Raw genomic sequence first — 57671 nt, forward strand, 5'->3', positions numbered from 1 at the left:
GCTGTCTTGCGTTTCCGACTCTATCAGACCGTTTCCGGTTCCGATTTCCTCGGTGCTTTCCAGGTTTTCGCTTTCGCGTTTCCCTTTCCGGCGATTCCGACTTTATCAGAAGTTCTGAGTCGGAATTCCCGCCCCCTGCGAGGAGGCCCGGACACCAAGTTGTGTCGGGTTCCCGTTCAGGCGGAGCCGTAAACGTACTGGAGCGGAGCGCCCCGATGCAAATCGAGGTGCCCCGCTCCGGGTGTACGTGCTACGAGGTGGCTCAGACCTCGACGACGACCGGCAGGATCATCGGCCGGCGGCGGTAGGTGTCCGAGACCCACTTGCCCAGCGTGCGGCGGATGAGCTGCTGCATCTGGTGGGCTTCGACGACGCCGTCCTGGGCGGACCTCTCCAGGACCTCGACGACCTTCGGGAGGACGGCGCTGAAGGCGGAGTCCTCGATGCCCGAGCCGCGGGCCTGGATGTGCGGCCCTCCGGTGATCTTGCCCGTGCTGGTGTCCAGCACCACGAAGACCGAGATGATCCCCTCGTCACCGAGGATCTTGCGGTCCTTGAGCGTGGGCTCGCCGACATCGCCGACCGAGAGGCCGTCGACGTACACGTAACCCGCCTGGACCTTGCCGGAGATTCTGGCCTTGCCCTCGATGAGGTCGACGACCACGCCGTCCTCGGCGATCACGATCCGGTCGTGCGGGACGCCGGTGAGGGCGCCCAGCTCGGCGTTGGCGCGCAGGTGGCGCCATTCGCCGTGGACCGGCATGAGGTTGCGTGGCTTGCAGATGTTGTAGAAGTACAGGAGCTCGCCGGCCGAGGCGTGGCCGGAGACGTGCACCTTGGCGTTGCCCTTGTGGACAACGTTGGCGCCCCAGCGGGTCAGGCCGTTGATGACGCGGTAGACCGCGTTCTCGTTGCCGGGGATCAGCGACGACGCCAGGATCACGGTGTCGCCCTGGACGATCCGGATCTGGTGGTCCCTGTTGGCCATCCGCGACAGGGCCGCCATCGGCTCGCCCTGGGAGCCGGTGCAGACGAGGACGATCTCGTGTTCCGGGAGGTCGTCCAGTGTCTTGACGTCCACCACGAGGCCCGGCGGGACCTTCAGATAGCCGAGGTCGCGCGCGATGCCCATGTTGCGGACCATCGAGCGGCCGACGAAGGCGACGCGGCGGCCGTACTCGTGGGCGGCGTCGAGGATCTGCTGGATGCGGTGCACATGGCTGGCGAAGCTGGCCACGATGATGCGCTTGCTGGCACCCGCGAAGACCTGGCGCAGCACGTTCGAGATGTCGCGCTCGGGCGGGACGAAGCCCGGGACCTCGGCGTTCGTGGAGTCCGAGAGGAGGAGGTCGATGCCCTCCTCGCTCAGCCGCGCGAAGGCGTGCAGGTCCGTGAGGCGGCCGTCCAGCGGAAGCTGGTCCATCTTGAAGTCGCCGGTGTGGACGACCATGCCCGCGGGGGTGCGGATGGCGACCGCGAGGGCGTCCGGGATGGAGTGGTTGACCGCCACGAACTCGCACTCGAAGGGGCCGATGCGCTCCCGGTGGCCCTCCGCGACCTCAAGCGTGTACGGACGGATGCGGTGCTCCTGGAGCTTCGCCTCGATGAGAGCGAGGGTCAGCTTGGAGCCGATGAGCGGGATGTCCGGCTTCTCGCGGAGGAGGAAGGGGACACCGCCGATGTGGTCCTCGTGGCCGTGCGTGAGGACGATGCCCTCGATGTCGTCGAGGCGATCCCGGATCGAACTGAAGTCCGGAAGGATCAGGTCGATCCCGGGCTGCTCCTCCTCGGGGAAGAGCACGCCGCAGTCGACGATCAGAAGGCGGCCGTCGTACTCGAAGACCGTCATGTTTCGGCCGATTTCGCCGAGGCCACCGAGCGGGGTGACGCGGAGGCCCCCTTGGGGAAGCTTCGGCGGCAGACGGAGTTCCGGATGCGGATGACTCAAAAGACTCTCCTCACCACACGCGCCACGTACCTGGCAGGGCACGTGGCGCGCATGACGTTCGTGCAGTAGCAGTTGTCTGGTGGAGCAGGCGCTCGGCCTGCTTGGTCGTACGTATTCAGTTGTGAAGTCTGTGGTTAGAGCTGTACCCCGCCGGCGGCAAGATCGATCTTGAGTTGCGCGGTCTCCTCGGGCGACAGGCCGACCATGGGCAGGCGCAGCGGTCCGGCGGGCAGGCCCTGCAGGGCGAGCGCGGCCTTGCTGGTCATGACGCCCTGGGTCCGGAACATCCCGGTGAAGACGGGGAGCAGCTTCTGGTGGATCTCGGTCGCCTTCTGCACGTCGCCGCTCGTGTACGCGTCGATCATGGCCCGCAGTTCGGGCGTGACCAGGTGGCCGACCACGGAGACGAAGCCGACCGCGCCCACGGAGAGCAGCGGCAGGTTCAGCATGTCGTCGCCCGAGTACCAGGCGAGGTCGCAGCTGGCGATGGCCCAGCTGGCGCGGCCGAGGTCACCCTTGGCGTCCTTGTTGGCGACGATACGCGGGTGCTCGGCGAGGCGCACCAGGGTCTCGGTGTTGATCGGGACACCGCTGCGGCCGGGGATGTCGTAGAGCATGACCGGCAGGCCGGTGGCGTCGGCGATCGCGGTGAAGTTCTGGTAGAGGCCCTCTTGCGGGGGCTTGTTGTAGTACGGCGTCACGGTGAGCAGGCCGTGCGCGCCCGCCTTCTCGGCGTCGCGGGCCAGCTCGATGCTGTGGCGCGTGTCGTTCGTGCCGACGCCCGCGACGACGTGGGCGCGGTCGCCGACGGCCTCCAGGACGGCTCGTACGAGATCCGCTTTCTCCGCGTTGCTGGTGGTCGGGGACTCGCCCGTGGTGCCGTTGACGATCAGGCCGTCGTTGCCTGCGTCCACCAGGTGGGTGGCGAGCCGCTGCGCGCCGTCGAGATCGAGTGCGCCGTCCGCCGCGAAGGGCGTGACCATGGCAGTGAGGACCCGCCCGAAGGGGGTCTGCGGAGTGGAGGTCGGAGCCATGGGTAACACGCTACTCGCTGCTCACCGTGCGGTCTGCCCTCGGGGGAGGCGACAAGTCAGGACAAAAGTGGAACCCGGCACTGCCTGCTCGGGGGTTCAAGCAGTGCCGGGTCCGTTTGATCAGGCTAGATGAACTTCTCGAAATGCCGCAATACGGACACTTCACCTGGCCGACCCGTACAGATGTGCCCGATGGCGTGTCCGACGGGGCGATCGGGGTGCGTTACGGCGCCACGCGCCCGTTCGTGTTGAAGGCCGCGTACGTGAGGGGCATGAGCCGGGCCCACTCCGCCTCCATCTTCTCGCCGACCATCTCGATCTCCCGCTGCGGGAAGGACGGAACCCTGGCCAGCTCGTGCTGGGTGCGCAGGCCGAGGAAGTGCATCAGCGAGCGGGCGTTGCACGTCGCGTACATCGAGGAGAACAGGCCCACCGGGAGGACCGCACGGGCGACCTCGCGGGCCACACCGGCGGCGAGCATCTCCTGGTACGCCTCGTACGCCTGGCGGTAGGAGTCCTCCATGACGCGGCCCGTGAGCTCCTGCTGGGCCTCGGTGCCGTCCACGAAGACGTACTTGCCGGGGCGGCCCTCCTGGACCAGCTTGCGGGACTCCCCCGGGACGTAGAAGACCGGCTCCAGCTCCCTGTAGCGGCCCGATTCCTCGTTGTAGGACCAGCCGACGCGGTGCCGCATGAACTCGCGGAAGACGAAGATCGGGGCGCTGATGAGGAAGGTCATCGAGTTGTGCTCGAAGGGGCTGCCGTGCCGGTCCCGCATCAGGTAGTTGATCAGGCCCTTCGAGCGCTCCGGGTCCTTCTGCAGCTCGCCCAGGGACTGCTCCCCGAGGGTCGAGACGCGGGCGGCGAACAGCACGTCGGAGTCGGAAGCGGTGTGCTTGACCAGCTCGACGGTGACATCGCTGCGGAAGCTGGGCTTGAGGTCGTCGGCGGGGGTGTCGGTCACGGCGTGGAGGGTCCTTCCCAGTACTGGCTCGGGCGGCGCCCACTCTACGGCCAGGCACTGACAACGGGACGTTCGGTGCCGTGCCACGACATAGGTCGGCGAACTTCTGCGAATCCGGTGAAAGATGGCACCTTTTGGGGCACTCGTGCGTCTGTATTGATGACAATGATTCGTTCGAGTCCCCGGTGAACGAGCCCGGCGGATTCGTGTCTTCAGAGGAGAAGCGCACCCCATGTTCCGTCGGCGCGAGCCAGTACCGTTCGCCTTCATCGCCGAAGCCGACCAGTTCCGCAGCAATGTCGCTCCCCCACCACGTCAGCGCGCCTCCGCCTCGGAGCTGGTCGGCCGGTGGCTGATAGGCCTGACCGTGGTCGCGGGCCTCGCGGGCTCCCTGCTCGTCGGGCTGCCCGCCCTCTCGGCCGACGTCTCCCCCGGGAGCACGCAGCAGTCCGACGCGTCCTCGGGCCGCTGACCCTTCCCCACCCTTCCCCACGGGCCCCGTGGCCGGTCAGTACCCTCATGGACCCCCGCGGGTGGTGGGCGGAGATCGGGCTAGGTAGCCTCACCGGGCATAGTCCATGCGTGGATTGAGTGAGGATCAGTCGTGCCCCTGCCCTTTCTGACCGCCGATCGCGCTTTCGAAGAGGCCGGCGAGGATCTCGCGCTGCCGTTCGACGACCGCGACCAGTGGCGGCGTCCCTACCGGCCCGGCCCGTGGCGGGTCGGCGCGGCCGCGCTTCTGCTGCTGCTCGCCTCGTACGTGCTGTTCGCGGCGGTCATCATCTCCGTGGCCGGTAACGCGTCCGGGGGCACGGTGTGCCTGGCCCTCGCCGCGGTGGTCATCGCGGGTGCCCTGCGTCTGCTGCGGATGGGCGCGTGGGTGAGCGCCGGCGGACTGCGCCGGGTGCGTTTCCTGCACACGACCACGACACCGTGGGCGCATGTCATGGTCGTACGGACCGTGCAGCAGCCGGTGCGCTGGCTCGGGCTCCCGCGGACCGTACAGGGGCAGGCGCTCGTCCTCGTCCGTGGCGGCCACTCCGGCAACGAGACGACTCCCCTGCTGACCACGCACAACGCGGACTTCCTGGGGCGCCCCGAGGCCTTCGACCGGGCAGCGGACGGTGTCGAGGTCTGGGCGGACGAGTACCGGCAGCACGCATAGACGGTCTGACGACGAAGGGGCCGGTCCGCTGATGCGGGCCGGCCCCTTCGTCGTCACCTCGTTCAGGCCCGTACGGGCTTGCCGTCGTGGAGGGCGATCGCGTGCTGCATCGCCTTGCGGGCCCGTGGGGTGTCACGGGCGTCGTGGTAGGCGACCGCCAGCCGGAACCAGCTGCGCCAGTCGTCGGGGGCGTCCTCCGTCTCGGCCTTGCGCCGGGCGAAGACCTCGTCGGCGGAGTCGCGGTCGATACGGCCGGCCGGGGTACGCGCCAGCTCGTCGACGGGCAGCCCGCCCTCGGCGTCCAGCTCGGTGGCGAGCCGGTTGGCGCGCTGCACGAACTGGGTGTTCTTCCAGAGGAACCAGACGCCGATCACCGGCAGGATCAGGACGGCGACACCGAAAGTGACGGTGAGCAGTGTGCCGTGCTGGATGAGCATCACCCCGCGGCTGCCGACCAGGACGAAGTAGACGACCAGGACGGCGGCCGTGACGGCGTACGTGAGTTTCGCGGCCATGGCGGTTACTTCAGATCCAGGAAGTGTTCCAGGCCGAAGGTGAGGCCCGGGGTGTCCACGACACGGCGTACGCCGAGCAGGATGCCCGGCATGAAGCTGCTGTGGTGGAGGGAGTCGTGGCGGATCGTGAGGGTCTCGCCCTCGCCGCCGAGCAGTACCTCCTGGTGGGCCAGGAGGCCGCGCAGCCGGACCGAGTGCACCGGGACGCCGTCGACGTCCGCGCCGCGGGCGCCGTCCAGGCCCGTCGCCGTGGCGTCGGGCTGCGGGGCGCTGCCCGCCTTCTGCCGGGCGGCGGCGATGAGCTGGGCGGTGCGGGAGGCGGTGCCGCTGGGGGCGTCCACCTTCTTCGGGTGGTGCAGTTCGATGACCTCGACGGACTCGAAGTACGGCGCGGCCACCTCCGCGAACTTCATGGTGAGGACCGCGCCGATGGAGAAGTTCGGGGCGATGAGCACGCCCGTCCCCGGTGCGGCGGCCAGCGAGGTGGTCAGCTGTGCGAGGCGCTCGTCGGTCCAGCCCGTCGTACCGACCACGGCGTGGATGCCGTGGCGGACGCAGAAGCCGAGGTTGTCCATCACCGAGTCGGGGGTGGTGAGTTCGACGACGACCTGGGCGCCGGTGTCGGTCAGGGCCTCCAGGGAGTCCCCGCGCCCGAGGGCGGCCACCAGCTCCAGGTCCTCGGCGGCCTCGACGGCCCGGACCGCCTCTGATCCGATACGCCCCTTGGCGCCGAGGACCGCCACGCGCAGCTTGCTCATGTTCTCGATTCCTTTACGTGTGCCGCTCTACGCGACGGCGTCGTGCAGACGGGACGCCTGCTTGTCCTTCAGCGGGCCGATGACCGACAGCGAGGGCCGCTGTCCCAGGATCTCGGCGGCGACCTCCCGGACGTCGTCCGGGGTGACCGACGCGATCCGGGTCAGCATGTCGTCGACGGACATCTGCTCGCCCCAGCACAGCTCGCTCTTGCCGATACGGTTCATCAGCGCGCCCGTGTCCTCCAGGCCGAGGACCGTGGAGCCGCGGAGCTGGCCGATGGCCCGGCCGATCTCGTCGTCGGACAGGCCGTGCTCGGCGACCTGGTCGAGTTCGTCGCGGCAGATCTTCAGCACGTCGTGGACCTGGCTCGGACGGCAGCCCGCGTACACGCCGAAGAGGCCGCAGTCGGCGAAGCCCGAGGTGTACGAGTACACGCTGTACGCCAGGCCGCGCTTCTCCCGGACCTCCTGGAAGAGGCGGGAGGACATCCCGCCGCCCAGTGCGGTGTTCAGGACACCGAGCGCCCAGCGGCGCTCGTCGGTGCGGGCCAGGCCCGGCATGCCGAGGACGATGTGGGCCTGCTCGGTCTTGCGGCCGAGGAGCTCGACGCGTCCGGCGGTGCGGATGGTGCGGGAGCCGTCGCGCGGGGCGACCGGGGTGGCGGCCTGCTGCTTGAGCGCGCCCGCCTTCTCGAAGGCGGCACGGACCTGGCGTACGACCTTGTTGTGGTCGACGTTGCCGGCGGCCGCGACCACGAGGTGGGTCGGGTCGTAGTGCTTCTTGTAGAAGCGCCGGATGCGGTCCGCGGTGAGGGCGTTGACCGTGTCGACCGTGCCGAGGACCGGACGGCCGAGCGGGGTGTCGCCGAGCATGGTGTGCGCGAACAGGTCGTGCACGCAGTCGCCCGGGTCGTCCTCGGTCATCGCGATCTCTTCGAGGATCGCGCCGCGCTCGACGTTCACGTCGTCCTCGCGGATCAGCGAGCCGGTGAGCATGTCGCAGACCACGTCGATGGCGAGCGGCAGATCGGTGTCGAGCACGCGTGCGTAGTAGCACGTGTACTCCTTCGCCGTGAACGCGTTCATCTCGCCGCCGACCGCGTCGATCGCGGAGGAGATGTCGAGGGCGCTGCGCTTGTTCGTGCCCTTGAAGAGGAGGTGTTCGAGATAGTGCGTGGCGCCGTTCAGAGCCGGCGTCTCGTCGCGCGAGCCGACGTGCGCCCAGATGCCGAAGGTGGCGGAGCGCACGGAGGGCAGGGTCTCGGTGACGACGCGCAGGCCCCCGGGAAGGGTGGTCTTGCGGACCGTACCGATGCCGTTCTCGCCCTTGATCAGGGTTTGGGTACGGGCAACGGCCCGCGCCTCCGAGGAGGTGCGGGCCGTCGCCGTAGAGCTACTCGACGTCACTTGTCGGTGTCGTCCTTCTTCTCATCGTCGTCGCCTTCGCCCTCGATCACGGGGATGAGGGAGAGCTTGCCGCGGGAGTCGATCTCGGCGATCTCGACCTGGACCTTGGAGCCCACGCCGACGACGTCCTCGACGTTCTCCACGCGCTTGCCACCGGCGAGCTTGCGGATCTGCGAGATGTGCAGCAGTCCGTCCTTGCCCGGGAGCAGGGACACGAACGCACCGAAGGTCGTCGTCTTCACGACGGTGCCCAGGTAACGCTCGCCGACCTCCGGCATGGTCGGGTTGGCGATCGAGTTGATCGTGGCGCGCGCGGCCTCGGCCTGCGAGCCCTGCTGGGCACCGATGTAGATGGTGCCGTCGTCCTCGATCGTGATGTCGGCGCCGGTGTCCTCCTGGATCTGGTTGATCATCTTGCCCTTCGGGCCGATGACCTCACCGATCTTGTCCACGGGGATCTTGACCGTGATGATTCGCGGGGCGTTCGGGGACATCTCGTCCGGCGTGTCGATCGCTTCCATCATCACGTCGAGGATGTGGAGGCGGGCGTCACGGGCCTGCTTGAGGGCCGCGGCCAGGACGGAGGCCGGGATGCCGTCCAGCTTGGTGTCCAGCTGGAGGGCGGTCACGAACTCCTTGGTGCCGGCGACCTTGAAGTCCATGTCGCCGAAGGCGTCCTCCGCACCGAGGATGTCGGTGAGGGCGACGTAGTGCGTCTCGCCGTTGATCTCCTGGGAGATCAGACCCATGGCGATACCGGCGACGGGGGCCTTGAGGGGCACACCGGCGTTCAGCAGGGACATGGTGGAGGCGCAGACCGATCCCATGGACGTCGAGCCGTTGGAGCCGAGGGCCTCGGACACCTGACGGATCGCGTAGGGGAACTCCTCGCGCGTCGGCAGGACCGGCACGATGGCGCGCTCGGCGAGCGCTCCGTGGCCGATCTCGCGGCGCTTCGGGGAGCCGACGCGGCCGGTCTCGCCGACCGAGTACGGCGGGAAGTTGTAGTTGTGCATGTACCGCTTGCGGGTCACCGGGGAAAGGGTGTCCAGCTGCTGCTCCATCCGGAGCATGTTCAGGGTGGTGACGCCCAGGATCTGGGTCTCGCCACGCTCGAACAGGGCGGAACCGTGCACGCGCGGGATGGCCTCGACCTCGGCGGCGAGCGTACGGATGTCCGTGACGCCGCGGCCGTCGATGCGGACCTTGTCCTTGATGACGCGCTCACGCATCAGGGACTTGGTCAGCGAGCGGTACGCGCCGGAGATCTCCTTCTCGCGACCCTCGAACTGCGGGAGCAGCTTCTCGGCGGCGATCTCCTTGACGCGGTCCAGCTCGGCCTCGCGCTCCTGCTTGCCCGCGATGGTGAGCGCCTGGGACAGCTCGCTCTTGACCGCGGAGGTCAGGGCCTCCAGGACGTCGTCCTGGTAGTCCAGGAAGACCGGGAACTCGCCGGTCGGCTTGGCGGCCTTCGCGGCGAGGTCGGCCTGGGCCTTGCAGAGCACCTTGATGAAGGGCTTCGCGGCGTCCAGACCGGCGGCGACGACCTCCTCGGTGGGCGCCTCGGCGCCGCCCGCGACGAGCGTGATCGTCTTCTCGGTGGCCTCGGCCTCGACCATCATGATCGCGACGTCGCCGTCCTCCAGGACGCGACCGGCGACGACCATGTCGAAGACAGCGTCCTCGAGCTCGGTGTGCGTCGGGAACGCGACCCACTGGCCGTTGATCAGCGCGACGCGGACGCCGCCGATCGGGCCGGAGAAGGGCAGACCGGCCAGCTGCGTGGACGCGGAGGCGGCGTTGATCGCCACGACGTCGTACAGGTGGTCGGGGTTGAGCGCCATGATCGTGGCGACGACCTGGATCTCGTTGCGCAGGCCCTTCTTGAAGGACGGGCGCAGCGGGCGGTCGATGAGGCGGCAGGTGAGGATCGCGTCCTCGGAGGGCCGGCCCTCGCGGCGGAAGAAGCTGCCGGGGATCTTGCCGGCCGCGTACATCCGCTCCTCGACGTCCACCGTGAGGGGGAAGAAGTCGAGGTTGTCCTTGGGCTTCTTGGAAGCGGTGGTGGCCGACAGCACCATGGTGTCGTCGTCCAGGTACGCCACGGCGGAGCCGGCGGCCTGCTTGGCCAGGCGGCCCGTCTCGAAGCGGATGGTGCGGGTGCCGAAGGTTCCGTTGTCGATAACGGCCTCGGCGTAGTGGGTCTCGTTCTCCACTAGCGTTTTCTCCGATACTTTTCGTCTTTCGTCCCGGCCTGCCCGTGTGGCAGGGGGACGCTTCTGCGGAGAAGCGCGCCTTCTTGTGCGGGCCGGTCTTCGATCGAAGCTCCCGGGGTCGCATTCTCCCGGGGGCCACTACCGAGGACCGGCGGCGGCGAGGTGCGCTTTTCCTCGTGTCCTACGTGTGGTGCCTGTCGTACGTCCGGTGAGTCCCGTACGTGTCGTGCGGCGCGGCGGCCGTCCATCGCTGTGCGCTGTGACGGTGCCACGCTGTGTCCCGCGTATTGCGTTGTGCTACCACACTACAAAGGTGTGGTGACACTCCGCACGTACAGCAAAGGGAGCGGCCCCCTTCTTGCGTGGGAACCGCTCCCTTCACGATGTCTTACTTGGCGCCGCCGGCCGCACCGCGGCGGATGCCCAGGCGGTCGACCAGCGCACGGAAGCGCTGGATGTCCTTCTTCGCCAGGTACTGCAGCAGGCGACGGCGCTGACCGACGAGGATCAGCAGACCACGACGGGAGTGGTGGTCGTGCTTGTGGGTCTTGAGGTGCTCGGTCAGGTCCGAGATACGGCGCGAGAGCATCGCGACCTGGACCTCGGGAGAGCCGGTGTCGCCCTCCTTCTGACCGAACTCCGTGATGAGCTGCTTCTTCGTAGCGGCGTCGAGCGGCACGCGTACTCCTCGTAGTCTGTGTCGATGCCCACCGAGTGCCCCTGGTCCACTTCTCAGGGGAGCTTCCGTAACTCGGGAGGCGGGATCCGTTGAGCGCGTCCTCCGGAGCCCTGAAAAGGGCTGTCCGGGGGTGCGTACACATACGGCCGTAACACAGCGTACCAGGGGGTGGGAGCCGCTCCGACCGGGGTTCCCGGAGTCCGGGGAGGCCAGGGCGGGTCCCAGTAGGGTGACGCGACAGGTCGGGTTCGTTCGTCTGGAAGGGGTCGCTTCGCCATGGCCGAGGCAGAGGACAAGGACGTCAAGGCGCGCAAGGAGCGGGAGAAGGACGAGCTCTACGCCCTCGACATCTCGGGGGTCGAATGGCAGAGCGCACCCGGTACCGAGGAGCACGAGGAGCGGGTCGAGATCGCGTATCTCCCCGAGGGCGCGGTGGCCATGCGGTCGTCACTCGACCCGGACACGGTCCTGCGGTACACGGAGGCCGAGTGGCGGGCCTTCGTGCTCGGCGCCCGTGACGGTGAGTTCGACCTGGAGCCGGCGCCGCAGGACGGCTCGGCCGCGGCCGAGTAGTACGGCGGCCGGACCACGCGGTGGCGAACCGCACAGCGGCGGAGGCACGCATCGGCGGGGGCGCACAGCAGCGGAGAAGAAGGACCGGTGGCACGGATGCCGCCGGTCCTTCTCGCTTTAACGCTCTTTGTCCACTTTGCCTTCCGTGCAAGGCCGTTCGTACGCCACTTCTGGGCGGGCTGTGACGTAGTGGGCGGCACCGGAGGGGTGGACGGGCCTGCCGTGGGGGTGGTTGTGGTGATTACCCTGGGGTGGGCGCGGCAGTAGTACCCGAGGACGGGACCGCCGCTCCACAGGGGGATCCGGGGCGCGTCGAAAGGCCCCGGACGACGAGAACGGTCGCCGCAGCTCGGCATGAGGGTGCTCGACCACACCAGGAGGAATTGTGAACAGCGATCGGGACGGGATCCGCGGGGGCTGGGCCACACCCGGCGATGACCAGTCCGACGCGGAGTCCGCCGTCGAGACGACGGGCGAGTTCACCATCGACTACGCCCCTCCTGCCTGGTACACGCAGAACGCGTCAGGCAGTTCCGACGGAGCTTCTCCGGCCTCGCCGGAGGCGGACACGACGGACGAGCCGGACGCATCGGACGCCACGGATGCCGCGGATGCGTCGACCGAGCCGAGCGAGCCGGACCGGGCCGACGAGGAGCGGACGGCCGCGAAGGCGGAGTGGGACGCGGGCGGCCCGATCGACACGGCGCCGGCGGCCAGGCAGGCTCCGGTCGCGCCGTCGTTCGGTCCTCGGCTTCCGGGCGTGCCCGCGTTCGCCTCCGGGACTCCCTACAACAAGCCGGTCGCACCTCCCGTTGCTCCTGTCGCTCCGGCCCGGGGGCCCTCCGGCGTCCCGAACCTGCCGAACTTCCAGGCACCGGGACAAGGGACAGCGCAGGGGCAGGGGACAGCGCAGGGACAGGGCCAGGGGCAAAGTCAGGGGCAAGGTCAGGGCCAGGGCCGGCAGTCGTGGTCTCCGCCGACTGCGGCGGTTCCTCCGGTTGCCGCGGTTCCTCCGGTTGCCGCTCCTCAGGCCGCGCCGGCTCCCGGCAAGGCCCATGGCGACAACGCCGGCAGCGGTGACAGGGGCGACATCGAGAGCGGCGCCACGCTGCGGATCTCCCCCGGCGCCGTGAAGCGGGAGGCCGCGGAGCGGGCCGCGGCCGGTTCCCCGGCCGAGGGCGGGCGCGCACCCGACGTCGAGGCGACTCCCGCGCCCAAGGCCGAGGCCGAGCCCAAGGCCGCCGGTCCGGACGAGGTGGCCGACGTCCCGAAGAGCACCGACGGGGAGGTCGTCCAGGTCGCGTTCGGGAATGGGGCCGAGGACGACGACCAGGTGGACGACGGGGCCGAGGAGCCGCCTTCGGCGGACAAGGAGAGGGACGGGAACAGGGACGGGAACGAGGACGGCGGCAAGGATGAGGTGCGGGACGACGAGCCCTCAGCTCCGGCCCCGACTCCGGCCCCTGTCTCGGCTCCGGCTCCAGTCTCAGCCCCGGCCCCGGCCCCAACTCCGGCCGCACAGACGTCCACGGATGACGACGAGCCGCGACCGGTTGACGCCCTCGCACAGAACTCCGGCCCCGTCGATGACTCCGCGCCCGTGACGGGTGAGGCCGAGCGCCCTGGTGCCGAGCCCCAGGACGCCGTCGCGGAGCCGGCCCCGAACGCGGCCGACGTCGTGAGGGACGTGCCTCCCGCGTGGACCCCGCCGCCGCTGCCGCAGGGCGGACTGCCGCCGCTGCCGCCGTCGTACCAGCCGGCCGCGCCCGCCACCGCCGGGCAGTGGCCCATGGCGACGGAGGGTGAGGACGGGCAGCCGCAGGCGAGTGCTCCGGCTCAGCCGTCCGCGCCGCCGCAGGGACAGCCGTTCCAGCCGCAGGCGCCGCAGCCCTCCCCGCCGGCCTGGCCTGTCACACCCGCTGCGCCCGCCGCCCCTGGTGCGCCCGCTGCCGCCGGTACGCCTGCCCCCGGTGGTCCGGCGTCGCCGGATCAGCCCGGTGGCTACGGATTCCCGCAGTTCAGCGCTCCGGGTACGACTCCGGGGGCGCAGGACAGCGCTCCCGGTACGCCCCCGGCGGCCCAGGCACCCCCTGGCTTCCCGCAGCCGCAGCAGCAGCAGCAACAACCTCAGCAGCCCCAGCCCGGGGCCTCGACCGCGCCTCCGGTCCAGGCTCCTGTGCCGGGTTCCGCGCCGGTCGCGGGTCCGGGACCGCAGGGCGGTTACGGCTTCCCGCAGCCCGGACCCGTCGCCGCGCAGCCCCCCGTCGCCCCTGCCGCCCCCGCACCTCAGGACGGTTACGGTCTCCAGCAGCCGGCGCCGCCCGTGCCGCCCGCGGAGGACCTGCGCGGCGCTCTGGAGGAGGCTCGGCGTGCGCGCCGGGCGGCCGCTCAGGCCCAGCCGCCCGTCCAGCAGGGCCAGCCCGACCCGGCTGCCGCGAACCCGCCCGCGCAGGCCCCCGCGTACGGGTTCCCGCAGCCGGGCGCTCCGGTACAGCCCGGCGCTCCGGTACAGCCGGGCGCCCCCGCGGCGAACACGCCCAACACCCCCGGCCCCCAGCCCGGTTACGGCTTCCCGCAGCCGGGCGTCTCCGACTCGCCCGCCCAGCAAGGGGGTTACGGGTTCCCGCAGCCGCAGGCTCCGCAGGTCCCGCAGGCCCCGGCCCCCCAGCAGCCCGCCGCGCAGCCGTTCCCCCAGCAAGGCCAGCCCTATCAGCAGCCGCAGCCCCAGGCGCAGCAGCAGCCGCAGGCACAACCGCCCCAGGCCCAGGCCCAGCCGGAACAGCAGGCCCCCGTCGATCCCCGTACCGGGACCGCCTGGCCGCAGCCCGTGCAGCACGATCAGCGGGAGCGCACCAACCCGGGGGCGCCGCTCGGCTACACGGCGGCCGTGGAGCTGTCGTCCGACCGGCTGCTCAACAACAAGAAGCAGAAGGCGAAGAGCGGGCGGCCCACCGCCGGGTCCTCCCGGTTCAAGCTCGGCGGGAAGAAGGAGGAGGTCGAGCGGCAGCGCAAGCTCGACCTGATCCGGACGCCGGTGCTGTCGTGCTACCGCATCGCCGTCATCAGCCTCAAGGGCGGCGTGGGCAAGACGACCACGACCACCGCCCTCGGCGCCACGCTCGCCACCGAGCGGCAGGACAAGATCCTCGCGATCGACGCCAACCCGGACGCCGGTACGCTCGGCCGCCGGGTGCGCCGGGAGACCGGGGCCACCATCCGCGACCTCGTCCAGGCGATCCCGTACCTCAACTCGTACATGGACATCAGGCGGTTCACCTCGCAGGCCCCCTCGGGGCTGGAGATCATCGCCAACGACGTCGACCCGGCGGTGTCGACGACGTTCAACGACGAGGACTACCGGCGCGCGATCGACGTGCTCGGCAGGCAGTACCCGATCATCCTCACGGACTCCGGTACGGGTCTGCTGTACAGCGCGATGCGTGGCGTGCTCGACCTCGCCGACCAGCTCATCATCATCTCGACGCCGTCCGTGGACGGTGCCAGCAGCGCCAGTACGACACTGGACTGGCTCTCGGCGCACGGGTACGCGGATCTGGTGTCGCGGTCCCTCACCGTCATCTCCGGGGTGCGCGAGACCGGCAAGATGATCAAGGTGGACGACATCGTCAGCCACTTCGAGACGCGCTGCCGCGGCGTGATCGTCGTGCCGTTCGACGAGCATCTGGCGGCGGGCGCCGAGGTCAATCTCGACATGATGCGGCCGAAGGTGCGCGAGGCGTACTTCAACCTCTCGGCGCTGGTCGCGGAGGACATCGCGCGCCACCAGCAGTCGCAGGGCCTGTGGACGTCGGACGGGAACCCGCCGCCGGTCGCGGCCCCGCCGATGCCCGGCCAGCCCATGCCCGGCCAGCCCCTTCCTGGGCAACCTGTACCCGGTCAGCCCGTACCCGGTCAGCAGTATCCGGGCCGGCCTGCGCCGGGCCAGCATCCCGGGCCGTACCCGCAGCAGGGCCCGCCCGCGCAACCGGCTCAGCCGTACCAGCAGCCGCAGCCCCAGCCCGGGCAGCAGCAGCCGCACCCCGGCCAGCCCTATCCGCCGCACGGGGCCGCGCTTCCGCAGGCAGCCCCTCCGCAGCAGCCCGGCCCTGCGGGATATCCCGCTCCCCAGAGCTGGCAGCCCCAGCCCGGGCCGCAGCCGGGCCAGCCGGGCGCGCCCTTCCAGCAGCCTCCGGCCGCGCCGGCACCCGGCCAGCCCTTCAACCCGAACGCGCCCGCGCCCGCTCCGGGACAGCCGTTCCAGCCGGGTGCGCCCTACCAGCCGCAGTCGCAGCCCCAGCCCTCGCAGGCTGAGCACGGCGGTCAGGACCCCCAGGGCCAGGGCCAGGGTCAGGGCCAACCCCAGACCCCTCCGCCCTCGCCGCCCCAGCAGTAACCGCTCGCACGGCTCACCCGTACGGTCTAATCCTCCGCCGTCGATGCAGCCTCAGGGCCCGCTCCGTACACCTACGGCGCGGGCCCTTCGCGTACCCCGGGACGCTCTTCGCGCGGCCGGTGCCGAAACGCCGTCGTACCAGCCGTGTTCCGTACCGCCAGCCTCCTACCAGGCACCCTTCACCGGTCTGGACCAATGACCGTGAAATCCGGGTCAACTCGTTATTTCCGCAGGCCACACGGGGTTCACGGGCCGTTGACGCGTGCCGACCAGCGCTGATAGACACGCACATCGACCCGGCCGCGGTCACCGGATCAGCAGGGCAACAGCCCATCTCCGTGCGAGTGATGACGTGAGGTCAGCGAGCCATGGACACAGACGACCAGTTCGGTGCGGGACGCTCCGCTGTCAGGCCGGTACGGAATCTGCGGGTTCGTCGTGGCCGGGCGCGCCCACGCGGCGGAGCCGCACATGTCACAGCCCCGCGCCCCTATCGGGGCGCTGTTCTGCGGCTCTTCGCTGTCGCCGCAGCTGCCGCCCTCACCCTCACCGTCGGTCAGATGACCCCGCTCGGCCCGGCTCCCCAGCAGGCCGAAGCGAAGGACGGCAAGCAGGTCCTCACGGTGGCCGTGGCACAGAGTGTCGACTCGCTCAGTCCGTTCCTGGCGTCGCGGCTGGTCAGTACGAGCATCCACCGGCTCACGTACGAGTACCTGACCAACTACGACCCGAAGGACAACCACGCGATCCCGGGTCTCGCCACCAAGTGGGAGCCCTCGGCCGACAAGCTCACCTGGACCTACACGATCCGCGACAACTCGAAGTGGTCGGACGGGAAGCAGGCCACCGCCGAGGACGCGGCGTGGACGTTCAACACGATGATGACCGACGAGGGCGCGGCCACCGCGAACGGCAGTTTCGTCGCGAACTTCAAGAAGGTCACCGCCCCGAGCCCGACGAAACTGGTCGTCGAGCTGAAGAAGCCGCAGGCCACGATGGCCGCGCTGGACGTGCCGATCGTCCCGAAGCACGTCTGGGAGAAGGTCGACGACTTCTCCAAGTTCAACAACGACAAGAAGTTCCCGATCGTCGGCAACGGCCCCTTCGTCCTGACGGCCTACAAGGCCGACAGCTACGTACGGCTGAAGCCCAACAAGTCGTTCTGGCGCGGGGCTCCGAAGTTCGACGAGCTGGTCTTCAAGTACTACAAGGACGGGGACGCGGCGGTCGCAGCGCTGCAGAAGGGCGAGGTGTCGTTCGTCTCCGGGCTGACGCCCGCGCAGGCAGCGGCGCTGAAGACCCAGCAGGACGTCACCGTCAACGACGCGCCGGGGCGCCGGTTCTACGCGCTCGCCACCAACCCGGGCGCCCAGGCCAAGGACGGCAAGAAGTTCGGCGACGGGCACGAGTCGCTGAAGAACCAGAAGGTCCGGCAGGCGCTGTTCGCGGCCGTGGACCGCAAGACCGTCATCGACAAGGTCTTCCAGGGCCACGCGGTGGAGGGCGAGGGCTACATCCCGCCGCGCTTCTCGTCGTACTTCTGGAAACCGGCGGGCGCCCAGCAGATCTCGTACGACCCTGCCGAGGCCGCGCGGCTGCTCGACGAGGCGGGCTACAAGAAGAACGGTGACGGCAAGCGCGTCGGCAAGAACGGCAAGCCGATCACCTACCGCGTCCTGTGCCATGCCACGGACCCGCAGGACAAGGCGGTCGGGAAGTATCTGCAGGAGTGGTGGGGCAAGCTCGGCATCGGCGTCTCGCTCGACTGCCTCGACAACGTGACCGACCCCTGGCTCGCGGGCGAGTACGACCTCGCCTTCGACGGCTGGTCCGTCAACCCCGACCCCGACTTCGTCCTGTCCATCCACACCTGTGCGGCGCTCCCGGCGACGCCGAAGGACATCGGCGCGACCGACAACTTCATCTGCGACAAGAAGTACGACGAGCTGTACGACCAGCAGCTCGCCGAGTACGACGCCACCAAGAGGGCGGAAATCGTCAAGCGGATGGAGTCGCGGCTGTACGACACCGGGTACATGAACGTCATGGCGTACCCGAACGCGGTCGAGGCCTATCGCACGGACCAGATCGCGTCGATCACGAAGATGCCCGAAGCCGCGGGCAACATCTACGGCCAGGACGGCTACTGGAGCTGGTGGTCGGCGGCTCCGGCCGCCGCCAGCGAGTCCTCCGACGACTCCAGCCAGACAGGCGTCATCATCGGCATCGTCGGGGGCGTCGTGATCCTCGCGGGTCTCGGGGCGTTCTTCGCGCTGCGCCGCCGCGCGACCGCCGAGGACCGCGAATAGTCCCCCGGACTCCTGGTCCCCCGGCCCCGACGAGGCAGGACAGCACGGCAGGACAACCGGGAGTGGCCCAACAGTGAAGGCCGTTCATGACCGCTGAAGCGACACCCTCGCTGGTGGGGAAGACCGGTGGTCCGGCCGAGGCCGGTCCGTCGGCGGCCCGCGGACCACGGGTACGCGGCACCGCGTATCCGCGGTACGTGGCCGGCAAGCTGGGCGGCGCGGCCGTCTCCCTGCTCGCCGTCCTCGTCACCAGCTTCTTCCTCTTCCGGCTGATCCCCGGCGACCCGGTGAAGTTCATGACGGGCGGGCGCCAGGTGTCGGCCGAGCAACTGGCCTCCTACCGAAGGGAGTTCGGGCTCGATCTGCCGTTGTGGCAGCAGTTCACGGACTACTGCGGCAAGGCGCTCACCGGTGATCTCGGCACCTCGTACCAGTTCCGGGCGCCGGTCATGGACAAGATCAGCGAGGCCCTGCCGAACACCCTGCTGCTCACGGGAACGTCGTTCGTCCTCTACACGGCGATCGGCGTCGTCCTCGGCACCCGGGCCGCGTGGCGCAACGGCGGCCTCGGCGACCGTCTGAACACCGGCCTCGCGCTGACCCTCTACTCGATCCCGTCGTTCTGGCTGGGCCTGCTGCTGATCATCGTCTTCTCGGTCGGGGTCGGACCGATCCCTGGCCTCTTCCCGACGGGCGGCATGGAGTCCGGCGGCGAGGAGGGCTTCGGTTACGTCCTCGACGTCGCCCACCATCTGGTCCTTCCCGTGGTGACGCTGGTCGCGGTCGAGTACGGGCAGACGCTGCTGGTCACGCGCTCGGCGCTGCTCGACGAGATGGGCAGCGACTATCTGACGACCGCGCGGGCCAAGGGCCTGCGGGACGATCTCGTCCGCCGCCGCCACGCGGTGCCGAACGCGCTGCTGCCGACCATGACGCTGGTCTTCATCAACCTCGGGCGGACCGTCGCCGGTGTGATCCTCGTCGAGACGGTCTTCTCCTGGCCCGGTCTCGGCGGGCTCTTCTACCAGGCGCTGAGCGTGCCCGATCTGCCGCTGGTGCAGGGGCTGTTCTTCGTCTTCGCCGCCGCGGTGATCGTGATGAACACGCTCGCCGACCTGATCTATCCGCTGCTCGATCCGAGGGTGGGCCGATGACGACGACGGACCCCGACGAGCCGATGCCGGCCCCGGACGAACCGGTGACGGCCCGGCACGAGCCGCCGACGGCCTCGCCGGCCCCCGCGAAGGCCGGTCCCCGCGCCCTCGCCCGGCAGCGTCGGCGCGCCTCCGCCGTCCGCTTCTGGCAGCGGTACCGCACCCACCGCTCCGGTCTCTTCGGGCTGGCCGCGCTCGCGCTCTTCGCCCTGGTCGCGCTCACCGCGCCGCTGACCGTCGGCTCCGACGTGCAGAGTGTGACGGGCGCGCCGGGGCGGCCCATGGAGAGCCCGAGCCTCGAATTCCCGCTGGGCACCGACCAGTTCGGGCGCAGCCTGCTCGGCCTGGTGGTGTGGGGCTCGCGGGTGTCCCTGCTCGTGGGCCTGCTCGCGGCCGTCCTCTCCGTCGCGATCGGCGCGCTCATCGGCATCACCGCCGGTCACTTCCGCGGCTGGTTCGCGACGGTGATGATGCGGATCACGGACTGGTTCCTGGTCATGCCGACGCTGGTGCTCGCGATCGCGCTCGCGACCGTGATGTCCCGCTCGCTCGGCACGATCATCCTGGCGATCGGTGTCACGACCTGGCCGACGACGGCCCGGCTGGTGCGTGCGCAGACCCTCGCCGTCGAGTCGCGGCCGTACATCGAACGCGCGAAGGCCCTGGGCGGCGGCCACTGGCACGTCATGTCCCGCCACGTACTGCCCAATGTCATGCCGCTGGTGCTCGCGCAGACGACCCTGATCATCTCCGCCGCGATCCTCGCCGAGGCGACGCTCGCCTTCCTCGGTCTCGGCGATCCGACGGTCGTCTCGTGGGGCGGTCTGCTCCAGGACGCGCGCGAGGCGGGCGCGGTGAGCGCCGGGAAGTGGTGGTACCTCGTGCCGCCGGGCATCGCGATCGCCGTCGTGGCCCTCGCGTTCACGCTGTGCGGGCGTGCCGTGGAATCCGTCCTCAATCCCAGGCTGGGGGTGGCCCGTTGACCACACCGACCGCGCAACACCTGCTGGACGTACGGAACCTGGAGGTGACGTACGCCGGAGGGGTGGCCGCCGTGCGCGGGGTGAACCTCACCGTGGACGCCGGGCAGAAGGTCGGCATCGCGGGCGAGTCCGGCTGCGGCAAGTCCACGCTGGCGCTCGCGCTGCTGCGGCTGCTGCCCGCCGGGGCCCGGGTGAGTGGGGAGATCCTCCTCGACGGCGAGGACGTACTGACCATGAAGTGGGGGCGGGTACGGGCGGTCCGCTGGGCCGGCGCCTCGATCGTCTTCCAGGGCGCGATGCACTCGCTCAACGCCGTGCACCGCGTCGGGGACCAGATCGCCGAGCCGATCCTGCTGCACCGGAAGGCCACCGCGGCGGGCGCCCGGAAGCGGACCGGCGAGCTGCTGGAGCAGGTGGGCCTTCCGGCGGCACGGGCGTCCGCGTACCCGCACGAGCTGTCCGGCGGCCAGCGCCAGCGCGTGATGATCGCGATGGCGCTGGCCTGCGATCCCCGGCTGGTCGTCGCCGACGAACCGACGACCGCGCTCGACGTGATGATCCAGGCGCAGATCCTGCGCCTCATCCAGCAGCTCGTCTCCGAGCAGGAGCTGGGCCTCGTCATGATCAGCCACGACCTCGCGGTCCTGTCGGACACCTGCGACCGGCTCGCGGTGATGTACGCGGGCCGGGTGGTCGAGGAGGGGCCCGCCCGCCAGGTGTACGAGGACGCCCGGCATCCGTACGGGCAGGCTCTCTCGGCCGCCTTTCCGCGGATCGGGGACGCCGGGTCGCGGTTCGCGCCGCGCGGGCTGCCCGGGGACCCGCCCGATCCGGTCGCGCTGCCGTCCGGCTGCGCGTTCCACCCCCGGTGCGCGGTCGCCCTGGACTCGTGCGCCTCGCAGGACCAGCTCCTGCGCCCGGCCGCCCCGGACCGCCGGGCGGCATGCGTGCACGTGGACACGGCGGATGCGACGGGTTCCGCCGGCCTCACGGGGTCGGCCGTGGCGCACGACGCGAGGAGTACCTCATGACGACGACGCCCCGACCGGTCCCCGCCGCGACCCCGGCCCCCTCCGCCCCTCTCCTGAGCGCCGAGGGCCTTCAGGTCAGCTTTCCCGCGCGGCGCGGCGATTCCGCGCGGGCCCGTGCCGTCGACGGAGTGGATCTCGACATCCGGCCCGGTGAGATCGTCGCGCTCGTCGGGGAGTCGGGCTGCGGCAAGACGACGCTGGCGCGCTCGCTCCTCGGGCTCGTCCCGCCGACAGCGGGCCGGGTCACCTTCGCGGGCAGGCCGCTCGACTACTCCTCGCGGGCCCTCAAGGCGTACCGCAAACGGGTCCAGCTGGTCCTCCAGGACCCGAGCGGCTCGCTCAACCCCCGCCACACGGTGTACGACGCGGTGGCGGAGGGGCTGCGCATCCACGCGTACGCGGGCGACGAGCGCGAGGCGGTCTCGACGGCCCTCGCGCGGGCCGGACTTCGGCCGCCCGAGCGGTTCTTCCTGCGCTACCCCCACGAGTTGTCCGGCGGTCAGCGCCAGCGGGTCGTCATCGCGGGCGCGCTCGTCCTGGAGCCCGAACTCATCGTCGCGGACGAGCCGGTGGCGTCCCTCGACGCATCGGTACGCGGCGAGATCCTGGCCCTGCTGCTGCGCCTGCGCGCCGAACTCGGCCTGTCCGCCCTGGTGGTGACCCACGACCTCGGACTCGCGTGGAACATCGCGGACCGGGTCGCGGTGATGTACCTGGGCCGGATCATCGAGACGGGGGCGGTGGAGGATGTCCTGAGTGCCCCTCAGCACCCGTACACCCAGGCCCTGTTGTCCGTCCTGCCCGAGGCCCCCAGCGCCCCGATCGTCCTGACCGGCGAACCCCCGGACCCGTCCCGCATCCCCAAGGGCTGTCGCTTCCACGCCCGCTGCCACATCCTGGCGACGGGCGAAGCGGAGCAAGCGGGCGTGGCAACCGCCTGCCGCACGGCAGATCTACCGATACTGAACGGCAGCGGCGCTTCCCAGGTGGCCTGCCACTGGGCCGCGGTCCTTTAGGGGCGCGGGGAACGGCGCGACCAGCCACGACGGACGGTCGGCCGGACAACCGACCGATCAAACCCCGTCGTACTCCGCGACAAGCTCCCGAGACCGCTTCACGTCGTCAGAGATCGCTTCCAGCAACCCCTCGATGGAATCGAACTTCGCCATCCCCCGCACGAACGCCAAGAAGTCGACGGCGACATGCAACCCGTACAGATCGAGCCCCACACGATCGATGGCGTACGCCTCAACCGTCCGCTCGGTCCCGTCGAACTGCGGATTCGTCCCGACGGAGATCGCCGCCGGCATCGCCTCGCCCTGCGCGTGCAGCCACCCCGCGTACACCCCGTCCGCGGGGATCGCGGTGTGCGGGAGCGTCTCCACGTTGGCGGTGGGGAAGCCCAGTTCACGGCCGCGCTGGGCGCCCCGGACGACGACGCCCTCGACACGGTGCGGCCGGCCGAGGATCTCGCGCGCCCCCTCGACCTCGCCCTCGGCGACCAGCCGCCGGGTCAGGGTCGACGAGAACGGCTCCCCGCCCCCCGCCTCACCGGTCACGTACAGGTCCACCACGTCGACCTCGAAGTCGTACGTCTTGCCCTGCTCGGCGAGGAAGGCGACGTTGCCGGCGGCCTTGTGACCGAAACGGAAGTTGGGGCCCTCGACGACGGCTTTGGCGTGCAGCTTGTCGACGAGGACCTTCACCACGAACTCGGCGGGCGACAGCTTCGAGAACTCGGTCGTGAAGGGCAGGATGAGCAGCGCGTCCACACCCAGTTCGGCCATCAGCTCGGCCCGGCGGTGGTGCGGCGCGAGCAGGGGCGGATGGCTGCCGGGACGGACGACCTCGCTCGGATGCGGGTCGAACGTGACCACGACGGACGGAACGCCCAGTTCACGCGCCCGCTCGACGGCATGGCTGATGATCAGCTGGTGTCCGCGGTGGACTCCGTCGTACGAGCCGATGGTGACGATGCTGCGCCCCCAGTCCTGGGGGATGTCCTCCAAGCCACGCCAGCGCTGCACTGTGACCGCTCCTCGTCGAACCTGTGTCCGTGTCTGCCTCATACGCAGCTCTAAGGGTGCCATGCCGCGCCCTGTGGACCCGCATCGGCATGGGCCCTGTGACCGGTGGCACGTGACAGCGGCGGTGGCGGGGCGGACAGCGGGGGGTCACACCGGCACCCGTACCCCCGCGAGGTTCTCGATCATGCGGCCCGTACTCGGTCCGACCACGGTGGACCACTCCTCGGGCGCGACGGCCAGCCAGCGGCACACGAGCACGGCGAAGCCGGGGACCCGGCGGCCGAGATCGACGAGGGCGCGGTCGAAGAGGGTGGCGCCGGCCGGGGTGCGTACGAGCAGCACGCCCACGGTGTGGACGAGCGCGCGGGTGTGTTCCCCGTCGCCCGGGGCCGCTCCCTGCACGCCGGCCCGTACCAGCGCGTCCAGCACCACCGGATCGTGTTCGCGCGTCAGCAGGAGGTCCAGGAACTCGCGCCGCAGCGGGCGGGACGCGGGCGTGCCGGGCGCCGCGAACACCTCGGCGAGCGCGGCCCGCAACTGCGGCCTGCCCCCGTCGAGCAGCCCGGCGACGAGGGGATACAGGACCGCGCCGGCGTCGGGGCCCCGCTCCAGCCGCCGGTCGACGTGCGCCGCCACCTGCGCGGCCGTCTCCGGACGCCGTTCCGCGACCTCGCGTACGAGGGCGGCGACACGGCGGGCGAGCGCCGGTGTGGTGACCTCGGCGAGCGTACGCAGGTCCGTGCCGTCGTCCGGTTCGCGCAGGCGGTCGTGGAACGCGGCGAGCACCGGGGCGGGGTGCGTGGTCAGCGCGGCGGCCAGCACGCTCGCGGGCAGCCGCGGGTCGCGGGCCCGGAAGCGGGCGAGGGCCTGCGGCAGATGGCGGGCCCTGGTGTGCGGATCACCGATCAGCAGGGCCAGGGCGTCGCCGTGCAGCGTGCAGTCGCCGGGGCGGGCCAGCAGCGCGAGCGCGGTCCGGCGCAGCAGCTCCCGGTCGGCCTCGGTGCGTACGTGCGCGGCGGTCCGCAGCGCGTAGGCCGCCGCCGCGGCCCGCCGGGCCGGGCGGACGTCGTGCACCCAGCGGTCGACCGCCCGGCAGAGCGCGGACGGCTCCTCCTCGGCGAGCACGTCCAGCAGTTCGTCCGCGCACGCGTGCCCGCTGTCGACCAGGGCCTCGGTCAGGGCGTCCGGGGCGCGATGCCGGTGGGTGTGCAGCAGGACCTGTGCGGCGGTCGCCACGGTGGCGTCGGGGGTCGCGGGGAGCGGGCGGTCGTCGTCGAACCAGTGGGTGAGGTACGGCTGCACCCCGGCCGGGTCGGCGACGAGGAGGTCGGACACGGCGTCCAGGTAGCGCGGTTCGGTGGCGGGCGGCGCCCCGTCCGCGACGACGAGCCGCCGCAGCAGATCGAAGCGGTGCGCCCGCGGCAGGGGCAGCCCGCGCCAGAACCCGGGCCCGAACTCCTCGGGCACGGCCCGCCCTTCGGCCCGCCACCTGACCACGTGCTCGGCGAGGTGCCGCAGCACTCCGAGATACGGGGTCGCGTCGGGCACCCGGAGCAGTACGCCTCGGAGCAGCCGGGTCGCCCACCAGAGGTCGACGGCCGCATCGGCGTCCGCATCACCGTCCGCGTGGTCGAGTGCGTCGTCGAGCACGTCGTCGAGGGTGCGGAGCAGTTCGCGCAGGCGGAGGGTGAGGTGATCGTCTCCTTGTTGACGCGGCACGAGAAGGAGGGCCTGGAGCACGGGCGCGAGGCGGTGGCGCGGGATGCCGAAGGTCTCGCTCCCGCCCAGTTCGTACTCGGGGCCGCTCGGATCACCCACGGACCCGCTCGGGCCGCGCTCGGAGCCGCGGCGGGGCGCCAGGGCTCCGAACACCGCGTCCAGGTCGAGGTGCATGCCCTGGATCCAGTCGGCGAACTCCTCGTGCGCGAAGCGGTAGCCGTCCCCGGCCGGTACGAGCAGGCCCTCGGTGAGCACGGCGGAGGCCCAGCCGGTGCAGCCGCCGAGCCGCCGGTCGGGCACGGGACCCCACGGGAACAGGGTCTCGAACGCCGCCCGGTCCAGTTCCCCCTCCCCCGGGCCCAGACAACGCCGTGCCGCCACGTGCACCTGCCCGGAGACGCGGGCCGCGAGGCGCCGCACCGCCGTCCCGCGCAGCCCGTTGGCCGCCGCGAGCCGCACGGCCACGCGCAGACACATCAGATCGAGGTACGCGGCGAAGACCTCGTCCCGCTTCGCCTTCCCGGGCGGGGCTCCGGCCAGCGCGGCCCGCACCTCGGACAGCAGCCGCAGGGTCAGCGGATGCCGTGCGTCGGCCCCGTCCAGGGCCCCCTCCGGAATCCCGTACCGTTCGCGGGCCTCGCGGGCCTCGTCCTCCTCCAGGTCCCCGAGCCGTACGCAGGCGGGCAGTTCCGCGGACGCCTCGCCGCCGCTCCATCGGGGCCCGTACAGCAGCTCGGGCGGGAACCAGGCCCCCGCCCACTCCCAGTACTCGTCCCGGCAGGCCACCACGAGCCGCACTCCGTGTTCCCGCAGCCAGCCGGCGGTGGCGGCGGCCCACTCCGGCAGCCGGTGGGCGAGGCCGGGCGGCATCTCCTCGGGGCTGTCGAGAAGGAGCAGCAGGGGCCGTCCGGCGTCCCCGGCGAGGCGGGCCAGCCGCTCGGGCCGGATGTCTCCGAGTCCGCCCCGCCCGCGTCCGGGCCCGTCCCCCGTGTCCCCGTCCGTGGGCTCCGGCCGGGAGCCGAGGGGCGAGGTCACGATCCGTCCCGCGCGCTCCAGTGTCCGCCGGGCCGCGTCGGCCACCGACGTGTCGGTGTCCCGCAGATCGGCTCCGCGCAGCCACAGGGTCGGGGCCGGTTCCGCGCCCTGGTTGCGCCGGGCGGCCAGGCCCGCCAGCTCCGTCGTACGCCCGCTGCCCGGAGCACCGACCAGCGCGAGAACACCGGACGAGCCGTACCCGTGGTGGGGGTCGTACGAGCCGTGGGGCGGCTGCCAGGGGCCTTCGGTGAACGCGGTGAACTCCCGTACCACCGCGGCCCGTTCGACGGACGGGCCCCCGCCGGAGCCCGCCGGGGACTCGACGGTGGCCGTCAGTTCCAGGACGCCCGCCAGATTGAGGTCGTCCCCGTGGGCGGGGACCGTCGCGGCGTTGCGGGCCAGCAGTTCGGCGAGCGGGCCGGCGGCGGGCGTGCCGCCCGTGGACAGCGGTACGGCGAAGCCGCCGACCCGTCGGTCGGAGTGGAGTGCCGTGCCCAGGACGGCGACCACCGCACCGGTGGCCGCGTCGACCACCGGTCCGCCTGCCGCCCCGCCGCCGAGCCGCAGCGCGTCACTGCCGGCCGTACCGATCGCCAGTTCCAGCGCCGGATCGAGGAGATGGAAGCGGTCGGTCGCCGTGTAGGTCACGGCCGACGAGCCCAGTACGCGGGCCTCCCGCCAGCCACCCGCGGCGATCCGGACGTACGTGCCGGTCTCCACGCGGTCCCGGACGGTGATCGGGAGGGGGGCGAGGCCGCCCAGTCCGTCGCAGTGGACGAGGGCGAGGCCGAGGGCCGGGAGAGCGGTGACCGCGTCGGCCGGGACCAGACAGGTGCGGTCTCCGGCGGGCGCGTACAGGACGAGACGGGAGAGGCCGTCCACCGCCTCGTGACTGGTGACGACCGTGCCGTGGTGGTCCGCGACGAAGCCGGTACCGCGCGGCCGTCCGGCCAGATCCCGGATCCGCACCAGGGACCGGTCCGCCGCCGCACCGGAGCGGACAGCGGGCTGCCCGGTCCTGTCGGGCACTGAGCGGGCGACGCCCCGGTGGATTCCGCCATCCGCCTCAGCCGTCACCGAGGTCTCCCGGGTCATGCTCGAACCTCCCCGCCGCGCGCGCCGTACCGTGCTTTCGACGCTTCGATTTTCGACGGTAGGCGCGCGATGATCGGCCGCGACAGATCCCGAGCCGAACAAGCCCCCTTCCGCTCCCCCGCTTCACTCCGAGCGCCTGGCCGGACGGGTGAATGGAAGGGGGTGGATGGATACACCCTTGGGTGGGGGGAACCGAGGGGGGACAGTGGAGCGGCGCCCACAGGACACCCCGTGAACGCCGCTCCACGACGAAGAAGAGAAAAGAAGGAACACGAACGACGCGAAGACCGCGACGGGCCGGAAGAACCTGAAGAGCGGACCGGTCAGACGAAGACCGCGAGGCTCTTGGCCTTGCCCTTCTGCTCCTCCACCAGCGCCAGGAACCGTCCCTCGGGATCGAACACCCCGACGGCCCCGGCCCCGGTGTACTCCTCGGGCATCTCCAGCCGCACACCGTTCGTCAGCAGCTGCGCGCGCTTGGTGTCCACGTCCCAGCGGGGGAACGCGGTCGCGGCGGCCTCCGCCACCGGGATCACGGTCAGCTCCTCCTGGAGCTGGTCGAGCGTCCGCGCGGTGTCGAGCTTGTACGGGCCCACCCGCGTGCGCCGCAGCGCCGTCAGATGACCGCCGACACCCAGGTCCGCGCCCAGGTCACGGGCGAGCGCACGGATGTACGTACCGGACGAGCACACCACCGAGACGACCAGGTCCAGGACGGGTGTGCCGTCCTCGGCCACGGCGCCGCGGACGTCGTACACGGCGAAGGACGAGATCCGCACCGGGCGGGCCGGGATCTCGAAGTCCTCGCCCTCGCGCGCCCGCTTGTACGAGCGCACGCCGTTGATCTTGATGGCGCTGACCTTGGACGGCACCTGCATGATGTCGCCGCTGAGCTTGGCGATCCCGGCGTCGATGGCCTCTCGGGTCACCCCGGAGGCGTCGGCCGACGAGGTGAGGTCGCCCTCGGCGTCGTCGGTCAGGGTGTTCTGCCCGAGCCGGATGGTGCCGAGGTACTCCTTCTCGGTCAGCGCGAGGTGCCCGAGGAGCTTGGTCGCCTTCTCGACCCCGAGGACGAGCACGCCCGTCGCCATGGGGTCGAGGGTGCCGGCGTGACCGACGCGGCGGGTCTTGGCGATCCCGCGCATCTTGGCGACCACGTCGTGCGAAGTGAAGCCCGACGGCTTGTCGACGATGACAAGGCCGTCGGGCGTCTGCTGCTTCTGCGTCATTTGGCGGCGTCGCCGCCCGTCTCGTCGCCGTCGGACTCGTCGTCGTCCTCTTCCGGCTTCTTGTACGGGTCGGCGTCACCGGCGAAGGTGGCGCCGGCCGAGACCTCGCGCACCTGGGCGTCCTTGGCCCGCGCCTTGTCGAGGAGGTCCTCGATGGTCTTCGCGGTGTCCGGCAGGGCGTCCGCGACGAAGGTCAGCGTGGGGGTGAACTTCACGCCAGCCGCCTGGCCGACCGCCGAGCGGAGCACGCCCTTGGCGCTCTCCAGGCCCGCGGCGGCTTCCGCGCGCTGCTCGTCGTCCCCGTACACCGTGTAGAAGACGGTCGCCTCACGGAGGTCCCCGGTGACCCGGGTGTCCGTGATGGTCACATGCGAACCGAGCCGCGGGTCCTTGATCCCACGCTGCAGCTTCTTGGCAACCACCTCTCGGATGAGGTCCGCCAGCCTCTTCGCCCGCGCGTTGTCGGCCACTGGTCCGTCTCCCTCTTATCTGCTGATCCGTGTACGGGCGATCCTTGTCGCCGCACGCTCATTCGTCGTCTTCCCCGTGCAGCCGCCGTCGCACCGACAGCAGCTCCACCTCGGGGCGCGCCGCGACCAGGCGCTCGCACCGGTCGAGTACGTCGGTCAGGTGACCGGTGTCCCCGGAGACCACCGCGAGTCCGATGACGGCCCTGCGGTGGAGGTCCATGTGCTCCACCTCCGCCGCGCTCACCGCGTGCTTGCGGATGAGTTCGGCCACGATCGGGCGGACGACGGAGCGTTTCTCCTTCAGCGACCGTACGTCGCCGAGGAGGAGATCGAAGGACAGAGTCCCCACGTACATGTGTGTTCCGGATGTCCCGCCGGGTCGGGGTAGGTGGCCCGGCCAGGCTGCTGCCGGGGCGCTTTGAACGGTACCCGAACCTCCGGTACCGCTCGACGGGGTTTTCGCCCCCGCCACCCCCTACCCTCCCCGTCACTGCATGGGGCTGCGCCCCTCGCCCCCAGATCGCGCTTCGCGCTCGTCCTCAAACGCCGGACGGGCTGACAGATAGCCCGTCCGGCGTTTGAGGACCTGGGGTTCGGGGGCAGCGCCCCCGAGGCAGGTACGGGAACGGGTAGGGGCGGCGGGGGCGAAAAACCCCGTGGGGGTCGGCCGACGGGAAACAGTTCCCGTCGGCCAACCCCACACGGTCAAGCCGAGCCGCAGGCGCTACGCGCGCGGCTTCTCCCGCATCTCGTACGTCGCGATGACGTCGTCGATCTTGATGTCGTTGAAGTTGCCGAGGTTGATACCGCCCTCGAACCCTTCGCGGATCTCGGTGACATCGTCCTTGAAGCGACGCAGACCGGAGATGTTGAGGCTCTCCGCGATGACCTTGCCATCGCGCAGCAACCGCGCCTTGGTGTTGCGCTTGACCTCGCCGGAGCGAACAAGCACACCGGCGATGTTGCCCAGCTTGGACGAGCGGAAGACCTCGCGGATCTCCGCCGTACCGAGCTCGACCTCTTCGTACTCCGGCTTGAGCATGCCCTTGAGGGCCGCTTCGATCTCCTCGATGGCCTGGTAGATCACCGAGTAGTAGCGGACGTCGACGCCCTCGCGCTCCGCCATCTGCGCCGCGCGGCCCGCAGCGCGGACGTTGAAGCCGATGACGATCGCGTCGGATCCGGTCGCCAGGTCGATGTCCGACTCGGTGACCGCACCCACACCGCGGTGCAGGACACGGATGTCGACCTCTTCACCGACGTCGAGCTGGAGCAGCGAGGACTCGAGAGCCTCCACCGAACCAGACGCGTCGCCCTTGATGATGAGGTTGAGTTCCTGCACCAGACCGGCCTTGAGGGCCTCGTCCAGGTTCTCCAGGGAGAACCGGACTCCGCGCCGGGCGAAGTTGGCGTTGCGCTCACGCGCCGCGCGCTTCTCGGCGATCTGGCGGGCCGTGCGGTCCTCGTCGACGACGAGGAAGTTGTCGCCGGCGCCCGGGACGTTGGTGAGACCGAGGACGAGGACCGGGGTCGAGGGACCCGCCTCTTCCACGTTCTCGCCCTTGTCGTCGAGCATCGCGCGGACACGGCCGTACGCGTCGCCGACCACCATGGTGTCGCCGACCCGCAGGGTGCCTCGCTGGACCAGGACGGTCGCCACGGCACCACGGCCGCGGTCGAGGTGGGACTCGATCGCAATACCCTGCGCGTCCTGCTCCGGGTTGGCCCGCAGGTCGAGCGAGGCGTCCGCGGTGAGGACCACGGCCTCCAGCAGGCTCTCGATGTTGAGGCCCTGCTTGGCGGAGATGTCGACGAACATCGTGTCGCCGCCGTACTCCTCGGCCACCAGACCGAACTCGGTGAGCTGACCGCGCACCTTGGTCGGGTCCGCGCCCTCGACGTCGATCTTGTTGACCGCGACCACGATCGGCACACCGGCCGCCTTGGCGTGGTTCAGCGCCTCGATCGTCTGGGGCATCACACCGTCGTTGGCCGCCACCACCAGGATCGCGATGTCGGTCGACTTCGCACCACGTGCACGCATGGCGGTGAACGCCTCGTGACCCGGGGTGTCGATGAAGGTGATGCGACGCTCTTCTTCGTTGACGACGGTCGCGACCTGGTAGGCACCGATGTGCTGGGTGATGCCACCGGCCTCGCCCGCGACGACGTTCGTCTTGCGGATGGTGTCGAGAAGGCGGGTCTTACCGTGGTCGACGTGACCCATGACGGTCACGACCGGCGGACGCGCGACGAGGAACTCCTCGCCACCCTCGTCCTCGCCGAACTCGATGTCGAAGGACTCGAGAAGCTCGCGGTCCTCCTCCTCGGGGCTGACGATCTCAAGGACGAAGTTCATCTCGTCCGCGAGGAGCTTCAGCGTCTCGTCGGAGACGGACTGCGTGGCAGTGACCATCTCGCCGAGGTTCATCATCACGCCGACGAGCGACGCCGGGTTGGCGCCGATCTTCTCGGCGAAGTCGGTGAGCGAGGCACCGCGCGACAGGCGGACGGACTGTCCGTTGCCGCGAGGCAGCATGACGCCGCCGACCGACGGGGCCTGCATGGCCTCGTACTCCTGGCGCCTCTGCCGCTTCGACTTGCGACCGCGACGCGCGGGACCACCGGGACGGCCGAAGGCGCCCTGTGTTCCACCACGGCCACCGGGACCACCGGGACGACCACCGAAGCCGGGACGGCCACCGCCGCCACCACCGGGACCACCCGGACGGCCGGCGAAACCGCCGCCACCGCCACCGGGACCACCGGGACGACCCGCGAAGCCACCGCCACCGCCACCGGGACCACCGGGACGGCCTGCGAAGCCGCCGCCACCGGGACGACCGCCACCGGCACCGCCGCCGGGACGACCTCCGCCGCCGGGACCGCGGCCACCGGGGCCACCGCCGCCGGGACGCGGGCCGGCAGCCGGACGCTGCGGCATCATGCCGGGGTTGGGACGGTTTCCGCCGGGACCGCCACCGGGACGCGGAGCGCCACCGGGACCGCCCTGCGGACGAGGCATGCCGCCCGGAGTCGGACGGGCACCACCGGGACCGCCACCGGGACGCGGAGCGCCGCCGGGGCCGCCCTGCGGACGGGGACCACGGTCCTGGCCCGCGCCCTGGGGACGCGGAGCGCCGCCCGGAGCACCGGAACCACCGGGTCCGCCGGGGCCGGGACGTGCGCCGCCCGGACGGGGCGTCTGCGGACGTGCCATGCCGGTGGAGCCACCCGAGGTGAACGGGTTGTTGCCGGGACGCGGCCCTGCGGGACGACCGCCGGGACGCGTGCCCTGGCCGCCGGGACGCGGGGCGCCCTGACGGTCACCGCGGTCGCCGCCGCGCTCGGGACGCTCGCCACGGCCCTGACCGGGACCACCCTGGCCGCCCTGTGCGGGGCCTGCCGGACGGACACCGGGCTTCGGGGCGCCGGGACGCGCACCGCTCGGACGCGGGTTCGCGGCCGGGGCGGGAGTCACCGGAGCCGCGGGCGGCGCCGTGAACTCGGGGGCGGCCGGAGCCGGGGACGCCGGGACGGGCTTCGGCGCGGGCTTGGGGCCCGGCGTCGGACGCGTACCGGAGGCCGGGGCGGCGGGAGCCGCCGGGGCCGTGGTGTCCGCGGGCTTCTCCGCGGCGGCCGGCTTCGGGGCCGGCGGGCGCGGGGCGGCCGGACCCGGACGGGCGGCCTGGGCCGGGCCGGGCCTTGCGGGCGCGGCCTTGCGGGGGGCGGGCTTGCCGCCGCCGTTGCCCTGCTGGAGGGCGTCGGTCAGTTTGCGTACTACGGGCGCCTCGATCGTCGAGGACGCCGAACGGACGAATTCACCGAGTTCTTGGAGCTTGGCCATGACGACCTTGCTCTCCACCCCGAACTCCTTGGCGAGTTCGTATACCCGGACCTTAGCCACTTCGCTCCTTTTAGGTCCGGGTTGCGTCCGGACCGTCGCTACTTCATGGGCGTACTCATCGCGTGCTCATCGAGTGCTCATCGCAATCTCGACCTACTTCCAACTCGCGGGGTACCAGGGCCGCACGGGGATCCGTGCGACACGTCTTACGGTGTTGCCTGCTCAGCAACTGTCTGCCGCTCGACGTACAGGCGCAACGCCTTTGTGTCGAGCTGACCCGGGGCACGCAGCGCCCGTGGGAACGCCCGGCGGCGGACCGCCAGGTCCAGACAGACCAGGGCGGGGTGTACATACGCACCCCGGCCGGGCAGCGTACCGCGAGGATCGGGGACGCATTCGCCCTCGGCCGCCACAGCACGCAGCAGATCGGTCTTGGCCGCCCGCTCCCGACACCCCACACAGGTGCGTTCAGGGCATGCTCGGGCATGCGTCCGGCCAGACACTGTTAAGTCTACCTCCCTGCACCGACCTCACCCCTTTGGGGCAAGTATCGAACAGTTGCCGCGCATAAAACTGTCGTGAAACCGCCGTGATCCAAACCACTCGCGGCTCGGGTCTATTCCCGGGTCACTCCCCGGACCGGCCCTCGCGCCGCTCGTCCCGGCGATCGTCACGCCGGTATTCGCGGCGCTCGTCGGGCCGGTCACCGCCGTCCTCGCCGGTCTGCTCGGTGTCGGGGCGGATGTCGATGCGCCAGCCGGTCAGCCGGGCGGCGAGGCGGGCGTTCTGGCCCTCCTTGCCGATCGCCAGCGACAGCTGGTAGTCGGGGACGGTCACGCGCGCGGACCGGGCCGCGAGGTCGACGACCTCGACCTTGGAGACCCGGGCCGGGGAGAGCGCGTTGCCCACCATGTCCGCGGGGTCGTCCGACCAGTCGACGATGTCGATCTTCTCGCCGTTCAGCTCGGCCATCACGTTGCGCACCCGGCCGCCCATCGGGCCGATGCAGGCGCCCTTCGCGTTGAGCCCCGACCGGGTGGACCGGACGGCGATCTTCGTGCGGTGGCCGGCCTCGCGGGCGATGGCGGCGATCTCGACGGACCCGTCGGCGATCTCCGGCACCTCCAGCGCGAAGAGCTTCTTGACCAGGTTCGGGTGCGTGCGGGAGAGCGTCACGGACGGACCGCGGACACCCTTCGCCACGCGGACGACGTACGACCGCAGCCGCATGCCGTGCTGGTACGACTCACCGGGGACCTGCTCCTGCACCGGCAGGATGGCCTCCAGCTTGCCGATGTCGACGAGCACGTTCTTCGGGTCGCGGCCCTGCTGGACGACACCGGTGACGATGTCGCCCTCCCGGCCCGCGTACTCGCCGAGCGTCGCGTCGTCCTCCGCGTCCCGCAGACGCTGCAGGATGACCTGCTTGGCGGTGGTGGCGGCGATCCGGCCGAAGTCCGACGGGGTGTCGTCGAACTCGCGTGCCTCCTGCCCCTCCTCCAGGTCGGCGGGGTCCTCCTTCGCCCACACGGTCACATGGCCGGTCTCCCGGTCGAGCTTCACGCGCGCGTGACGGCGGCTTCCCTCGGTGCGGTGGTAGGCGATGAGGAGGGCCGACTCGATCGCTTCGACCAGCAGGTCGAAGGAGATCTCCTTCTCCCGCACCAGGCCCCGCAGGGCACTCATGTCGATGTCCACGGCTACGCCTCCTCCTCTTCCATGTCCTTCTCGTCCTTCTTGTCCTTGCGGTTGAACTCGACCTGGACGCGCGCCTTGGCGATGTCCTCGAAGGCGAGCCGCCTGGCGGTGGGCTTGCGCCCCTTCACGCCGGGCACCTCCACGTCCACGCCCTCGTCGTCGACCGTGACGATCCGCGCGATCAGCTCGTCGCTGTCGCCCAGCTGGAACTTCACGAGTCGGCCGGTGGCCCGTACGTAGTGACGGTGTTCCTTCAGCTCGCGCTCGGCGCCGGGGGTTCCCACCTCAAGGGTGTACTCGCCCTGGCCCATGGCGTCGGTCTCGTCGAGCTTCGCCGAGAGCGCGCGGCTCACATCGGCGATCGCGTCGAGGTCGGCTCCTTCGTCGGAGTCGACGACGACACGCAGCACACGCTTACGGCCCACCGAGTCCACTTCGATCTCTTCGAGGTCGAGTCCCTGCGAGCTGACGAGCGGTTCCAGGAGCTCTCGCAGCCTCTCGCTCTGGGTGGTGCTCATCCGGGTGACTCCTCGGCCGCGTGTGCTGTTGTGGGTAGGTCGCGTGTCAGGTCAAAGGGTATCCGGTCCCAAGGGGTGTTGCCGTCCACCGTGTCCCGCCCGGAGACGGGGCGGCGCCGCTGGTGGGCCCCGGGGCGGTACGCGGGTACCGTGATCAAGGGTCTGCCGCCCATTTCGTTCGTACGAGCCCTGACGAGGACGTCTGCCGTGCCGTTCACCCTGCCGTCGCGCACCCCCTCGGGACCGCGCCGAAGGAGCCTGCTCGCCGGGGCCGCCGGAGCCGCCGCCGGTTCCGCGCTGCTCGTCGGCTGCTCCGGCTCCGACTCCGCCTCCGGGACCACCAGCGGGAGTTCGTCCGCCGCCGCGCGGGCACGCGCGCGTGCGGCCCGCGACAGCGAACAGCTCGCGCGGCGGTACGAGGCCGTGCTCGCCGCGCATCCCGCACTGGACGCCCGGCTGTCACCGCTGCTCGCGGAGGTCGTGCAGCACGCCGAGGCGTTCGGGGGCGGCAAGCGGGCGAAGCCCTCCACCGGCGCGTCCGCGAGCGCTTCACCCACCGCGTCGTCCCCCTCCGCCTCCCCCTCCCCCGAGGTGCCGGTCATGGAGAAGGACGCCCGCGGCGAACTCGCCGCGGCCGAGCGCGCGTTGGCGGACCGGCGGATGAAGGCCCTGGCGGACGTGCCGGGAGAGCTGGCCCGGCTGCTCGCCTCGGTGGCGGCGGCCGGCGCGGCGCACGCGTTCCTGCTGACGGAGGACAAGAAGTGAGCGGTTCCGGCAGGACTGAAGCGAGCGGGGCCCGGGCGAAGGCAGCCGCGAAGGCGTCGGCGGAGCTGACGGCCGCGCAGGCCGCGCTCGCCGCCGAGCACGCCGCCGTGTACGGCTACGGGGTCGTGGGCGCCCGCATCGGCGAGGCACGGCGGACCGAGGCGCGGGCCGCCTACGACGCGCACCGCGCCCGCCGTGACGAGCTGGCCCGCACGGTGCGCGACCTCGGCGGCAGGCCCGGACCGGCGGCGGCGGCCTACAAGCTGCCCTTCACCGTCCCGGACGCGGAGTCCGCCCTGCGGCTCGCCGCCGAGCTGGAGGACCGCGTGGCCGGGGTGTACTCCGACCTCGTCCGGGCCGCCGGGGGCGAGCGGCGGCAGGCCGCGGCACAGGCCCTGCGGGACGCAGCGGTGCGCGCGGTGCGCTGGCGCGGCGAGAGCGTAGCCTTCCCTGGTCTCGCCGAGCGGTCGGCCACCGCCACCACGTCGGCGGCACCGACCTCGTCACGCACGACGGGACAGCCGTAGCAGGACACCCGTACCGGGAAGGGAACTACTCGCGCATGGCTTTCGAACCGCCGCGGCGTCTGGTCAGGGCGCTCGGCGAGGCGGCACCGGGTGGTGACGACTGGCTGGCGAAGCTGCCCGAGGCGGCCGAGCGGGCGGTCGCGCTACGCGGGTCGACCGTGGAGCGTGTGCAGGTTCCCGGCGGGCGCGGCAGTCTGGTGATCCTGGTCCGGCTGGCGGACGGCATCCCCGCCGTACTGAAACTGGCGCCGCCCCGGGCCCGCCCGGAGAGCGAGCGGGCCGCGCTGGCGCACTGGGACGGCCTGGGCGCGGTAGGTCTTCTGGAGCCGGCCGGTACCGAGGGCGTCCTGCTGCTTGAGCGGCTGCATCCCGATGTGTCCGTGCGGTCGCTGCCGGAGGCCAAGTCGATGCTGGAGGCGGCCGGGACACTGCGCCGGCTCTGGGTCGAGCCGCCTTCGGACCATGTCTTCGAGACGGTGGCCGAGCGGACCGGACGGCAGGCCGACGCGATGCGGGCGGGCGCCGACGCGGAGGCGGTGCCGCTGGTCGACGCGGCCCTCGCGGTCCGTGAGGAACTGCTGGCGTCGCCGCCGCGGGCGCACCTGCTGCACGGCACCTTCCGCCAGAGCAAGGTCCTGGCCGGCGAACGCAGTCCCTGGCTGGCCGTGGGGCCCGACCCGGTGGTCGGCGAGTGCGCCTTCGACCTGGCCCGGCTGGTCCGCGACCGGGTCGAGGACCTGATCGCCTCGCCGTCCGGCGGCTCGACCACCCGCCGGCGGATCAAGCGGCTCGCGGAGTCCCTGGACCTGGACCAGGAACGGCTGCGCGGCTGGACCCTGTTCCGGGCCGTGGAGTCGGGCGTACGGGCCCGGCGGGTGGGCCGGCCGCGGGACGCCGAGCTGCTGCTGGAGTTCGCGGCGTGGCTGTGAGCGGCCGGGTGGTGCCACGTGGGGTGGTCGTCGGCTGTCGTGCGCGCGTTGTCGTGGGCTGAGCGCGCAGTTCCCCGCGCCCCTTGAGCGGCGGGGCGCGGGACTCCGCGTGCTACGCCGTGAGGCGGGCGATCGCCTCGTCCACCGTCAGTTCCTCGCGCTCGCCGGTGCGGCGGTCCTTCAGCTCCAGGACGCCCTCGGCGGAACGCCGGCCGGCCACCAGGATCTTCGGTACGCCGATGAGTTCGGCGTCGGTGAACTTCACGCCGGGCGAGACACCCGCGCGGTCGTCCACGAGCACCCGGACGCCCGCCGCGCCCAGCTTCTCCGAGACGTCGAGCGCCAGCTCGGTCTGGAGGGCCTTGCCCGCCGCGACGACGTGGACGTCGGCCGGGGCGATCTCTGCGGGCCAGACCAGGCCCTGCTCGTCGGCGTGCTGCTCGGCGAGCGCCGCGACCGCGCGCGAGACACCGATGCCGTACGAGCCCATGGTGACGCGGACCGGCTTGCCCTGCTTGCCGAGCACGTCGAGCTGGAGGGCGTCGGCGTACTTGCGGCCGAGCTGGAAGATGTGGCCGATCTCGATGGCGCGGTCCAGCTTGAGGCCGGTGCCGCAGGCGGGGCAGGGGTCGCCCTCGCGCACGACGACCACGTCCACGTACTCGTCGACCTCGAAGTCACGGCCCGCGACGACGTTCTTCGCGTGCACGCCGTCCTGGTTGGCGCCGGTGATCCAGGCGGTGCCGGGGGCGACGCGCGGGTCGGCGAGGTAGCGGACCTTCTCCAGGCCCTGCGGGCCGACATAGCCGCGTACGAGGTCGTCGCGGCCGGTGAAGTCCTCGGCCGTGACCAGTTCGACGGGGGCGGGGGCGAAGTGCGCCTCCACCTTGCCCAGGTCGACCTCGCGGTCGCCGGGGACGCCGACGGCCACGATCTCGCCGGCCACCTTGACCAGCAGGTTCTTCAGCGTGGCGGAGGCGGGGACCTCCAGGTACGCGGCGAGCGTCTCGATGGTCGGGGTCTCGGGGGTGGGGATCTCCTCCAGGGCGGGGACCCCGGCCGCGTCGACGGGCTTCAGCGCGTACGTGACCGCCTCGGTGTTGGCGGCGTAGTCGCAGTTCGGACAGTCGGCGAAGGTGTCCTCGCCGGCCGCGGCAGGGGCGAGGAACTCCTCGGACTTGGAGCCGCCCATGGCGCCCGCGGTGGCGGCGCAGATGCGGTAGTCGAGGCCGAGACGCGCGAAGATCTTCTGGTACGCGGCGCGGTGCAGGGCATACGACTCGGCGAGGCCCTCGTCCTCCGTGTCGAAGGAGTACGAGTCCTTCATCAGGAACTCGCGGCCGCGCAGGATGCCGGCGCGGGGGCGGGCCTCGTCGCGGTACTTGTTCTGGATCTGGTAGAGGATGACGGGCAGGTCCTTGTAGGACGTGCACTGGTCCTTGACCAGGAGGGTGAAGATCTCCTCGTGGGTCGGGCCGAGGAGATAGTCGCCGCCCTTGCGGTCGTTGAGGCGGAACAGCTCGGGGCCGTACTCCTCCCAGCGGCCGGTCGCCTCGTAGGGCTCCTTCGGCAGCAGGGCGGGGAGGGTGACCTCCTGGGCGCCGATGGCGTCCATCTCCTCGCGGACGACCCGCTCGACGTTGGCCAGCACCTTCTTGCCGAGCGGCAGCCAGGACCACAGGCCGGCGGCGGTCCGGCGGACGTAACCGGCGCGCACCAGGAGCTTGTGGCTGAGCACCTCGGCGTCCGCCGGGTCGTCACGCAGTGTCTTGACCATCAAACGGGACATGCGCTGGACCTGGGCCATGGTTCTCGACTCCTGCTGCGTAAGGGTGGTGCTTGGAGGTTAGCCGGGGGGCCGCCGTCGCCGGAAATCCGTTTCGGCGGCAGAGGCGGCGGGCGGGGGCCCGGCGGAGGGGTCCGTCAGCGGCGTCTGAGGGGCAGCGGGGCGCCCATCACCACGTACGGCTTCGGTGCGCTGGGGAACAGGACCCGGACGACCAGGTCCTCGTAACCGAGCGAGCGGTACAGGCCACGGGCCGGGCTCTCCTTGTCGATCGCGGAGAGGATCGAGCGCGGTTCGGCGGCGCTGTCCGTGATCGTGGTGATCAGGGCGCGGCCGACCCCGCGGTTCTGGAAGTCCGGGTGGACGTGCAGTTCGGTGATCACGAAGGAGTCGTCCAGCCAGCCGTCGTGTCCCCGTCCGCGCAGATAGGGCTCGACGACGGTGGACCACCAGTGCGCGCGGTCGTTGGGCATGCCGTAGACGAAGCCGGCGAGGCGCCCGTCGGCGGTGGTCGCGCCGAGCGCGCGGGCGCCGGGGAAGGTGAGGTGCCGGAGCACGATCTGGCGTCGTACGGCGATCTCGTCCGCGCCGAGCCCGAAGGCCACGGCCTGGACGTTCAGCGCCTCGTCGATACGGGTGGCCAGGTCCAGGGGGCCGATGACGATGTCGTCGGGGGTGTGGGGGCCCTGACCGGGCTGACCGGGGAAGCGCAGCATGACCCGGAGACTACCTGGGGGTCTCCACTGCGTGGGCTGCGCGTGCCGGTGGACTTGTCGGGTGCGGGTCCGATGCGGCTGGTCGCGCCCCGCGGCGGAGCCGCAAGTGTCACAGCCCCGCGCCCCTGACGGCGCGCCCCTGCGGGGCTGCGCCTCTCAGAACAGGACGCTCATGAACGCGCCTATTTCCTGGAAGCCCGTTCTGCGGTAGGTGGCTCGGGCCGCGGTGTTGTAGTCGTTGACGTAGAGGCTGACCAGGGGGGCCACGTCCGCGAGGGCGTAGCGCAGGACCGCCGCCATGCCGGGGGCCGCGTAGCCCTGGCCGCGGTACTCGGGGGCGACCCAGACGCCCTGGATCTGGCAGGCCTGGTGGGTCGCGGCGCCGATCTCCGCCTTGAAGACGACCCGGCCGTCGCGGTCGACGCGGGCGAACGAGCGCCCGGAGCCGACGAGTTCGGCGACCCGCGCCTGGTAGAGCAGGCCTCCGTCGCCCGCGAGCGGGGAGACGCCGACCTCCTCCGTGAACATCGCCACGCACGCCGGCATGATCGTCTCCATCTCGTCCTTGCGGATGCGACGGACGTACGGGTCCGGGGCGATGTCGGCGGGGAGCCGGTCGGCGACCATCAGGGGCTGGTGCGGCCTGACCTCACGGGCGGGGCCCCAGTTCGGTTCGAGCAGGCGCCAGAGCTGGGCGGTGGCGTCGGAGGGGCCGACGATGGAGGAGCAGCGGCGGCCCGCCCTGCGGGCGCGGTCCGCGAAGGCGCGTACGGCGCGGGGGGTGGCGCAGATCGGGACGAGGTTGGCGCCCGCGTAGCAGAGGGACGTGAGCATGCCGTCCTCGTACCAGCCCCACATCTCGCCGCCGAGGCGCCAGGGGTCCAAGCCGGCGACCTGTACGCGGGAGGTGACGAAGGCGTTCGCCACCGGCTCGCGGTCGAGGACGGCGAGCGCGGCGTCCAGGTCGCTCGGTTCGAGGACTCTGGTGGTCGTCTGCGTCAACACGTGCGGGGCCTTCACCATCAGGTCTGCTGATCTCCGCACTGTACCTGGCGAATATGTGGCTGCCGACCGATGGGGTGGGTGGGGTTTGCCTCGCCCCCGCCGCCCCTACCCTTCCCGTCACTGCATGGGGCTGCGCCCCTCACCCCCTTTGTCCTCAAACGCCGGACGGGCTGAAGAATCCGCCGGTCCGGCCGGATCTCAGCCCGTCCGGCGTTTGAGGACCGGGGGTTCGGGGACGGTGCCTCCGAGGCAGTGGGCTCAGCCCGCGATCGCCACCGACGGCTCCCCGGAGGGGACCCCGTCCGCCTCCATCTGCTCGGCGATCTTCATCGCCTCTTCGATCAGCGTCTCCACGATCTTCGACTCCGGGACCGTCTTGATGACCTCGCCCTTGACGAAGATCTGTCCCTTGCCGTTGCCGGAGGCGACTCCGAGGTCGGCCTCGCGGGCCTCGCCGGGCCCGTTCACGACGCAGCCCATGACCGCGACGCGGAGGGGCACCTCCATGCCCTCCAGACCGGCGGTGACCTCCTCCGCGAGCTTGTAGACGTCGACCTGCGCGCGACCGCAGGACGGGCAGGAGACGATCTCCAGGCGGCGCTGCTTGAGGTTCAGCGACTCCAGGATCTGCATCCCGACCTTGATCTCCTCGACCGGCGGGGCCGAGAGGGAGACACGGATGGTGTCGCCGATGCCCTCGCTGAGCAGCGCCCCGAAGGCGACCGCCGACTTGATCGTGCCCTGGAAGGCGGGGCCGGCCTCGGTGACACCGAGGTGGAGGGGATAGTCGCAGGCCGCGGCGAGCTGGCGGTAGGCGTTGACCATGACCACCGGGTCGTTGTGCTTGACCGAGATCTTGATGTCCCGGAAGTCGTGCTCCTCGAAGAGGGACGCCTCCCAGAGCGCGGACTCGACGAGCGCCTCGGGCGTCGCCTTGCCGTACTTCTGGAGCAGCCGCCGGTCGAGGGAGCCGGCGTTGACGCCGATCCGGATCGGGGTGCCGTGGTCCTTCGCGGCCCGCGCGATCTCCTTGACCTGGTCGTCGAACTGCTTGATGTTCCCGGGGTTCACGCGCACCGCCGCGCAGCCGGCGTCGATCGCCGCGAAGACGTACTTCGGCTGGAAGTGGATGTCGGCGATGACCGGGATCTGCGACTTCTTGGCGATGGTGGCCAGCGCGTCGGCGTCGTCCTGTGTGGGGCACGCCACCCGCACGATCTGGCAGCCGGACGCGGTCAGCTCGGCGATCTGCTGAAGCGTGGCGCCGATGTCCGACGTACGCGTGGTCGTCATCGACTGGACCGAGACGGGTGCGTCGCCACCCACCGCCACGGTTCCGACCTGGATCTTCCGGCTCTTGCGGCGCTCGGCGAGCCTGGTCGGAACGTCCGGCATGCCGAGTGAAATCGCGGTCATCTGCTGTGCAACCCCAAGGTAAGGATTCGGTCGGTCCCGAAAGCTGACGGGCTCCAGTCATCGAGATTACGGCACCCCCGAAGCCAGAAGCACATTCGCCGAACAGGACCACCCGATGGAGGACGGCCGGACACGTATCGTGTCCGGCCGCCGCAAACACCATGTGGCTACGAGATTCTGACCGGGTTAACCACGTCCGCGATCAGGACCAGGATCGTGAAGCAGATGAAGATTCCGGCCACCACGTACGCGACCGGCATCAGCTTCGCCACGTCGAAGGGGCCGGGGTCCGGGCGGCGCAGCACCTTCGCGCCGTTGCGCCGCAGCGACTCCCACAGGGCGCCCGCGATGTGCCCGCCGTCGAGCGGCAGCAGCGGGAGCATGTTGAACAGGAACAGGGAGAGGTTGAAGCCCGCGACGAGGAACAGCATCATCGCGATCTGGTTCTCCGGCGGGATGTCCAGCGTGAAGACCTCGCCGCCGACGCGCGCCGCGCCGACCACGCCCATCGGGGAGTCCGCCTCGCGCGGGCCGTCGCCGAAGGCCGCGTCCCACAGGGCGGGCACCTTGGACGGCAGGTTGAGCAGCGACTCGACGCCGTTCTGCATCATGTCGCCCATGCGGTCCACGGACTGTCCGAAGGACTGCTGGACGATGCCGGAGGCGGGCGTGAAGCCGAGGAACCCGGCGTACACGTACTTGCCCTCGACGTAACCGCCCTGGCCGTCGGTCTTGCTGACCTGGTTGCGGATGAGGTGGGCGGAGAGGTCGAGCTGCCTGCCGTCGCGCTCGACGGTCAGGGTGACGTCCTTGCCGGGGTTGGCGCGGATGTCGGCCTGGAGGGCGGACCAGTCGGTGACCTTCTCGCCGTTGAACGCGAGGATCTTGTCACCGCCCTTGAGCCCGGCGGCCTTGGCGGGCGCCGCCGTGTCGCTCTTCTGGCACTCGGAGCGGGACTCGCTCTGCTCGATGACGCAGTCGGAGACCTTGCCGACCGTGGTGGTCTGGGTCTGGACGCCGAAGGTCATCATCACGCCGAGGAAGATCGCGACGGCCAGGATCAGGTTCATGAAGGGGCCGGCGAACATCACGATCACGCGCTTCCACGGCTTGCGCGTGTAGAAGAGCCGGTTCTCGTCGCCCGGCTGCAGTTCCTCGAAGGACTGCGCCCTGGCGTCCTCGATCATGCCGCGCCACGGGGAGGTCGAGCGGGCCTCGATACGGCCGTCGGGGCCGGGCGGGAACATCCCGATCATGCGGATGTAGCCGCCGAGCGGAATTGCCTTGACCCCGTACTCCGTGTCGCCCTTCTTGCGCGAGAAGATCGTCGGGCCGAAGCCGACCATGTACTGCGGCACGCGGATGCCGAACAGCTTGGCCGTGGAGAGATGCCCCAGCTCGTGCCAGGCGATCGAGAAGAGCAGGCCGACCGCGAAGACGACTATGCCGAGGATCATCATCAGGGTCGTCATGCACGAGCCTCCGCCGTTGTCTTGGCTGTCGTCCGAGCTGCTGTCTGTGCTGTCAGTTCGCGGGCCCGGGCGCGGGCCCAGGTCTCCGCTTCGAGGACGTCCGCCACGGTGAGCGGGGTTCCCGTACGGGGCGTGCCGTGCTCGGCGACGACCTCGGTGACGGTCTCCATGATCCCGTTGAACGGCAGCGTGCCGTTCAGGAACGCGTCCACGCATTCTTCGTTGGCCGCATTGAACACCGCGGGGGCCGTGCCCGCGAGCTCCCCGACGTGCCGGGCGAGCCCCACCGACGGAAACGCGTCGTTGTCGAGCGGGAAGAACTCCCAGCTCGACGCCTTCGTCCAGTCGAAGGCGGGCGCGGCGTCGGGGACGCGCTGCGGCCAGCCCAGACCGATGGCGATCGGCCCGCGCATGTCGGGGGGCGTCGCCTGGGCCATCGTCGAACCGTCCGTGAACTCAACCATCGAGTGGACATACGACTGCGGGTGCACGACCACCTCAATGCGGTCGAAGGGAATGTCGTAGAGGAGGTGCGCCTCGATGACTTCGAGACCCTTGTTGACGAGGGTCGCGGAGTTGACGGTGATGACAGGGCCCATGGCCCAGGTGGGGTGCGCGAGGGCGTCCTCGGGGGCGACATCGGCCAGCTCGGCCTTGGTACGTCCTCTGAAGGGGCCGCCGGAGGCGGTGACGACGAGCTTGCGTACGTCGGCCCTGGTGCCCGAGGCGAGCGCCTGGAACAGGGCGGCGTGCTCGGAGTCCACGGGGATGATCTGGCCCGGCGCGGCCAGCGCCTTCACCAGGGGGCCGCCGACGATGAGCGACTCCTTGTTGGCGAGCGCGAGGGTGCGGCCCGCCTCCAGGGCGGCGAGGGTGGGGGCGAGGCCGATCGAGCCGGTGATTCCGTTCAGGACGGTGTGCGCCGGGGAGGCGGCGAGTTGGGTGGCCGCGTCCGCTCCGGCGAGCAGCTCGGGAAGGGGCTCCCCGGGCCCGTACCGTGCGGAAAGGGCCTCACGCAGGGCCGGCACGGCGTCCTCGCGGGCCACGGCGACGGTCTTGACGCGGAGCCGGTGCGCCTGCTCCGCCAGCAGCTCCACCCTCCCGCCCGCCGCGGAGAGCCCGGTCACCCGGAACCGGTCGGGATTGCGCAGCACGAGGTCGATGGCCTGGGTGCCGATCGATCCGGTGGAGCCGAGGATCACGACGTCCCGGCTCCCGTCCACAGGATCGAAGACGAGATGCGGATCGGCGAGGAGGGCTGGACTGTCGCTCATCCCCCCATTGTTGCCGCAACGCCGGGCGACCGGGGACAGCGGAGCCCCGTAAGGGGCGCGGGGAACTGCGCGACAAGCTCCCACCGGGCCGCACCCGCCGACGATCCCGCGGTTCCCCTACCTCTTGCGCTTCCGCCGGTTCCGCGGCTTCCCCGCCCGCTGCGGACGAGGCTTCGCACCGGCCGCCGCGTCCTCCACCGGAGGCTCCGGTGAGAAGTCCCCTTCGACGACCCCCTCCGCCGTGTCCAGCGTGGGCGCGCTGAAATGCAGCCCGTCCGTGCGACGGCCGGCCTCCAGCGCGTCCTGGCCCGCCACCTTCCCGGACGCGTCCAGATTGAAGACGTACCCGACGGACTCCTCCTTGATCGCGTCGTTCATCGCGACGAACATGTCGTAGCCCTCACGCTCGTACTCGATGATCGGCTCCCGCCCGAGCGTCCACCGCAGTCCGATCCCGTCCCGCAGGTAGTCCATCTCGTACAGGTGCTCGCGCCATTTGCGGTCCAGGACCGACAGCACCACGAGGCGTTCCAGGTCGCGCAGGACGTCCGCGCCCAGCTCGGTCTCGCGCTCCTCGTAGCGGGTGTGGACGTCCTCGATGACGGCGTCGGCGATGGAGTCCGCGGTGAGGTCGGCGCGGTCGCCCGCGGCCTCCTCCAGGTCGTCGACGGTGACCCCGACCGGGTACAGCTGTTCGAAGGCGACCCAGAGCCGGTCCAGGTCCCACTCCTCGGGGAAGCCGTCGGCGGTCTCCACGGCGACGTACGCGCGGATGGTGTCGTCCATGAAGTGGAGGATCTGTTCCCGCAGGTCCTCCCCGGCCAGTACGCGTCGGCGTTCGGCGTAGATGAGGGTGCGCTGGCGGTTGAGGACCTCGTCGAACTTGAGCACGTCCTTGCGGGACTCGAAGTGCTGCTGCTCCAGCTGGGACTGGGCGGAGGCGATGGCGCGCGTGACCATCTTGTTCTCGATGGGGACGTCGTCGGGGACGTTCGCCATGGCCATCACACGGTCGACGACCTGGGCGCGGAACAGCCGCATCAGGTCGTCCTCGAGGGAGAGGTAGAAACGGGAGGCGCCGGGGTCGCCCTGGCGGCCGGAGCGCCCGCGCAGCTGGTTGTCGATGCGGCGCGACTCGTGGCGCTCGGTGCCCAGCACGTACAGCCCGCCGAGGTCCTTCACCTCGTCGTGCTCGGCGGCGACCGACTCCTTGATCCGCTCCAGGGTCCTGCGGTGTTCGTCCCGGTACTCGTCCGGGCTCTCCTCGGCGCTGAGGCCTTTCCGGTCCAGCTCCGCGAGTGTCATGGCCTCCGGGTTGCCGCCGAGCATGATGTCGGTGCCGCGGCCCGCCATGTTGGTGGCCACGGTGACCGCGCCCCTGCGGCCGGCCTGGGCCACGATCTGCGCCTCGCGCTGGTGGTTCTTCGCGTTGAGCACCTCGTGCCGGATGCCGCGCTGCTTCAGCCGGGCGGCGAGGATCTCGGACTTCTCGACGGAGGTGGTGCCGACGAGGACCGGCTGGCCCTTGTCGTGCTTCGCGGCGATGTCGTCGAGGATCGCCGTGTACTTGGCGTCGACGGTCCGGTAGATCTGGTCGGGGTCGTCGGCGCGGGCCATCGGCCGGTTGGTGGGGATCGGCACCACGTGGAGTTTGTAGATCTGGTGGAACTCGGCGGCCTCGGTCATGGCGGTGCCGGTCATCCCGCCGAGCTTGTCGTAGAGCCGGAAGAAGTTCTGCAGGGTGATCGTGGCGAGGGTCTGGTTCTCGTCCTTGACCGTCACCGCTTCCTTCGCCTCGATGGCCTGGTGCAGTCCCTCGTTGTAGCGGCGTCCGGCGAGGATGCGGCCGGTGTGCTCGTCGACGATGAGGACCTCGCCGTTCACGACGACGTAGTCCTTGTCGCGCTTGAAGTGTTCCTTCGCCTTCAGCGCGTTGTTGAGGTGGCCGATGAGGGGCGTGTGGTCGGACTCGTAGAGGCTCTCGATGCCGAGCTGGTCCTGGAGGAACTCCACTCCGGGGTCGAGGATCGCGACGGTGCGTTTCTTCGGGTCGTACTCGTAGTCGTGGGTGGCGCGCAGCCGGGCGAGGCGGTCCTTGTCGGACGGGGTGGTGAAGTTCTCGTCCTGGACGGCGACTCCGCGCATCCGGGTGACCATCGTGGCGAAGGCCTCGTACCAGTGGGTGGGCTGGTCGGCCGGGCCGGAGATGATCAGCGGGGTCCTGGCCTCGTCGATGAGGATCGAGTCGGCCTCGTCGACGATGGCGAAGTGGTGGCCGCGCTGGACGAGTTCGTCCCTCGACCAGGCCATGTTGTCGCGCAGGTAGTCGAAGCCGAACTCGGTGTTGGTGCCGTAGGTGATGTCGCAGGCGTACTGGGCGCGGCGCTCGGCCGGGGTCGACTGGGTCTTGATGACGCCGACGGTCAGTCCGAGGAAGCGGTAGGCGCGGCCCATCCAGTCGGCGTCGCGCTGGGCGAGGTAGTCGTTGACGGTGACGAGGTGGACGCCCTTGCCGGTCAGGGCGTTCAGATAGACGGGCAGGGTGGCGACCAGGGTCTTGCCCTCGCCGGTCTGCATCTCGGCGATGTTGCCGAGGTGGAGGGCCGCGCCGCCCATCAGCTGTACGTCGAAGTGGCGCATCCCGAGTGTGCGGCGGGCGGCCTCCCGCATCGCGGCGAATGCCTCCGGCAGGAGGTCGTCGAGGCTTTCCCCGGCCTCGTACCGTTCCTTGAACTCGGGGGTGAGGGATTGGAGTTCTTCGTCGGTGAGCTGCTCGAATTCCGCTTCGAGGGAGCCGATCTGTTCAGCGGTGCGCTGGAGTCTGCGGAGGATTCTGCCTTCGCCGGCGCGCATTATCCTGCCGGTGATGTTGTCGAGACCCAGTACCGGCACTGGCATTACCCCCTGACACGGATGTACCTGATCCCGTTCTTCGGGTGCCGGCCGGTGGGGGCTGGTCGCGCCCACGCGGCGGAGCCGCATATGTCACAGCCCCGCGCCCCTGAAAAGCGAAAAGATCGCGCCGTTCCCCGCGCCCCCTCAGGGGCGCTGCCCCCGCTCGCCGGTCCGCTCATTGTTGACGCAGAATTTCTGTGCGGCAAGCAGCGGAACGGCGGCGGGGACAGCAGTGCATTCCTGGGGGAAAGGTCAGCGGATGGGGCGGTGGACGTTTTCCCTTTCCGATGTTCCGGGGGTCGCGTCGGCGATCCAGGGGCCGTCGCCGGACAGGTCGACGATTCCGTTCTCCAGCCAGGTGTAGGCGCCGCCGAGAACACCCTTGACGACCTTGCGGTCGACGTCGTCGGTGTTGGACCACAGGCGGCCGAAGAGTTCTTCCACGCGAATGCGGGACTGACCGCAGAAGGCGTCCGCGAGCTGGTACGCCTCGCGGCCGTGGGCCTCGGTGGTACGCAGGAGTTCGGCGCGGACGCAGACGGCGCTCATGGCGAACAGCTCGGCGCCGATGTCGACGATCCGGCCGAGGAAGCCCTGCTTGGTCTCCATCCGGCCCTGCCAGCGGGACATGGCGTAGAAGGTGGAGCGGGCGAGCTTGCGGGCCGAGCGTTCCACGTACCGCAGGTGGCCGGAGAGGTCGACGTGCCCGGCCGGGTGGAAGTCCCCGTACGCGCGCGGGAGTTGGCCGGGGCCCGCGACCAGCTTCGGGAACCACCTGGCGTAGAAGACGCCGGCGTTCGCGCCCGCCTTCGCCTTGTCGGCCAGGGACTTGTCGGGGTCGATGAGGTCACCGGCGACGGACAGGTGGGCGTCGACCGCCTCGCGGGCGATCAGGAGGTGCATGATCTCCGTCGAGCCCTCGAAGATGCGGTTGATGCGCAGATCGCGCAGCACCTGCTCGGCGGGGACGGCCCGTTCGCCGCGGGCGGCGAGCGAGTCGGCGGTCTCGAAGCCCCGGCCGCCGCGGATCTGGACCAGCTCGTCGGCCATCAGCCAGGCCATCTCGGAGCCGAAGAGCTTGGCGAGGGCGGCCTCGATGCGGATGTCGTTGCGGTCCTCGTCGGCCATCTGGGACGACAGGTCGAGGGCGGCCTCCAGGGCGAACGTGGTCGCCGCGATGAAGGAGATCTTCGCGCCGACGGCCTCGTGGTGGGCGACAGGCTTGCCCCACTGCTCCCGTACGGACGACCACTCGCGGGCGATCTTCAGACACCATTTGCCGGCGCCGACGCACATCGCGGGCAGCGAGAGCCGTCCGGTGTTGAGGGTGGTCAGGGCGATCTTGAGCCCGGCCCCCTCCGCGCCGATGCGGTTCGCGGCGGGCACCCGGACCCGGTGGAAGCGCGTGACGCCGTTCTCCAGACCGCGCAGCCCCATGAACGCGTTGCGGTGCTCGACGGTGACGCCCTCCGAGGCCGCCTCCACGACGAACGCGGTGATACCGCCCCTGTGCCCCTCGGACTTCGGTACGCGCGCCATCACGACGAGCAGGTCGGCGACCACGCCGTTGGTCGTCCAGAGCTTCACCCCGTCGAGGACGTAGTCCTCCCCGTCCGGCACGGCGCTGGTCGCGAGCCGCGCCGGGTCGGATCCCACGTCCGGCTCGGTGAGCAGGAAGGCGGAGATGTCGGTACGGGCCAGGCGCGGCAGGAAGGCGTCCTTCTGCTCCTGGGTGCCGAAGATCTTCAGCGGCTGCGGTACGCCGATCGACTGGTGCGCGGAGAGCAGCGCGCCGAGCGCCGGGTTCGCGGAGCCGACCAGGGCGAGCGCCTTGTTGTAGTAGACCTGCGTCAGGCCGAGGCCGCCGTACTTCGTGTCGATCTTCATCCCGAGGGCGCCGAGCTCCTTGAGCCCGTTGATCACCTCGTCGGGGATGCGGGCCTCCCGCTCGATGAGCGCGGAGTCGACCCTGGTCTCGCAGAAGTCGCGCAGTTTGGCGAGGAACTGCTCGCCGCGCTGGGCGTCCTCGTCCGGGGGCATCGGGTGGGGGTGGATCAGGTCGAGCCGGAAGCGGCCGAGGAACAGCTCCTTGGCGAAGCTGGGTTTGCGCCAGTCCTGCTCCCGCGCGGCCTCGGCGACCTGACGGGCCTCACGTTCGGAGACAGCGGGCTGGTGGGGTGTTGCGGACAAGAGGCTCACCTCGCCGCGAATAGGGATCTTGGTCCGGTTACGTTACTCACCGGTGCTACTCGCTCGTATGTACCCGATAACGCCCCACGTCACCAGTCCTGGCGCATCATTGGGCGCATACGGAGGCCTGGAGGGCAGGCCCGCAGGGCCGCCCTGCCAGGGGCGCGGGGAACTGCGCGCTCAGCCCCCACCGGCCGGCACCCGCCGAACAACCCCGGCACCCACCCCCGGTGGGCACCTGCCACCCCCGACGGAGTCGAAGCGCTTCGACACCCTATGGACACCCACCCGCCGTCAGGCTACTGTCAAGCCACCTTCACTGCCCCTGTCAGCACCGCGCCATCGTCGAAGCGCTTCACACAGAACCGGAGACCTGGATGGTCACCCTCGCCGAGGTCGCCCAGCACGCCGGAGTCTCGGCGAGCACGGTGAGCTATGTCCTCAGCGGCAAGCGGTCCATCTCCGCGGGCACCCGGCAGCGGGTCGAGGAGAGCATCCAGGTGCTCGGCTACCACCCCAACGCGGGAGCCCGGGCGCTGGCAAGCAGCCGGTCCAACATCATCGCGCTGATGATCCCGCTCCGCACGGACATGTACGTACCCGTGATGATGGAGATCGCCATCGCGGTGACGACCTCGGCCCGCTCCCACGGGTACGACGTGCTGCTGCTCACCGGCGAGGAGGGCCCCGACGCCGTACGCCGGATCACCGGGAGCGGGCTCGCCGACGCGATGATCCTGATGGACGTCGAGCTGGACGACGAGCGGCTGCCGCTGCTGCGCGGCACCGAGCAGCCGTCCGTCCTCATCGGGCTGCCCGCCGACACCAGTGGTCTGACCTGCGTGGACCTCGACTTCGGTGCGACGGGCGCGCTGTGCGCCGAACATCTCGCGATGCTCGGACACCGTGACATCGCTGTCATCGGTGAGGCGCCCGCGGTGTACGAACGGCACACGGGGTTCGCCGAGCGCACGCTCGACGGGCTCAGGTCCCGCTCGCGCGAGCTGGGCCTGCGGGTCCTGCACCGCCCGTGCGAGGGCGGCTTCGACGCCATGTCCCTGACCCTGGCCCGGGTCTTCGACGAACGCCCCGGCACCACGGGCTTCGTCGTGCAGAACGAGTCCGCGGTCGAGCCGCTGCTCGCGCTGCTGCGCCGGCAGGGCCGGGCCGTGCCCGAGGACGTGTCGGTGATCGCGATCTGCCCGGACCAGGTCGCCGTCCAGGCCTCGGTGCGGCTGACCTCGGTCGCCATCCCCGCCCAGGAGATGGGCCGTAACGCGGTGGAGCATCTGATCGCCAAGCTGGAGGGGCACGGCAAGGACGAAGTCGTACTCATCGCACCCGAGTTGACGGTCAGGGCGAGCACGGGCCCGGCCCCTGCCGCCGCCTGACCCGCCCCACCCCACCTCCGCTCCCGCTCCCCCTCCCCCGACCTGGTCCTCCGGAGCCGCGTAACCGGGTCTTGTCGCCACTCCTCCCTTCAGGAGCACTCCGCATGAATCAGCATGTCGAGAACCGGCCGGGACAGTCCGGCTCGGGGTCCGCGAGTCTCGCCCAGTCCTCGCCCACCGTCGGCACGTTCCGTGAACGGGACGGCGCGCTGGAGTGGAGCGGCCGGCAGGAGACCGTACGGATCGAACCGTGGGGCCCGGACGCCGTACGGGTACGGGCCAGGCTCGGCGGGCCCGTCCTGGAGGGCCTGCCCGCCGCTGTGCTCGACGAGGCGCCCGCCACCGAGGCCACCGTCAAGATCGAGGGCGGCCGGGGCCTGCTGACCGTCGGCGCGCTGACGGTCGAGGTCGACGCCGAGGGACTGATCCGCTTCGTCCGCACCGACGGCGGGGCCGAACTCCTCGCCGAGGAACGCGCCCACTTCTGGTGGCCGGGACCGCGCCTCTACACACCCGTCGGCAACGGCTACCACCGCCTGGAGCAGCGTTTTGCCGCGTACGAGGGCGAGAAGCTGTACGGCCTGGGGCAGCATCAGCACGGGCTGCTCGACCAGAAGGGTGCCGTCCTCGACCTGGTCCAGCGCAACGCCGAGGTGACCATCCCGGTCCTCACGTCCAGCCGCGGTTACACCCTGCTGTGGAACAGCCCGGCGATCGGCCGGGTCGAGCTGGCGGGCAACGGCACGCGCTGGGTGGCGGACTCGGCCCGGCAGATCGACTACTGGATCACGGCGGGCCATCCGGCCGACGCGCAGCGCCGCTACAGCGCGGTGACCGGGCGGACGCCGATGCTGCCCGAGTGGGCGGCGGGCTTCTGGCAGTGCAAGCTGCGCTACCGCACGCAGGACGAACTCCTGGGCGTGGCAAGGGAGTACAAGCGCCGGGGTCTGCCCATCGACGTCATCGTCTGCGACTTCTTCCACTGGACGCATCTGGGCGACTGGAAGTTCGACCCGACGGAGTGGCCCGATCCGGCGGGGATGCAGCGGGAGCTGGCGGAGCTGGGCATCAAGCTCGTCGTGTCCGTCTGGCCGTCCGTCTCCCCGCTCTCCGAGAACCACCGGCTCATGGAGCAGCGCGGCTGGTTCGTCGGCACCCAGTACGGCCCGATGGCGCACGCCGACTGGCCGGACAAGGAGGTCGCCTCCACGGTCCAGGTCGCCTTCTACGACGCGACGAACCCCGAGGCGCGGGAGTTCCTGTGGTCGAAGATCAGGGACAACTACCTGGAGCCGTACGGGATCACGTCCTTCTGGCTGGACGCCTGCGAGCCCGAGCTGAAGCCCGGCTTCCAGGAGAACCTGCGCTACTGGGCGGGCCCCGGTCTCGAAGTGGGCAACATGTATCCGCGTGAGAACTCCCGCGCCTTCCACGAGGGCATGCTGGCGGCCGGCGAGAGCGAGGTCGTCACCCTCAACCGCTCGGCGTGGGCGGGCAGTCAGCGCTACGGGGCGGCCCTGTGGTCCGGCGACATCGGCACGGACTTCGCGACCCTGCGGCGCCAGATAGCGGCGGGCCTCAACACCTCGCTGTCCGGCATCCCCTGGTGGAACACCGACATCGGCGGCTTCCACGGCGGCGACCCGGACGACCCGGCGTACCGCGAGGTGATGATCCGCTGGTTCCAGTTCGGCGCGCTGTCCCCGCTGATGCGGCTGCACGGCTTCCGCGACCCGGGCACCCCGCTCGGCCCGGAGATGACCGGCGGCCCGAACGAGGTGTGGTCGTACGGCGAACAGGCCGGGCCGATCCTGGAGAAGTACCTCCATCTGCGCGAGCGCCTGAAGCCGTACGTGCTCGATGTCATGCGGGAGGCCCATGAGGAGGGGCTGCCGGTGATGCGGCCGCTGTTCCTGGAGTTCCCGGACGACCAGGCGGCCTGGTCGGTGGACGACTCGTACCTCTTCGGCCGGGATCTGCTGGTCGCGCCGGTACTCACCGCGGGCGCGACGGTCCGTACGGCGTATCTTCCGGCGGGCGCGCGCTGGACGGACGCGTGGACCGGCGAGGAGTACCGGGGCGGCGCCTCCGTGACCGTCGACGCCCCGCTGGACCGCATCCCGCTGTTCCTGCGCGACGACGCGCGGCTGCCCGTGACGGAGTAGCCGCGCGTCGCACCTGACGGTCAGCTGCTGCTGACCGTCAGGTTGTTGGTGACGAAGTCCAGGCCGCCGGACGAGGACGTGACCTCGAAGCCGAACTGGACGTCACCGATGGTCTCGTTGCCCATCCAGCCCTTGGTGTCCTTGATCCACTTGAGGATCGGCAGGATGCTGACGCTGCCCGAGTTCGAGTCCGAGGTGCGCAGGAACGAGAAGACCTCGTTGGCGCCGTTGCTGCCCTTGTAGACGGACCAGGTGTGACCGCCGAGGGTGACATTGCCCTGCGAGGTGCCGAGCGGACCGACGGCCCCGTTGTAGTTGACCCAGAGCATGATCTCGTAGTCGTAGTCGGTGTCCCAGATGTCGTACGAGCTGTTGTACGCGCCGGCCGACGGGACCGTGACGTTGTAGCTGCTGGAGAGCGAGCCGAGCGAGGTGATCGTCTTGTTGATCACCTTCTTGGAGTTGGGGTACGCCTTGATGCCGCCGGTGTTGGGGTGGTTGGCCCAGACTCCCCAGTTGGTGCCGGAGTTGGCCCAGATGCACTGGCTGCCCGCGCCGGAGCCCCAGATGTTGTTGTAGAGCGTGTAGCCGTTGAGGCTGGTGTTGCCCCACTGGTCGCAGGAGTTCCAGATCGCGGCGGAGGCGGGGGCGGAGGCGAGCCCGACGGTCACTCCGAGAGCGAGCGCGGGCGCCAGCAGCGCCTTGACGACCCTGCTCCTGGTCCTGCTCGTCCTCATGTTCGGCGTGCGTGTTGCCATGGTGTCCCTTCCATGGGTGGGGGGATGTGGGGGATGGACTCGCTGTACGTCTGCCGCGGCCCCAGGGTGAGGACGCGGTCCTCCCCGGCGCGCAGGGAGAGCCGGCGCGCGCCGGAGGGGGTTCTCAGGTCGACGGAGTGGGTGCGGGTGGGCCGGACCACCGCCCGGACCTCCCGCGGACCCCAGTCGAGGTCGATCACGGCACCGAACCGCGTCCGTACGCCGCGGAGTCCGCCCGCCGGGAAGGCGGCGGGCAGTGCGGGCAGGAGGACCAGCCGGTCGGGGGTCGACTGGATCAGCGACTCGACGACCAGGGCGGGCAGGGTGTGGGCGGCGTCCGCGTTGTAGACGTCCCGGTGCGGGTAGTGCGCGCTCATGAGGGAGGCGTGGAAGAAGTCGCCCGCCAGCACCTGGCCGAGCGCGTGCGCGACCCGCTCGCCGTCCCGCAGCCGGGCCGCGACGAGGGCGTGGTGCAGATGGCCGTGCGCGGAGTCGTTCTCGGCGCCCCGCAGTGCGAGCGCGCGGTACGCTGCCGCCGCGAGCTCCGGGGTGTCGTAGGGATTTATCTCGTCGAGCGGCCAGACACCGTACAGATGGCTGAGGTGCCGGTGGTCGTACGTGTCGTCGAGGCCGGGCCACGCCCATTCGGCGAGGGCCCCGTCGTCGTTGACGCGATGCGGGGGCAGCCGCTCGGCGAGGGCCCGCCAACGGTCGGCGTCGGGGCCCGGGTGGTACGCGGCTGCCGTGCGCAGGGCGTGCCGGGCCGCGGAGAGGTCCATGGCGGCGTTGAGCGCACCCCAGCTCGCGTCCGGGTTCGCCGGGCGGTTCTCGGGCGAGTAGGAGGGGACGACGACGAGCTGCCCGTGCTCGTCGGTGCGGGTGAGGAAGTCCTCGTAGAACAGGGCGACTTCGGCGAGGACGGCCGCCAGTCGCGGGTCCCGCTCCCCACGGGCCTCGTCGTGGTCGACGAGGGGCTTGAGCAGCCAGTCGGCACCCGCCGTCCACAGGTGCAGGGGGTACTCACGGCTGAAGTGGTACGTGTGCCCGGACTCGCCGTCCGTGTGGGGCGGGGCGACCACGCCTCGGGCGCCGAAGACGGCTCGGGCATTGTCCCGCCAGTGCGGCACCTGCCCGTGGACGAGGGCGGCATGGGCTTCGACGACCTCGGGCAGGGCGCCCGCGACGGCCGAGGCGGTCTGCAGATTGAGGTTGGCGTCCGTGGTGAAGGCGCCGGACCAGGCCGTGTCCCAGTCGCCGGTCCACAGCCCGGTGAGCCTCGGTGGGAGCATCCCGCTCGCGGACAGCAGGTGGTGGCGGCCGGCCGCGAAGAGCCGTTCGAGGAGGGCGGGGCTCCCTGGCCGCTTGAGCAACTCGGAGCCGGGGAGGGCGCGTTCGCTGTCGTCGGCTTCGAGGGTGAGTGCGACGCGGGAGTACGCGGTGCGGTGGAGGCGCAGATGACGCTTCAGGAGGCCGTCGTACGGTTCGCCGCCGTGCGGCAGCAGCGCGCGCAGCTCCTGGGTCCGCGCCACCGTGTCCAGCTCTCCGGTGTGCCGCTCCACGCGGGTCAGGAGCAGGACCGACCCGGCGCCCGCCACGCGCATACCGGGCGCCGTCAGCGTCGTACGGCCGCCGGTGACGACGGCCAGTGTCACACCGGTGTACGCGAGGTCGCTGCCGGGATAGCGGGCGCTCAGGGTGAGCACGGCGCCCTCGGGGGTGAGGACCGCTCCGTCGCTGACGCCCAGGCCGTCGGGGGCGCCGGGGAGCCGGTGGTCCAGCGTGATGTCCAGGGCGGCGCCGGGGGAGGTCACGTACTGGACGATCACGTCGTCGGCGCGGGAGACGAAGACGCGGCTGCGCCAGCCCGCACAGGACGATGCGGCGACGCCCGTGGTGAAGTCGACCGTACGACGGTAGTCGCGCTCCCCGTCGCACGGCGGCCGTCGCAGCCGCACCTGGAAGGCGGGGTGGAAGGGCTGCACCCACTGGAGAGGGCGCCCGTCCGTGAACTCCTCGGCCGCCGTGAGGTCTCCCGCGAGCAACCGGTCCTGGAGTGCGGGCAGTTCGGCCGCCAGTTCCGGAGGACGGGCGTGCTCGCCGCCGTTGGGCCGGACGAGTGTGTGATGGGTGACGATCACCCGGTCGTCGTTCGGATCACCGAACACAAGGGTGCCGTGGCGGCCGTTGCCGCTCAGGAAGGCGTCTTCCCAGCGGCCGGCCGGGGCCGGCTCCCAGGTGCCGTGCGGCGAGGGGGACGACGGGTCCTGCGTACCGGCGGTCATGGGGCCAGCACCGCCACTCCGTACCGGCCCAGTTCGAGGGAGCCCGTGGCCCGTCGCTCACCGAGCAGGTCCCGGTACTCCCCCGGCACCTCCACCGTGACCGGGTCCCGCCCGTGGTTGAGGACGAAGAGCAGGTCGCCCCGGCGTACGGCCTCGACCTGGGCGGGCAGCCCTTCGAGCACCGGCCGTACCCCCGCACCGGCGGCCACGCCCTCCAACAGCTCGCGCAGTGCGGCGGGTTCGGGCAGCGTGGAGACGTACCAGGCGCGGCCCCTGCGCAGCACGGCGGGCAGTCCGTCGAGTTCGCCGCCCTTGTAGCGGGAGTGCGCGACGACGTCCTCGGCCTCCTCGGTCCCGGCCTCGATCTCCTCGGACCACAGCGTGCCCCGGAAGCCGTCGCACTCTGCGTACTCGCCGGCGTCGAGCGGCCACCACTCGTGCAGGGTGCGGATGCCGAACAGCTCCCGCAGCCGCTCGTCCATCCCGCCGGTCCGCACCCGGTCGTCCTCGTCCGCGATCCCGGTCAGGAAACCGCAGACGAGGGTGCCGCCTCCGCGTACGTACGCGACGAGGTTGTCGATCGCCTGGTCGGTGAGGAGGTAGAGCTGCGGCACGACGACGAGGCGGTACGCGGACAGGTCGTGCTGGGGGTGGGCGAAGTCCGTGGTGATGTGGGCCTCCCACAGGGCGCGGTGCCAGGCCCGTACGACCTGCTGGTACTCGACCTCGCGGGAGAGCCGCCCGTCCTGCTCCCCCGCCCACCAGGCGTTCCACTCGTGGAGGATCGCGACCTGGGAGGCCGAGTGGCGGCCCGTCACCTGAGCGCCGATCCGCTGCAGCTCGGCGCCGAGCCGCTTGACCTCCTGATAGGTGCGGCCCTGCTCCCCCGCGTGGCCGACCATGCCCGAGTGGAACTTCTCCGCGCCCTGGCGGGACTGCCGCCACTGGAAGTAGCAGACGGCGTCGGCGCCCCGGGCGACCGCCTGGAGGGACCAGAGCCGGTTGAGGCCGCGCGGCTTGGGACGGTTCACGCCCCGCCAGTTCACCGACCCCGCCGCCTGCTCCATCAGCATCCACGGCCCGCGCGCCTGGGAACGCGTCATGTCCTGGACGAGCGCGCCCTCCTGTGCGCCGAAGGGGTCGCGCGGATCCGGATAGAGGTCGACGGAGACGACGTCCTCCTCCCCGGTCCACCGCCAGGCGTCCTGCCCCGCCCACATCGGCATGAAGTTGGTGGTCACCGGGAGGTCCGGGGAGTACCGGTGGACGATGTCGCGCTCGGCGACGTAACACTCCAGGAGCATGTCGGACGTGTAGCGCTTGAAGTCGAGCA

42 protein-coding genes (1 of these 42 running past the window's edge) are annotated in these 57671 nt (G+C 71.0%); 14 read left to right on the forward strand and 28 right to left on the reverse strand.

All coding sequences use genetic code 11. The features are described 5' to 3' along the window. Positions 1–262 precede the first annotated feature (262 nt). The 3 genes from ACZ60E_RS27580 to thyX form a co-directional block, all read right to left on the reverse strand. A complete protein-coding gene (locus tag ACZ60E_RS27580; RefSeq protein ID WP_210889328.1) occupies positions 263–1948 on the reverse strand; it encodes a ribonuclease J in 1686 nt (561 codons plus the stop codon). 134 nt (positions 1949–2082) lie between these two features. Continuing rightward, positions 2083–2982, reverse strand: coding sequence for a 4-hydroxy-tetrahydrodipicolinate synthase (dapA, locus tag ACZ60E_RS27585; RefSeq protein WP_384814887.1), 900 nt, complete (start codon positions 2980–2982; stop codon positions 2083–2085). Positions 2983–3205: 223 nt separating this feature from the next. Next, the gene (gene thyX, locus ACZ60E_RS27590; RefSeq protein ID WP_384814890.1) at positions 3206–3946 is read right to left on the reverse strand and encodes an FAD-dependent thymidylate synthase; all 741 of its coding nucleotides are present in this window, start codon (positions 3944–3946) and stop codon (positions 3206–3208) included. A 232-nt stretch (positions 3947–4178) separates the two neighbouring features. Here thyX and ACZ60E_RS27595 point away from each other — a divergent pair, with 232 nt between their 5' ends. Both ACZ60E_RS27595 and ACZ60E_RS27600 read left to right on the forward strand, forming a co-directional pair. Beyond that, complete coding sequence (locus ACZ60E_RS27595; RefSeq protein WP_469443939.1) at positions 4179–4418, forward strand: hypothetical protein; 240 nt, start codon at positions 4179–4181, stop codon at positions 4416–4418. Positions 4419–4550: 132 nt separating this feature from the next. Beyond that, positions 4551–5111, forward strand: coding sequence for a hypothetical protein (locus tag ACZ60E_RS27600; RefSeq protein WP_384814895.1), 561 nt, complete (start codon positions 4551–4553; stop codon positions 5109–5111). A 62-nt stretch (positions 5112–5173) separates the two neighbouring features. Here the strand turns inward: ACZ60E_RS27600 and ACZ60E_RS27605 are convergent, their stop codons facing one another. From ACZ60E_RS27605 to rpsO, 5 genes are all read right to left on the reverse strand, one after another. Further along, positions 5174–5626 carry a hypothetical protein gene (locus ACZ60E_RS27605; protein ID WP_469443940.1) on the reverse strand — a complete coding sequence of 151 codons (453 nt, stop codon included), beginning with the start codon at positions 5624–5626 and terminating at the stop codon, positions 5174–5176. A gap of 5 nt (positions 5627–5631) precedes the next feature. Then, on the reverse strand, positions 5632–6384 hold the full coding sequence (dapB, locus tag ACZ60E_RS27610; protein WP_469443942.1) for a 4-hydroxy-tetrahydrodipicolinate reductase: 753 nt from the start codon (positions 6382–6384) through the stop codon (positions 5632–5634). Positions 6385–6411: 27 nt separating this feature from the next. Continuing rightward, on the reverse strand, positions 6412–7791 hold the full coding sequence (locus ACZ60E_RS27615; protein ID WP_469443945.1) for a M16 family metallopeptidase: 1380 nt from the start codon (positions 7789–7791) through the stop codon (positions 6412–6414). After that, positions 7788–10007, reverse strand: coding sequence for a polyribonucleotide nucleotidyltransferase (locus tag ACZ60E_RS27620; protein WP_384814902.1), 2220 nt, complete (start codon positions 10005–10007; stop codon positions 7788–7790). The genes ACZ60E_RS27615 and ACZ60E_RS27620 overlap by 4 nt, the downstream gene beginning before the upstream one ends. Before the next feature lie 388 nt (positions 10008–10395). After that, positions 10396–10686, reverse strand: coding sequence for a 30S ribosomal protein S15 (rpsO, locus tag ACZ60E_RS27625; RefSeq protein ID WP_107021727.1), 291 nt, complete (start codon positions 10684–10686; stop codon positions 10396–10398). A gap of 276 nt (positions 10687–10962) precedes the next feature. Between rpsO and ACZ60E_RS27630 the strand changes: the two genes are divergently transcribed. The 7 genes from ACZ60E_RS27630 (at position 10963) to ACZ60E_RS27660 (ending at position 22145) form a co-directional block, all read left to right on the forward strand. Then, positions 10963–11259, forward strand: coding sequence for a DUF397 domain-containing protein (locus ACZ60E_RS27630; RefSeq protein WP_384814904.1), 297 nt, complete (start codon positions 10963–10965; stop codon positions 11257–11259). 385 nt (positions 11260–11644) lie between these two features. Next, positions 11645–15652: an SCO5717 family growth-regulating ATPase gene (locus ACZ60E_RS27635; protein ID WP_469443948.1), complete on the forward strand. Its 4008-nt coding sequence runs from the start codon at positions 11645–11647 to the stop codon at positions 15650–15652. Between the two features lie 560 nt (positions 15653–16212). Further along, positions 16213–17961, forward strand: coding sequence for an ABC transporter substrate-binding protein (locus tag ACZ60E_RS27640; protein ID WP_469443949.1), 1749 nt, complete (start codon positions 16213–16215; stop codon positions 17959–17961). An 86-nt stretch (positions 17962–18047) separates the two neighbouring features. After that, positions 18048–19115 (forward strand): ABC transporter permease, encoded by a 1068-nt coding sequence (locus ACZ60E_RS27645; RefSeq protein WP_384814907.1) that lies wholly within the window; start codon positions 18048–18050, stop codon positions 19113–19115. Positions 19116–19138: 23 nt separating this feature from the next. After that, positions 19139–20098, forward strand: coding sequence for an ABC transporter permease (locus ACZ60E_RS27650; protein ID WP_469444259.1), 960 nt, complete (start codon positions 19139–19141; stop codon positions 20096–20098). Next, positions 20095–21129, forward strand: coding sequence for an ABC transporter ATP-binding protein (locus tag ACZ60E_RS27655; RefSeq protein WP_469443951.1), 1035 nt, complete (start codon positions 20095–20097; stop codon positions 21127–21129). Before ACZ60E_RS27650 ends, ACZ60E_RS27655 begins: the two co-directional genes overlap by 4 nt. Beyond that, entirely contained in the window at positions 21126–22145 is a 1020-nt protein-coding gene (locus ACZ60E_RS27660; RefSeq protein WP_469443953.1) for an oligopeptide/dipeptide ABC transporter ATP-binding protein, read from the forward strand. The genes ACZ60E_RS27655 and ACZ60E_RS27660 overlap by 4 nt, the downstream gene beginning before the upstream one ends. Positions 22146–22202: 57 nt before the next feature. Here ACZ60E_RS27660 and ACZ60E_RS27665 read toward each other — a convergent pair whose 3' ends face one another. The 9 genes from ACZ60E_RS27665 to rimP all read right to left on the reverse strand — a co-directional run bounded on the left by ACZ60E_RS27665 (position 22203) and on the right by rimP (position 34767). Beyond that, positions 22203–23156, reverse strand: a complete 954-nt coding sequence (locus ACZ60E_RS27665; RefSeq protein ID WP_384814914.1) for a bifunctional riboflavin kinase/FAD synthetase — start codon at positions 23154–23156, stop codon at positions 22203–22205. 147 nt (positions 23157–23303) lie between these two features. Continuing rightward, positions 23304–27005, reverse strand: a complete 3702-nt coding sequence (locus ACZ60E_RS27670) for a trypsin-like peptidase domain-containing protein (RefSeq protein WP_469443955.1) — start codon at positions 27003–27005, stop codon at positions 23304–23306. A gap of 323 nt (positions 27006–27328) precedes the next feature. Next, a complete protein-coding gene (gene truB / locus ACZ60E_RS27675) occupies positions 27329–28234 on the reverse strand; it encodes a tRNA pseudouridine(55) synthase TruB (protein ID WP_469443957.1) in 906 nt (301 codons plus the stop codon). Then, the gene (gene rbfA, locus ACZ60E_RS27680) at positions 28231–28704 is read right to left on the reverse strand and encodes a 30S ribosome-binding factor RbfA (RefSeq protein WP_469443958.1); all 474 of its coding nucleotides are present in this window, start codon (positions 28702–28704) and stop codon (positions 28231–28233) included. The genes truB and rbfA overlap by 4 nt, the downstream gene beginning before the upstream one ends. Before the next feature lie 58 nt (positions 28705–28762). Beyond that, positions 28763–29059 (reverse strand): DUF503 domain-containing protein, encoded by a 297-nt coding sequence (locus tag ACZ60E_RS27685; protein ID WP_107021736.1) that lies wholly within the window; start codon positions 29057–29059, stop codon positions 28763–28765. A gap of 369 nt (positions 29060–29428) precedes the next feature. After that, positions 29429–32611, reverse strand: a complete 3183-nt coding sequence (gene infB, locus ACZ60E_RS27690; protein WP_384816276.1) for a translation initiation factor IF-2 — start codon at positions 32609–32611, stop codon at positions 29429–29431. Positions 32612–32757: 146 nt separating this feature from the next. Next, positions 32758–33054: a YlxR family protein gene (locus tag ACZ60E_RS27695; protein WP_189775353.1), complete on the reverse strand. Its 297-nt coding sequence runs from the start codon at positions 33052–33054 to the stop codon at positions 32758–32760. Positions 33055–33178: 124 nt separating this feature from the next. After that, positions 33179–34249, reverse strand: a complete 1071-nt coding sequence (nusA, locus tag ACZ60E_RS27700; protein ID WP_384816280.1) for a transcription termination factor NusA — start codon at positions 34247–34249, stop codon at positions 33179–33181. A 2-nt stretch (positions 34250–34251) separates the two neighbouring features. Next, the gene (gene rimP, locus ACZ60E_RS27705; RefSeq protein WP_384816282.1) at positions 34252–34767 is read right to left on the reverse strand and encodes a ribosome maturation factor RimP; all 516 of its coding nucleotides are present in this window, start codon (positions 34765–34767) and stop codon (positions 34252–34254) included. A gap of 207 nt (positions 34768–34974) precedes the next feature. Here rimP and ACZ60E_RS27710 point away from each other — a divergent pair, with 207 nt between their 5' ends. From ACZ60E_RS27710 to ACZ60E_RS27720, 3 genes are all read left to right on the forward strand, one after another. Next, a complete protein-coding gene (locus tag ACZ60E_RS27710; RefSeq protein ID WP_469443963.1) occupies positions 34975–35532 on the forward strand; it encodes a hypothetical protein in 558 nt (185 codons plus the stop codon). A 65-nt stretch (positions 35533–35597) separates the two neighbouring features. After that, entirely contained in the window at positions 35598–36059 is a 462-nt protein-coding gene (locus tag ACZ60E_RS27715; protein WP_469444261.1) for a ferritin-like domain-containing protein, read from the forward strand. A gap of 35 nt (positions 36060–36094) precedes the next feature. After that, on the forward strand, positions 36095–36988 hold the full coding sequence (locus tag ACZ60E_RS27720; RefSeq protein WP_469443964.1) for an aminoglycoside phosphotransferase family protein: 894 nt from the start codon (positions 36095–36097) through the stop codon (positions 36986–36988). Between the two features lie 112 nt (positions 36989–37100). Here the strand turns inward: ACZ60E_RS27720 and ACZ60E_RS27725 are convergent, their stop codons facing one another. The 8 genes from ACZ60E_RS27725 to ACZ60E_RS27760 all read right to left on the reverse strand — a co-directional run bounded on the left by ACZ60E_RS27725 (position 37101) and on the right by ACZ60E_RS27760 (position 49751). After that, the gene (locus ACZ60E_RS27725; RefSeq protein WP_453794064.1) at positions 37101–38795 is read right to left on the reverse strand and encodes a proline--tRNA ligase; all 1695 of its coding nucleotides are present in this window, start codon (positions 38793–38795) and stop codon (positions 37101–37103) included. A 116-nt stretch (positions 38796–38911) separates the two neighbouring features. After that, positions 38912–39490: a GNAT family N-acetyltransferase gene (locus ACZ60E_RS27730; protein ID WP_384816297.1), complete on the reverse strand. Its 579-nt coding sequence runs from the start codon at positions 39488–39490 to the stop codon at positions 38912–38914. A 156-nt stretch (positions 39491–39646) separates the two neighbouring features. Then, positions 39647–40495 (reverse strand): GNAT family N-acetyltransferase, encoded by an 849-nt coding sequence (locus ACZ60E_RS27735; protein ID WP_469443966.1) that lies wholly within the window; start codon positions 40493–40495, stop codon positions 39647–39649. 258 nt (positions 40496–40753) lie between these two features. Then, positions 40754–41911, reverse strand: coding sequence for a flavodoxin-dependent (E)-4-hydroxy-3-methylbut-2-enyl-diphosphate synthase (ispG, locus tag ACZ60E_RS27740; protein ID WP_210889375.1), 1158 nt, complete (start codon positions 41909–41911; stop codon positions 40754–40756). Positions 41912–42078: 167 nt separating this feature from the next. After that, complete coding sequence (locus ACZ60E_RS27745; protein WP_385835601.1) at positions 42079–43383, reverse strand: M50 family metallopeptidase; 1305 nt, start codon at positions 43381–43383, stop codon at positions 42079–42081. Beyond that, on the reverse strand, positions 43380–44657 hold the full coding sequence (dxr, locus tag ACZ60E_RS27750) for a 1-deoxy-D-xylulose-5-phosphate reductoisomerase (protein ID WP_469443968.1): 1278 nt from the start codon (positions 44655–44657) through the stop codon (positions 43380–43382). The genes ACZ60E_RS27745 and dxr overlap by 4 nt, the downstream gene beginning before the upstream one ends. Positions 44658–44774: 117 nt before the next feature. Then, positions 44775–47555 (reverse strand): preprotein translocase subunit SecA, encoded by a 2781-nt coding sequence (secA, locus tag ACZ60E_RS27755; protein ID WP_453794060.1) that lies wholly within the window; start codon positions 47553–47555, stop codon positions 44775–44777. A gap of 249 nt (positions 47556–47804) precedes the next feature. Beyond that, on the reverse strand, positions 47805–49751 hold the full coding sequence (locus ACZ60E_RS27760; RefSeq protein ID WP_469443970.1) for an acyl-CoA dehydrogenase family protein: 1947 nt from the start codon (positions 49749–49751) through the stop codon (positions 47805–47807). Between the two features lie 368 nt (positions 49752–50119). Between ACZ60E_RS27760 and ACZ60E_RS27765 the strand changes: the two genes are divergently transcribed. Together ACZ60E_RS27765 and ACZ60E_RS27770 are read left to right on the forward strand one after the other, a co-directional pair. Then, complete coding sequence (locus ACZ60E_RS27765) at positions 50120–51133, forward strand: LacI family DNA-binding transcriptional regulator (protein ID WP_384810899.1); 1014 nt, start codon at positions 50120–50122, stop codon at positions 51131–51133. Between the two features lie 104 nt (positions 51134–51237). After that, a complete protein-coding gene (locus ACZ60E_RS27770; protein WP_469443971.1) occupies positions 51238–53298 on the forward strand; it encodes a glycoside hydrolase family 31 protein in 2061 nt (686 codons plus the stop codon). Positions 53299–53318: 20 nt separating this feature from the next. Here ACZ60E_RS27770 and ACZ60E_RS27775 read toward each other — a convergent pair whose 3' ends face one another. The 3 genes in view from ACZ60E_RS27775 to ACZ60E_RS27785 are tightly spaced (each overlapping or abutting the next) and all read right to left on the reverse strand, a layout consistent with a single transcriptional unit that may run on beyond the window. Then, on the reverse strand, positions 53319–54056 hold the full coding sequence (locus ACZ60E_RS27775) for a glycoside hydrolase family 12 protein (protein WP_469443973.1): 738 nt from the start codon (positions 54054–54056) through the stop codon (positions 53319–53321). Continuing rightward, a complete protein-coding gene (locus tag ACZ60E_RS27780) occupies positions 54032–56338 on the reverse strand; it encodes a glycosyl hydrolase family 95 catalytic domain-containing protein (protein WP_469443975.1) in 2307 nt (768 codons plus the stop codon). Before ACZ60E_RS27780 ends, ACZ60E_RS27775 begins: the two co-directional genes overlap by 25 nt. Next, positions 56335–57671, reverse strand: partial view of a beta-galactosidase gene (locus ACZ60E_RS27785; protein WP_469443976.1) — the 3' portion only. Its footprint extends 667 nt past the window's final position; 1337 of the gene's 2004 nt are visible here — the last part of the coding sequence; its start codon lies beyond the right edge, outside the window; it ends in the stop codon at positions 56335–56337. Before ACZ60E_RS27785 ends, ACZ60E_RS27780 begins: the two co-directional genes overlap by 4 nt.

It is taken from the genome of Streptomyces sp. NPDC102514, assembly GCF_055584525.1.

What these genes read in the sequence shown, in the direction of transcription:
- dapA (WP_384814887.1), bottom strand. Translation starts at nt 2,982, where the DNA reads ATGGCTCCGACCTCCACTCCGCAGACCCCCTTCGGGCGGGTCCTCACT.
- ACZ60E_RS27595 (WP_469443939.1), top strand. Translation starts at nt 4,179, where the DNA reads ATGTTCCGTCGGCGCGAGCCAGTACCGTTCGCCTTCATCGCCGAAGCC.
- ACZ60E_RS27605 (WP_469443940.1), bottom strand. Translation starts at nt 5,626, where the DNA reads ATGGCCGCGAAACTCACGTACGCCGTCACGGCCGCCGTCCTGGTCGTC.
- dapB (WP_469443942.1), bottom strand. Translation starts at nt 6,384, where the DNA reads ATGAGCAAGCTGCGCGTGGCGGTCCTCGGCGCCAAGGGGCGTATCGGA.
- ACZ60E_RS27630 (WP_384814904.1), top strand. Translation starts at nt 10,963, where the DNA reads ATGGCCGAGGCAGAGGACAAGGACGTCAAGGCGCGCAAGGAGCGGGAG.
- ACZ60E_RS27640 (WP_469443949.1), top strand. Translation starts at nt 16,213, where the DNA reads ATGACCCCGCTCGGCCCGGCTCCCCAGCAGGCCGAAGCGAAGGACGGC.
- ACZ60E_RS27645 (WP_384814907.1), top strand. Translation starts at nt 18,048, where the DNA reads ATGACCGCTGAAGCGACACCCTCGCTGGTGGGGAAGACCGGTGGTCCG.
- ACZ60E_RS27650 (WP_469444259.1), top strand. Translation starts at nt 19,139, where the DNA reads ATGCCGGCCCCGGACGAACCGGTGACGGCCCGGCACGAGCCGCCGACG.
- ACZ60E_RS27660 (WP_469443953.1), top strand. Translation starts at nt 21,126, where the DNA reads ATGACGACGACGCCCCGACCGGTCCCCGCCGCGACCCCGGCCCCCTCC.
- ACZ60E_RS27670 (WP_469443955.1), bottom strand. Translation starts at nt 27,005, where the DNA reads ATGACCCGGGAGACCTCGGTGACGGCTGAGGCGGATGGCGGAATCCAC.
- truB (WP_469443957.1), bottom strand. Translation starts at nt 28,234, where the DNA reads ATGACGCAGAAGCAGCAGACGCCCGACGGCCTTGTCATCGTCGACAAG.
- ACZ60E_RS27685 (WP_107021736.1), bottom strand. Translation starts at nt 29,059, where the DNA reads ATGTACGTGGGGACTCTGTCCTTCGATCTCCTCCTCGGCGACGTACGG.
- rimP (WP_384816282.1), bottom strand. Translation starts at nt 34,767, where the DNA reads ATGAGCACCACCCAGAGCGAGAGGCTGCGAGAGCTCCTGGAACCGCTC.
- ACZ60E_RS27720 (WP_469443964.1), top strand. Translation starts at nt 36,095, where the DNA reads ATGGCTTTCGAACCGCCGCGGCGTCTGGTCAGGGCGCTCGGCGAGGCG.
- ACZ60E_RS27725 (WP_453794064.1), bottom strand. Translation starts at nt 38,795, where the DNA reads ATGGCCCAGGTCCAGCGCATGTCCCGTTTGATGGTCAAGACACTGCGT.
- ACZ60E_RS27730 (WP_384816297.1), bottom strand. Translation starts at nt 39,490, where the DNA reads ATGCTGCGCTTCCCCGGTCAGCCCGGTCAGGGCCCCCACACCCCCGAC.
- ispG (WP_210889375.1), bottom strand. Translation starts at nt 41,911, where the DNA reads ATGACCGCGATTTCACTCGGCATGCCGGACGTTCCGACCAGGCTCGCC.
- ACZ60E_RS27745 (WP_385835601.1), bottom strand. Translation starts at nt 43,383, where the DNA reads ATGACGACCCTGATGATGATCCTCGGCATAGTCGTCTTCGCGGTCGGC.
- dxr (WP_469443968.1), bottom strand. Translation starts at nt 44,657, where the DNA reads ATGAGCGACAGTCCAGCCCTCCTCGCCGATCCGCATCTCGTCTTCGAT.
- secA (WP_453794060.1), bottom strand. Translation starts at nt 47,555, where the DNA reads ATGCCAGTGCCGGTACTGGGTCTCGACAACATCACCGGCAGGATAATG.
- ACZ60E_RS27765 (WP_384810899.1), top strand. Translation starts at nt 50,120, where the DNA reads ATGGTCACCCTCGCCGAGGTCGCCCAGCACGCCGGAGTCTCGGCGAGC.
- ACZ60E_RS27770 (WP_469443971.1), top strand. Translation starts at nt 51,238, where the DNA reads ATGAATCAGCATGTCGAGAACCGGCCGGGACAGTCCGGCTCGGGGTCC.
- ACZ60E_RS27775 (WP_469443973.1), bottom strand. Translation starts at nt 54,056, where the DNA reads ATGGCAACACGCACGCCGAACATGAGGACGAGCAGGACCAGGAGCAGG.
- ACZ60E_RS27780 (WP_469443975.1), bottom strand. Translation starts at nt 56,338, where the DNA reads ATGACCGCCGGTACGCAGGACCCGTCGTCCCCCTCGCCGCACGGCACC.